General features: G+C 66.6%; 49 protein-coding genes (2 of these 49 running past the window's edge). 23 read left to right on the top strand and 26 right to left on the bottom strand.

Annotation, left to right across the window (positions count from 1 at the left end):
• Positions 1-70: the 5' portion of a GntR family transcriptional regulator gene (locus Q4543_RS04420; protein ID WP_303436556.1), read on the bottom strand. Its footprint begins 608 nt before the window's first position; the window shows 70 of its 678 coding nt (coding positions 1-70); its start codon is at positions 68-70; the stop codon falls past the left edge of the window.
• 116 nt (positions 71-186) lie between these two features.
• On the opposite strand from Q4543_RS04420, the gene Q4543_RS04415 reads away from it, so the two are divergent.
• The 12 genes from Q4543_RS04415 (at position 187) to Q4543_RS04360 (ending at position 14,497) form a co-directional block, all read left to right on the top strand.
• Positions 187-2,286, top strand: a complete 2,100-nt coding sequence (locus tag Q4543_RS04415) for a hydantoinase/oxoprolinase family protein (RefSeq protein WP_303436555.1) — start codon at positions 187-189, stop codon at positions 2,284-2,286.
• The gene (locus Q4543_RS04410; protein WP_303436554.1) at positions 2,283-3,872 is read left to right on the top strand and encodes a hydantoinase B/oxoprolinase family protein; all 1,590 of its coding nucleotides are present in this window, start codon (positions 2,283-2,285) and stop codon (positions 3,870-3,872) included. Before Q4543_RS04415 ends, Q4543_RS04410 begins: the two co-directional genes overlap by 4 nt.
• 60 nt (positions 3,873-3,932) lie before the next feature.
• Positions 3,933-5,465, top strand: coding sequence for an ABC transporter substrate-binding protein (locus Q4543_RS04405; protein ID WP_303436552.1), 1,533 nt, complete (start codon positions 3,933-3,935; stop codon positions 5,463-5,465).
• Between the two features lie 9 nt (positions 5,466-5,474).
• A complete protein-coding gene (locus Q4543_RS04400) occupies positions 5,475-6,431 on the top strand; it encodes an ABC transporter permease (protein ID WP_303436551.1) in 957 nt (318 codons plus the stop codon).
• Between the two features lies 1 nt (position 6,432).
• A complete protein-coding gene (locus tag Q4543_RS04395) occupies positions 6,433-8,283 on the top strand; it encodes a dipeptide/oligopeptide/nickel ABC transporter permease/ATP-binding protein (RefSeq protein WP_303436550.1) in 1,851 nt (616 codons plus the stop codon).
• Positions 8,280-9,275, top strand: coding sequence for an ABC transporter ATP-binding protein (locus tag Q4543_RS04390; RefSeq protein WP_303436549.1), 996 nt, complete (start codon positions 8,280-8,282; stop codon positions 9,273-9,275). Before Q4543_RS04395 ends, Q4543_RS04390 begins: the two co-directional genes overlap by 4 nt.
• Positions 9,272-9,985 (top strand): SDR family NAD(P)-dependent oxidoreductase, encoded by a 714-nt coding sequence (locus tag Q4543_RS04385; protein WP_303436548.1) that lies wholly within the window; start codon positions 9,272-9,274, stop codon positions 9,983-9,985. The genes Q4543_RS04390 and Q4543_RS04385 overlap by 4 nt, the downstream gene beginning before the upstream one ends.
• Positions 9,986-10,102: 117 nt before the next feature.
• On the top strand, positions 10,103-10,912 hold the full coding sequence (locus tag Q4543_RS04380) for a creatininase family protein (protein ID WP_303436546.1): 810 nt from the start codon (positions 10,103-10,105) through the stop codon (positions 10,910-10,912).
• Positions 10,913-10,965: 53 nt separating this feature from the next.
• On the top strand, positions 10,966-11,958 hold the full coding sequence (locus Q4543_RS04375; protein WP_303436544.1) for a TRAP transporter substrate-binding protein: 993 nt from the start codon (positions 10,966-10,968) through the stop codon (positions 11,956-11,958).
• Positions 11,955-12,518: a TRAP transporter small permease gene (locus Q4543_RS04370; protein ID WP_303436543.1), complete on the top strand. Its 564-nt coding sequence runs from the start codon at positions 11,955-11,957 to the stop codon at positions 12,516-12,518. Before Q4543_RS04375 ends, Q4543_RS04370 begins: the two co-directional genes overlap by 4 nt.
• A 3-nt stretch (positions 12,519-12,521) precedes the next feature.
• The gene (locus Q4543_RS04365) at positions 12,522-13,808 is read left to right on the top strand and encodes a TRAP transporter large permease (protein ID WP_216003848.1); all 1,287 of its coding nucleotides are present in this window, start codon (positions 12,522-12,524) and stop codon (positions 13,806-13,808) included.
• Positions 13,809-13,819: 11 nt separating this feature from the next.
• Positions 13,820-14,497 carry an RraA family protein gene (locus Q4543_RS04360; protein ID WP_303436542.1) on the top strand — a complete coding sequence of 226 codons (678 nt, stop codon included), beginning with the start codon at positions 13,820-13,822 and terminating at the stop codon, positions 14,495-14,497.
• Between the two features lie 3 nt (positions 14,498-14,500).
• Here Q4543_RS04360 and Q4543_RS04355 read toward each other — a convergent pair whose 3' ends face one another.
• Entirely contained in the window at positions 14,501-15,406 is a 906-nt protein-coding gene (locus Q4543_RS04355; protein WP_303436540.1) for a LysR family transcriptional regulator, read from the bottom strand.
• A 50-nt stretch (positions 15,407-15,456) separates the two neighbouring features.
• Here Q4543_RS04355 and Q4543_RS04350 point away from each other — a divergent pair, with 50 nt between their 5' ends.
• A complete protein-coding gene (locus tag Q4543_RS04350; protein WP_303436539.1) occupies positions 15,457-16,389 on the top strand; it encodes a glyoxylate/hydroxypyruvate reductase A in 933 nt (310 codons plus the stop codon).
• Positions 16,390-16,426: 37 nt separating this feature from the next.
• Here Q4543_RS04350 and ggt read toward each other — a convergent pair whose 3' ends face one another.
• The 4 genes from ggt to Q4543_RS04330 form a co-directional block, all read right to left on the bottom strand.
• Positions 16,427-18,082: a gamma-glutamyltransferase gene (gene ggt, locus Q4543_RS04345; protein WP_303436537.1), complete on the bottom strand. Its 1,656-nt coding sequence runs from the start codon at positions 18,080-18,082 to the stop codon at positions 16,427-16,429.
• 356 nt (positions 18,083-18,438) lie between these two features.
• On the bottom strand, positions 18,439-19,836 hold the full coding sequence (locus tag Q4543_RS04340) for an FGGY family carbohydrate kinase (RefSeq protein WP_303436536.1): 1,398 nt from the start codon (positions 19,834-19,836) through the stop codon (positions 18,439-18,441).
• 3 nt (positions 19,837-19,839) lie between these two features.
• Complete coding sequence (locus Q4543_RS04335; RefSeq protein WP_303436534.1) at positions 19,840-21,063, bottom strand: NAD(P)/FAD-dependent oxidoreductase; 1,224 nt, start codon at positions 21,061-21,063, stop codon at positions 19,840-19,842.
• Positions 21,060-22,448, bottom strand: a complete 1,389-nt coding sequence (locus Q4543_RS04330; RefSeq protein WP_303436533.1) for an NAD(P)/FAD-dependent oxidoreductase — start codon at positions 22,446-22,448, stop codon at positions 21,060-21,062. Before Q4543_RS04330 ends, Q4543_RS04335 begins: the two co-directional genes overlap by 4 nt.
• Positions 22,449-22,629: 181 nt before the next feature.
• Between Q4543_RS04330 and Q4543_RS04325 the strand changes: the two genes are divergently transcribed.
• On the top strand, positions 22,630-25,464 hold the full coding sequence (locus tag Q4543_RS04325) for an FAD-binding and (Fe-S)-binding domain-containing protein (RefSeq protein ID WP_303436531.1): 2,835 nt from the start codon (positions 22,630-22,632) through the stop codon (positions 25,462-25,464).
• Here Q4543_RS04325 and Q4543_RS04320 read toward each other — a convergent pair.
• The 7 genes from Q4543_RS04320 to Q4543_RS04290 form a co-directional block, all read right to left on the bottom strand.
• Positions 25,461-26,246 (bottom strand): DeoR/GlpR family DNA-binding transcription regulator, encoded by a 786-nt coding sequence (locus Q4543_RS04320; protein ID WP_303436529.1) that lies wholly within the window; start codon positions 26,244-26,246, stop codon positions 25,461-25,463. The genes Q4543_RS04325 and Q4543_RS04320 overlap by 4 nt on opposite strands.
• Before the next feature lie 220 nt (positions 26,247-26,466).
• Complete coding sequence (locus tag Q4543_RS04315; protein WP_303436527.1) at positions 26,467-28,296, bottom strand: heavy metal translocating P-type ATPase; 1,830 nt, start codon at positions 28,294-28,296, stop codon at positions 26,467-26,469.
• A 66-nt stretch (positions 28,297-28,362) separates the two neighbouring features.
• Positions 28,363-29,322, bottom strand: coding sequence for an N-carbamoyl-D-amino-acid hydrolase (locus Q4543_RS04310; protein WP_303436525.1), 960 nt, complete (start codon positions 29,320-29,322; stop codon positions 28,363-28,365).
• Between the two features lie 149 nt (positions 29,323-29,471).
• Positions 29,472-31,262: an IlvD/Edd family dehydratase gene (locus Q4543_RS04305; protein ID WP_303436523.1), complete on the bottom strand. Its 1,791-nt coding sequence runs from the start codon at positions 31,260-31,262 to the stop codon at positions 29,472-29,474.
• A 10-nt stretch (positions 31,263-31,272) separates the two neighbouring features.
• Positions 31,273-32,586: a TRAP transporter large permease subunit gene (locus Q4543_RS04300; RefSeq protein WP_303436521.1), complete on the bottom strand. Its 1,314-nt coding sequence runs from the start codon at positions 32,584-32,586 to the stop codon at positions 31,273-31,275.
• Positions 32,586-33,146 carry a TRAP transporter small permease subunit gene (locus Q4543_RS04295; RefSeq protein ID WP_303436520.1) on the bottom strand — a complete coding sequence of 187 codons (561 nt, stop codon included), beginning with the start codon at positions 33,144-33,146 and terminating at the stop codon, positions 32,586-32,588. The genes Q4543_RS04300 and Q4543_RS04295 overlap by 1 nt, the downstream gene beginning before the upstream one ends.
• A gap of 69 nt (positions 33,147-33,215) precedes the next feature.
• Positions 33,216-34,244 carry a TRAP transporter substrate-binding protein gene (locus Q4543_RS04290; protein ID WP_216003861.1) on the bottom strand — a complete coding sequence of 343 codons (1,029 nt, stop codon included), beginning with the start codon at positions 34,242-34,244 and terminating at the stop codon, positions 33,216-33,218.
• Between the two features lie 204 nt (positions 34,245-34,448).
• Between Q4543_RS04290 and Q4543_RS04285 the strand changes: the two genes are divergently transcribed.
• The 3 genes from Q4543_RS04285 to Q4543_RS04275 are packed head-to-tail and all read left to right on the top strand — an operon-like array spanning position 34,449 to position 37,104.
• Positions 34,449-35,480 (top strand): LacI family DNA-binding transcriptional regulator, encoded by a 1,032-nt coding sequence (locus tag Q4543_RS04285; protein WP_216003862.1) that lies wholly within the window; start codon positions 34,449-34,451, stop codon positions 35,478-35,480.
• 56 nt (positions 35,481-35,536) lie between these two features.
• A complete protein-coding gene (locus Q4543_RS04280) occupies positions 35,537-36,466 on the top strand; it encodes a 2-dehydro-3-deoxygalactonokinase (RefSeq protein ID WP_303436519.1) in 930 nt (309 codons plus the stop codon).
• Complete coding sequence (locus Q4543_RS04275; protein WP_303436518.1) at positions 36,463-37,104, top strand: 2-dehydro-3-deoxy-6-phosphogalactonate aldolase; 642 nt, start codon at positions 36,463-36,465, stop codon at positions 37,102-37,104. The genes Q4543_RS04280 and Q4543_RS04275 overlap by 4 nt, the downstream gene beginning before the upstream one ends.
• On the opposite strand, the gene Q4543_RS04270 is transcribed toward Q4543_RS04275, so the two are convergent.
• A complete protein-coding gene (locus tag Q4543_RS04270; RefSeq protein WP_303436517.1) occupies positions 37,095-38,867 on the bottom strand; it encodes an SLC13 family permease in 1,773 nt (590 codons plus the stop codon). The genes Q4543_RS04275 and Q4543_RS04270 overlap by 10 nt on opposite strands.
• Positions 38,868-39,128: 261 nt before the next feature.
• On the opposite strand from Q4543_RS04270, the gene sbmA reads away from it, so the two are divergent.
• Positions 39,129-40,454, top strand: a complete 1,326-nt coding sequence (sbmA, locus tag Q4543_RS04265) for a peptide antibiotic transporter SbmA (RefSeq protein ID WP_303436516.1) — start codon at positions 39,129-39,131, stop codon at positions 40,452-40,454.
• A gap of 12 nt (positions 40,455-40,466) precedes the next feature.
• On the opposite strand, the gene Q4543_RS04260 is transcribed toward sbmA, so the two are convergent.
• Together Q4543_RS04260 and Q4543_RS04255 are read right to left on the bottom strand one after the other, a co-directional pair.
• Positions 40,467-41,633: an iron-containing alcohol dehydrogenase gene (locus tag Q4543_RS04260; protein ID WP_303436515.1), complete on the bottom strand. Its 1,167-nt coding sequence runs from the start codon at positions 41,631-41,633 to the stop codon at positions 40,467-40,469.
• 11 nt (positions 41,634-41,644) lie between these two features.
• Entirely contained in the window at positions 41,645-42,958 is a 1,314-nt protein-coding gene (locus tag Q4543_RS04255; RefSeq protein ID WP_303436514.1) for a glutamine synthetase family protein, read from the bottom strand.
• Between the two features lie 169 nt (positions 42,959-43,127).
• Here Q4543_RS04255 and Q4543_RS04250 point away from each other — a divergent pair, with 169 nt between their 5' ends.
• Entirely contained in the window at positions 43,128-43,787 is a 660-nt protein-coding gene (locus Q4543_RS04250) for a helix-turn-helix domain-containing protein (RefSeq protein WP_303436513.1), read from the top strand.
• On the opposite strand, the gene Q4543_RS04245 is transcribed toward Q4543_RS04250, so the two are convergent.
• Genes Q4543_RS04245 through Q4543_RS04230 form a run of 4 tightly spaced genes read right to left on the bottom strand, consistent with a single transcriptional unit; the run spans position 43,756 to position 47,457 of the window.
• Positions 43,756-45,363: a hypothetical protein gene (locus Q4543_RS04245; protein WP_303436512.1), complete on the bottom strand. Its 1,608-nt coding sequence runs from the start codon at positions 45,361-45,363 to the stop codon at positions 43,756-43,758. The genes Q4543_RS04250 and Q4543_RS04245 overlap by 32 nt on opposite strands.
• Positions 45,360-46,388, bottom strand: a complete 1,029-nt coding sequence (locus Q4543_RS04240) for a glycosyltransferase family 2 protein (RefSeq protein WP_303436511.1) — start codon at positions 46,386-46,388, stop codon at positions 45,360-45,362. The genes Q4543_RS04245 and Q4543_RS04240 overlap by 4 nt, the downstream gene beginning before the upstream one ends.
• Entirely contained in the window at positions 46,366-46,758 is a 393-nt protein-coding gene (locus Q4543_RS04235; protein ID WP_216003872.1) for a GtrA family protein, read from the bottom strand. The genes Q4543_RS04240 and Q4543_RS04235 overlap by 23 nt, the downstream gene beginning before the upstream one ends.
• Positions 46,759-46,761: 3 nt before the next feature.
• A complete protein-coding gene (locus tag Q4543_RS04230; protein WP_303436509.1) occupies positions 46,762-47,457 on the bottom strand; it encodes a class I SAM-dependent methyltransferase in 696 nt (231 codons plus the stop codon).
• A gap of 250 nt (positions 47,458-47,707) precedes the next feature.
• Between Q4543_RS04230 and Q4543_RS04225 the strand changes: the two genes are divergently transcribed.
• The 4 genes from Q4543_RS04225 (at position 47,708) to Q4543_RS04210 (ending at position 50,180) form a co-directional block, all read left to right on the top strand.
• The gene (locus Q4543_RS04225; protein WP_216003874.1) at positions 47,708-47,896 is read left to right on the top strand and encodes a hypothetical protein; all 189 of its coding nucleotides are present in this window, start codon (positions 47,708-47,710) and stop codon (positions 47,894-47,896) included.
• Between the two features lie 327 nt (positions 47,897-48,223).
• Positions 48,224-48,493 carry a type II toxin-antitoxin system ParD family antitoxin gene (locus tag Q4543_RS04220; RefSeq protein WP_303436508.1) on the top strand — a complete coding sequence of 90 codons (270 nt, stop codon included), beginning with the start codon at positions 48,224-48,226 and terminating at the stop codon, positions 48,491-48,493.
• Entirely contained in the window at positions 48,483-48,830 is a 348-nt protein-coding gene (locus tag Q4543_RS04215) for a type II toxin-antitoxin system RelE/ParE family toxin (RefSeq protein ID WP_216003876.1), read from the top strand. Before Q4543_RS04220 ends, Q4543_RS04215 begins: the two co-directional genes overlap by 11 nt.
• 138 nt (positions 48,831-48,968) lie before the next feature.
• A complete protein-coding gene (locus tag Q4543_RS04210) occupies positions 48,969-50,180 on the top strand; it encodes an MFS transporter (protein WP_303436507.1) in 1,212 nt (403 codons plus the stop codon).
• 701 nt (positions 50,181-50,881) lie between these two features.
• Here the strand turns inward: Q4543_RS04210 and Q4543_RS04205 are convergent.
• The 6 genes from Q4543_RS04205 to mdeB form a co-directional block, all read right to left on the bottom strand.
• Entirely contained in the window at positions 50,882-51,229 is a 348-nt protein-coding gene (locus Q4543_RS04205; protein ID WP_303436506.1) for a 2Fe-2S iron-sulfur cluster binding domain-containing protein, read from the bottom strand.
• A 127-nt stretch (positions 51,230-51,356) separates the two neighbouring features.
• Positions 51,357-52,277 carry a hypothetical protein gene (locus Q4543_RS04200; RefSeq protein ID WP_303436505.1) on the bottom strand — a complete coding sequence of 307 codons (921 nt, stop codon included), beginning with the start codon at positions 52,275-52,277 and terminating at the stop codon, positions 51,357-51,359.
• Positions 52,232-52,468 carry a helix-turn-helix domain-containing protein gene (locus Q4543_RS24600; protein WP_368502148.1) on the bottom strand — a complete coding sequence of 79 codons (237 nt, stop codon included), beginning with the start codon at positions 52,466-52,468 and terminating at the stop codon, positions 52,232-52,234. The genes Q4543_RS04200 and Q4543_RS24600 overlap by 46 nt, the downstream gene beginning before the upstream one ends.
• 154 nt (positions 52,469-52,622) lie before the next feature.
• Entirely contained in the window at positions 52,623-54,269 is a 1,647-nt protein-coding gene (gene lpdA, locus Q4543_RS04195) for a dihydrolipoyl dehydrogenase (RefSeq protein WP_303436504.1), read from the bottom strand.
• 8 nt (positions 54,270-54,277) lie between these two features.
• Positions 54,278-55,516, bottom strand: a complete 1,239-nt coding sequence (locus Q4543_RS04190) for a 2-oxo acid dehydrogenase subunit E2 (protein WP_303436503.1) — start codon at positions 55,514-55,516, stop codon at positions 54,278-54,280.
• Positions 55,517-55,527: 11 nt separating this feature from the next.
• A protein-coding gene (gene mdeB / locus Q4543_RS04185) for an alpha-ketoglutarate dehydrogenase (RefSeq protein WP_303436501.1) crosses the window boundary here: on the bottom strand, positions 55,528-57,671 show its 3' portion. It continues 517 nt past the right edge of the window; the window shows 2,144 of its 2,661 coding nt (coding positions 518-2,661); its start codon lies off the right edge, out of view; it ends in the stop codon at positions 55,528-55,530.

Raw genomic sequence — 57,671 nt, 5'->3', positions numbered from 1 at the left:
CCCGTTCGCGGGCCGAAATCCCTTTGGCCGCGTCCGTCTCTGCGCCGCCGCTGCCCTGCTGCCCATTCATTCGTCACCTCACTGCCAAACTCGCCCAGTCCTCGCGGGAAAATAAAACGAGGGCTGGACAGAATCGAATCCCTCTTCTTGTATACACGAAGAAGACACAATGAGGACACACAAGAAATGATGGACGGATCGCAGGATATCGCCCGCAACGGCACCTGGCGCGTCGGCGTCGATTCGGGCGGCACCTTCACCGATGTGTGCATGTTCGACGAAGCCAGCGGGCAGATCGCCATCTGGAAAGTGTCCTCGACCCCCGATGACCCCTCGCGCGGCATTGCGCAGGGCGTGCAGGAAGGCATGAGCGAATGCGCCGGCGGCGGGGCGTCGCCCGCGGCGGCGGTGTCCTATCTGGGCCATGGCACCACGGTCGCCACCAACGCGCTGATCACCCATCGCGGCGCCAAGGTCGGCCTGCTGACCACCGGCGGCTTTCGCGACCTGCTGGAAATCGGCCGCCAGAAACGCCCCGACCTCTACGATCTGTTCGCCGAAAAGCCGCAAACGCTGGTCCCGCGTGAGCTGCGGTTTGAATTGCCCGAGCGGATGCTGCGCAACGGCGATGTCGACGTGCCGCTGGACGAAGAGGCGGTGCGCGCCGCCGCCCGCGCCCTGAAGGAGGCCGGTGTCGAGGCGGTGGCGATCTGCTTTCTCTATGCCTTTGTGAACCCGGCGCATGAACAGGCCGCCCGCCGCATCGTCGAGGAGGAAATGCCCGGCGTGTTCATCTGCGCCAGCCATGAAATCGCGCCGGAATTCCGCGAATTCGAACGACTGTCCACCGCGACGGTCAACGCCTATCTCGGCCCGATCATGCACCGCTACATTCACCGGCTGACACCGCGCCTTGCGGATCTGGGCCTGCCGGTCGCACCGCATCTGACGCAATCCAACGGCGGCGTCGTGCGCTTCGAGGTCGCAGCGCAGACCCCGGTGCGCGCGGTGCTGTCCGGCCCCTCGACCGGCGTGGTGGCGGCGCAGGCCATTGCCAACGCATCCGGTCACGGCGACATCATCACCTTTGACATGGGCGGCACCTCTTCGGATGTGGCGCTGATGGCTGGGGGCGAGACCAGCCAGACCAATGAAGCCTCGGTCCACGGCTACCCGATCAAGGCGCCGATGCTCGACATTCACACCGTCGGCGCGGGCGGCGGATCGATCGCGCGCATCGACAGCGGCGGTTTGCTCAAGGTCGGGCCCGAAAGCGCTGGCGCCGATCCCGGCCCGGTCTGCTATGGGCGCGGCGCGACCGAGCCCACCGTGACCGACGCCAATATCGTGTTGCAGGTGCTAAACCCGGTAGAAATTCTTGATGGGCGCATGAAGGTGCATCGCGATATGGCCGTCGCTGCCATTGGCCAGATGGCCGACCAGCTTGGCATGGGCACGATGCAGGTGGCGCAGGGCATCATCTCGGTCGTCACCGCCAATATGGCCAAGGCGATCCGGGTGATTTCCGTGCAGCGTGGCCATGATCCGCGCAACTACGCGCTGATGGCGTTCGGCGGTGCGGGGCCGTTGCATGCGGTGCGGCTGGCGCAGGAATTGCGCATGTCCACGGTGATCATCCCGCGCAGCCCGGGCATTCTTTGCGCTATGGGCCTGCTGCTGACCGACCTGCGCGCCGATTTCTCGGCCACCCGCCTGACCCCGCTGGAAAGCGACAGCCGCGAGACCATCGCCGAGGCCATGGCCCGCGTCGATGCCGATGCCGCCGACTGGTTCACGCAGGAAGCCATTCCCGCAGATCGCCGCGTTCTGACCCGCCGCATCGACATGCGCTATGACGGGCAGAATTACGAGCTGTCGATCCCCCTGCCCGACGGCCCGGTCACCGACGCAACGCTGGACGCGCTGCGCAGCGGCTTCACGCAGGCGCATGAACGGATGTACGGCTTTGCGGTGCCGGAGGAACGCATCCTCTGCGTCACCTTCCGCGCCGAGGCCACCGGCCTTGTGCAAAAGGCCCGGCTGAGCGAGCGCCCCGAGGGCGACGCCGATGCCTCGCCCGCCGTGATCGGGGCGCGCGATGTCTGGTACCCCGAGACCGGCGAATTCACCGAAACGACGCTTTATGCGCGCGACCGTCTGGCGCCGGGCATGGTCTTTGCCGGGCCGGCCATTGTCGAGCAGATGGACACCACAACGCTGATCCCGCCCGGTGTCACCGCCCGCGTCGATGCCATCGACAATCTTATTCTGGAGCTGCCCCGATGAGTGCCACCCCGCTTGATCCGATCTCGGTCGAGGTGATCGGCGCCGCGCTTTCGTCCATCGTCGAGGAAACCGGCGAGGCGCTGGTGCGCGCGTCCTATTCCACCAACATCAAGGAACGGCGCGATTGTTCGACCGCACTGTTCGACCGGCAGGGCCGCACGCTGTGTCAGGCCGAACATATCCCGATCCACCTTGGCAGCTTCCTTGATTTCATCCCGATGCTGCTGGCCGATCATGACGAGGCAGACCTGCGCCCCGGTGACGTGTTTGTCGGCAATGACGCTTATCGCGGCGGTGGCACCCATCTGCCCGACATCGTTCTGGCCGAGCCGATCTTTGTCGATGGCGAACTGGTGGCCTGGACGGTGAACCTTGCCCACCATTCCGATTTCGTCGATCGCGCCCATGCCCATATCTATCAGGAAGGGCTGCGCATTCCGCCGATCCGTCTCTACCGCGCGGGCGAGCTGCAAAAGGATGTGCAGGAAATCATCCTGCTGAACTGTCAGGTGCCGCGCGAGCGGCTGTCGGACCTGCGCGCCCAGATGGCCGCCAACCGCGTCGGCGTGGCGCGGTTTCAGGAGCTTTGCGCCCGCTATGGCACCGACACGGTGCTGGCCTCGGGCGAGGCGCTGCTGGATTACGCCGAACGCAAGATGCGCGCCGGGATCGCGGCGCTGCCCGATGGCAGCTGGCGGTTCGAAGACGTGTTCGACAATCTCGATTTCGACGAGCCAATCCCCTTTGCCGTTACGGTGACGGTGGCGGGCGACGAGCTGAGCCTTGATTTCGAGGCCCCCGCCCAGATCCGCGCGCCGATCAACATGACCCGCACCGCGCTGCTGGCCACGGTCTATTACATCGTCAAATCGGTGATCGACCCCACGGTGCTGCCCAATGCGGGCCTTGCGCGCCCGCTGACGGTGCGCGCGCCGCACGGCTCGATCCTCAACTGTGCCCACCCCGCGGCGGTCAATGGCCGGGTGCAGACCTGCCAGCGGGTTGCGGACCTGATCCTTGGGGCGCTGGCGCAGGCGGTGCCAGAGCGCGTGTCGGCCTGCACCAATTCGACCTGCTCGGTCGCGGTGTTCTCGGGCACCCGCCAGTCGGGGCCGGATGCGGGCAGCTATTGGGTGTACCTTGAAACCATCGGCGGCGGCGGCGGCGCGCGTCCCACCGCCGACGGGCTGGACGGCATCCATGTGCACGCCACCAACACATCGAACCTGCCGGTCGAGGCGCTGGAAGGCGAATACCCCCTGATCCTTGAACGCTACGAGCTGGTCGACGGCTCGGGCGGTGCGGGCAAGCATCGCGGCGGCATGGGGCTGCGCCGGGTGTACCGCGCCACCGAAGACTGCATGGTGCACGTCGATGTGTCGCGCAACAAATCCCGGTCCTGGGGGCTGAAGGGCGGCGACGCGGGCGGTCACGGCAGCTATGTCACCAGCCCGGATTGCGATCCGTTCGAGCGCGGCTACGGCACGTTGCGCGCCGGCGAATGGCTGGAAATCATCACCCCCGGCGGGGGCGGCTATGGCGTGGCGGACCAAAAAGACAACGCAGCGCCGATCGCGGCAGAATAACCAATTAAAACCCTCGGGGCCGTCAAGAGCCTGCAACAAAACCGACAAGGAGACTGGACCATGACGACCAAGATGAACCGGCGCGGCTTTCTGGCGACCACTGGCGCGGCGGCTGGAACGCTGAGCTTTCTGGGCACCAAGGGCGCCTTTGCACAGGATGGCGGCACGCTGCGTTTCGGGCTGTCGGCCTATCCGCCCAGCTTTGACATCTGGACCTCTAGCGGCACGGCGGCGGGCACCATCAAGATGATGTGCCACCGCGGCCTCGTGGGCTATGACAAGGACGGCGTCATGCAGGGCGAACTGGCCGAAAGCTGGGAAGTGTCCGAGGCGGGCGACTGGACCTTCCACCTGCGCGACGCGCTGTGGCACGATGGCACCCCCGTCACCGCCGAAGACGTCGCCTGGACCGTGCTCGAGGCGCAAAAGCCGGATTCGGCCGCCTATCTTCAGGGCCAGCTTGCCAGCATCACCTCGGTGGAAACCCCCGACGCCAAGACCGTCATCATGAAGACCGCCGAACCGCAGGCGGTGCTGCCGGGCTGGTTTGCCAACTACAACATGTGCATCGCCAAGAAGGGCTCTGAACGCGACAGCCTGATGGGCGCGGGGCCGTTCAAGCTGGCCTCGGTGGATCGCGGCGTGTCGATCAGCGTCGTCGCCAACCCTGATTACTACAAGGAGGGCATGCCCAAGGTCGCGGGCATCGACGCCATCGTCTATGCCGATGAAAACCTGCGCGTCGCGGCGCTGGAAGCGGGCGATGTCGATGTGGTCGAATACGTGCCGTGGCAGGCCATGGCGCAAATTGGCGACAACGCCGAATTGCAGCTCGACACCACCTTCGGGCCGTTCATGTACCTGACCTTCAACGCCACCAAGGCGCCGTTCGACAACCCGCTGGTGCGCCGGGCCATCGGGCACGCCATCAAGCGCGAAGACATCGCCGCCGCCGCGTTTTACGAACGGGGCGCGCCGCTGGAACATCTGCCGATCGCCGATGCGTCGGAATTCTACAACGCCGATCTGGCCAACGAATGGTCCTATGATCCCGAAAAGGCCAAGGCGCTGCTGGCCGAGGCGGGCTATCCCGACGGCTTTGACTGCACCATGCTGTCGACCGCGCAATACGGCATGCACCAATCCACCGCCGAGGTCTGTCAGGCCTATCTGTCGATGATCGGCGTCAACGTCACGCTGGACCTGCCCGAATGGTCGACCCGGGTGAAAAAGGGCAACGAGGGCGCCTATGACATCGCCGTCATGGGCACGGCGGCCGACAACAACGACCCCGACGGGCTTGCCAATGTGGTCGATGGCGCGCTGCCGCTGAGCTATGTGCGCAGCTACGGGCTGGAAACCCCCGAGATCTCGGCGCTTTTCGCCAAGGGGCGCGCCAGTTTCGACACCGAAGAGCGCAAGGCGATCTACAAGGAACTGGAACAGATCGCCATCGACACCGCGCCGATCATGGGCCTGTGCTGGCGTGAACAGGGCTACGGCCTTGCCGGCAATGTCAGCGGGTTCTCCAACATGCCCGGCCAGCTGACCTTCTATTCCGGCTTCACGCTGGAAGCGGCGATGCTCGGGTAAGCGGAACCGATGCTCAGATACATTGCTTTCAGAAGCCTTGTCGCGCTGTTCCTTGTCTGGATCGTGGTGACAATCGTCTTTCTTCTTTTGCACCTGATCCCCGGCGATCCGGCGGAATTGCTGCTCAGTGGCGGCAACGTCGCCGCCGATCCGCAGGCGGTGGCGGCGATGAGGGAAAAGATGGGGCTGAACGCTCCGCTCTGGCAGCAGTATCTGGACCATATGGCCGGAGTGCTTTCCGGTGATCTCGGCGTGTCGTTTCGCGACGGCGCGCCGGTGATCGAACAGATCGCCCTGCGCCTGCCCCGCACGCTCGAGGTGATCATCGCCGCCGCGCTGATCGCCACCGGCATCGGCGTGCCGCTGGGCACCTACGCGGCGATCCGCGCCGATGGCAAGGCGGATGCGGTGATCTCGCTATTCGCATCGGCGGCGCTGTCGACGCCGGTGTTTGTGGTCGGTTCGGTGGTGATCCTGATCTTTGCGCAGCAATTGCGCTGGTTGCCCGCCGGGGGGTTCGTGGCCTTTACCGAAGACCCTGCCGAACATCTCAAACTACTGCTCTTGCCCGCCGGTACCGTCGCGCTGAGCCTGCTGGCGGTGATCACGAGGATGAGCCGCGCCTCGGTGCTCGAGGTGCTGCAACGCGACTATGTGCGCACCGCCCGCGCCAAGGGCCTGCCGGTGCGCGCCGTGCTGCGCCGCCACGTGGTGCGCAATGCGCTGATCCCGGTGCTGACGGTGCTGGGGCTGGAAATGGGCACCCTGATCGGAGGCACCGTTCTGGTGGAATTCGTCTTCAACTGGCCGGGTCTGTCCGGCTACCTCGTCTCGGCCGTCGATGCGCGCGATTACCCCGAGGTGGTGGGGATCGTGATGACCATCTCGGTGCTGTTCGTCTTGCTCAACCTCGTGGTCGATGTGGTGAATGCCGCGCTTGATCCGCGCATTTCGCTGGGGCGCTAAGATGAAAAGATCGACACGCAAACTGATCGTTCCGGGCGCAATCGTTGCGCTGGTTTTCGCGCTGGTGGTGCTGGCCCCGGTGTTGCCGCTGCAAGACGTACGCGGCATGGATATTCCGAACCGCTTCTCGGGGCCATCCGCCGCCCACTGGCTGGGCCAGGACGGGTTTGGCCGCGATGTGATGTCCCGGCTGATCTGGGGCGGGCGGGCCTCGTTGTTCATCGCTGTGGGCTCGGCCTTGCTGGCCGCCATCGCGGGGACGATGCTGGGCCTGCTGGGGGGGTATTTTCGCGGCGTGGTGGAATTGTTCACCGTGCGCGCGGTGGAAATCATCCTGTGCCTGCCGCCGCTGTTGCTGGCGCTGCTGGTGGTGGCGATCCTTGGGGCGGGGACATGGCCGCTGATCCTCGCGCTGACCATTCTCTATACGCCCAATTACACCCGCGTGGTCTATGCGGCGACGCAGCAGGTGCGCAGCCTTGATTTCGTCACCGCGCAGCAGGCGATGGGCACGCATCCGCTGAAGATCCTGCTGCGCACCATCCTGCCCAACGTGCTGCCGCCGCTGCTGGTGCAGATGTCGCTGGTGGTGGCCTCGGCCATGGTGATCGAAAGCGGGCTGTCGTTTCTGGGCCTTGGCGTGGTGCCGCCGACCCCGTCCTGGGGCCTGATGATCCGCGAGGCGCGCGGCGCGATGGAACTGGCCCCCCTGCTGCTGGTCTGGCCGTCGCTGGCGCTGGCGGGCACCATCCTGACCTTCAACCTTTTGTGCGACCGGCTGCAATCGGCGCTGGACCCGCGCGCCATCACTGCGGGCGGCGCGCTGTGGCTGCGCCCGCGCGGCCCGAAGAAACCGCTGACGCCGCTTCCTGCGCCGCAGGATGCCCCGCTGCTGGAGATCACCGATCTGTCGATCGCCGCCCGTGACCTTGAACTGGTGCGCCGCGTCACGCTCAGCGTGCGTCCCGGCGAGACCATGGCGCTGGTCGGTGAAAGCGGTTCTGGCAAGACGCTGACCGGGCTAGCGATGACCGGCCTGCTGCCCGACACGCTGCGGCTGACCGGCGGATCGGCGCTCTATACCCGCCGCGACGGGACGCGCATCGACCTTGCCACGCTTGACGAAGAGGCGATGCGCCAGTTGCGCGGCGATGAAATCTCGATGGTGTTTCAGGATGCGGCGGCCTCGCTCAACCCGGTGCTGCGCATCGGCGATCAGGTGGCCGAGGCGATCACCGCGCATGCGAACCTGTCGGGCGAGGCGCTGAGCGCGCGCGTCGTGGCGCTGTTGCGACAGGTCGGCATTCCCGATCCCGAACGCCGCCTGCGCGCCTACCCGCATGAGCTGTCGGGCGGGCAACGGCAGCGCGCAATGATCGCGGTGGCGATTGCTAGCAACCCCCGCCTGTTGATCGCGGATGAGCCGACCACCGCGCTCGACCCGACCATTCAGGCACAGATCCTTGCGCTGTTCGCGCAGTTGCGCCGCGATACGCCGGGGATGGGGATGATCTTTGTCACCCATGACCTTGCCGTGGTGGCCGAAATCGCCGACCGCGTGACGGTGATGTACGCCGGCGAAATCGTCGAAGAAGGCCCGGTGGCCGAGGTCTTTGCCCGGCCTCGCCACCCCTACACCGCCGCGCTGATCGCTTCCGTTCCCGAAAGCGGCGCCACAAGGCTGACCGCCATCCCCGGCGCGGTGCCCTTGCCCCATGCCATGCCGACGGGGTGCCGGTTTGCCCCGCGCTGCGCCCATGCCACGGAGCGCTGCCGCGAGCGCCCCCCCCAAGCCGCATCACCCGCCCCAAACCGCATCACCCGCTGCTTGCGCTGGGAGGAGGTCACATGACCCAAGACACCCCGAACGCCCCCCTGATCGAAGCCAGCCACCTTGGCCGCAACTTCCCGCAGCGCCAAGGGCTGCTGGGCCGGGCCCGCGATGTCTGGGCGGTGAATGACGTAAGCCTCAGCGTGGCCAAGGGGGAAACCGTTGGTGTCGTTGGCGAATCCGGCTGCGGCAAGTCTACGCTCGGGCGCATCCTGATGGGGCTCGACGCGCCGTCTCGCGGTGGCGTGCGCTTTGACGGGCGCGACCTTGCCAGCCTGTCCGGGGCGGAACGGCGCAAGCTGTCGCGCCGCATGCAGATGGTGTTTCAGGACCCGTTCGGCTCGCTCGATCCGCGCCGCACCATCGGCGCGCAGATCGCCGACGGGCTGATCACCCACGCCATCGTGCCCCGCGCCGAGGTCAACGCCGAGGTTGCCCGCCTGCTCGAACAGGTCGGCCTGCCCGCGGGGGCCGCCGCCCGCCGCCCGCATGAGTTTTCCGGCGGTCAGCGCCAGCGCATCGCCGTGGCCCGCGCCCTGTCGACCCGCCCCGATTTCATCGTCGCAGACGAGCCGGTCTCGGCGCTCGATGTGTCGATTCAGGCGCAGGTGGTGAACCTACTGATGGATCTGCGCCGCGATCTGGATCTGGCGATGCTGTTCATCAGCCACGATCTGCACGTGGTGCGCCATCTGTGCACGCGGATCGTGGTGATCTATCTGGGACGTATCGTCGAAGAAGGCCCCGCCGAACAGGTGTTCGGCAGCCCCGCGCATCCCTATACCCGGGCGCTGCTGGCGGCGACGCCCTCGTTGCATCCGCGCGCCGACAGCGCCGATGGCGTATTGCCCGGAGACCTGCCCAGCCCCGCCAACCCGCCCTCGGGCTGTGCGTTTCGCACCCGCTGCCCGCTGGCCGAAGACGCCTGTGCGCAGGCCGTGCCGCCGCTGACGTCGGTCGGCACCGGCTGGAACGCCGCCTGTATCAAGGCCACACCCGGAGGAAAGCCATGACCCCTGTTGCGATGATCACCGGCGGCAGCCGCGGCATCGGGGCCGCCATCGCGCATGATCTGGCGGGGCGCGGCTATCGCTTGGCGCTGGGGCTGCGCGACACTGCTGCGCTGCCCGATGATCTGGCCGCACATGGCCCGCTGGTGGTGGAGTATGAGGCGAGCGACCCAAGCGCCGCCCGCCGCTTTACCGATGCAACCCTCGCGCGCTTTGGCCGCATCGACGCGCTGATCAACAGCGCCGGGATCAGCGGCCCGCTGGAGCTGATGCCCGACACGCCCCAGCCCGATGACGAGATGGAAGCCGCGCTCGAGGCGCTCTTGTCGGTCAATATCAAGGCGCCGTTCCGCCTCACCCGCGCCGCGCTGCCGGCGCTGTGCGCATCGGGACAGGGGCGGGTGATCGTACTGGCCTCGGCCTCGGGGAAACGCGTGCTGGGGCTCAACGCCGGGTACCAGATGACCAAGCACGCCGCCGTGGCGCTGTCTCATGCGGCGCGCCGGGCCGGGTGGGATCAGGGCGTGCGCGCCTGCGCCGTTTGCCCCAGTTTTGTCGCCACCGACATGACCCTGCGCCATGACGAATTGCCCCGCCACGAGATCACCCAGCCGCAGGATCTCGCCCGGCTGGTGGCCGAGGTCATCACCCTGCCCAACAGCGCCAGCGTGTCCGAACTGCTGGTCAACTGGCGCTATGAGCCGGGGCTGTAACCGGCCCCGCGCCCGGAAAATTTCTTCTATCGGGGGGCAACCCGTTTGAATTGGACGCCCCTCGCCATGACCGCTTCAGTGGCCGCAACGAGACATGACAGGCAAGGAACCAATCACATGATCGACAAGATCCGCATGGCAGAGCTGACCTCGCAAGAGGCCCGCGAGGAGCTGAACTCACAGGCCGTGGTGCTGCTGCCCATGGGCTCGCTCGAAGATCAGGGCATCCATGCGCCGATGGGCGATTACATGGCCGCCGACCTGATGGCGATGGAAATCGCCAAGACCGCCCGCGCCGATGGCGTTCCGACCTTTGTCGCGCCGGTTATCCCCTTCGGGGGAAAGGATTATTTCGAATCGAGCCATGGCGGAATCTCGATCAGCCACGCCACGCTTTGCGGCATTCTGGATGATATGTTCGGGTGCCTCGACCGCCACGGCATCCGCAAGCTGATGATCGTCAACGGCCATGGCGGCAATGTTCCGGCCATCACCGAGGTGGCGCTGCGCTGGCGGCAGAAGGCCGGGCTGTTCGTGCCCTCGATGTACCTGTGGCAGGTGGCGTACGGCGAGCTGCCCGGACTGATCGGCGCCGACAAGGCCAAGGCCAGCTCGGGGCATGGCGGCGATCCGCTGACCTCGGTCGGCCTGCATTTCTACCCCGACCTGATCCGCAAGGATCTGGTGCGCGAGGCGCCCACCGGCAGCACCATCAAGGGGCTGGATATCGGCGGCTTTTCGTCCATCGTCTATGACGGCGCCAAGATTCAGGCCCCGATCGAGGCGCTGGAAGCGACCGAAACCGGCGCTTACGGCTGCAACCCCACGCTGTGCTCGGCTGAAACCGGCGATGTGCTGATCAAGCGCCTTGCGCAGATCGGCGCCGGGCTGGTGCGCGACCATGTCGCCAAGGGCCTGCACGATTGATCCCAACCAGACCGGCCAAAGCCGGCACCATCCCCCCAACACGGAGAAACCACATGACCCGCACCATCCTTGGACTTGCCACCATGGCCACGCTGCTCGGCAGCGCCGCCTTTGCCGAGACCACCTGGAAGATGGCCACCAAGATGCCCGTCGACAGCCCCGAGGGGCAGGTGTTCGAGAAATTCGCCGAGCTGACCGAGGAATACACCGGCGGCGAGCTGAAGATCGCCGTCTATCCCAACGAACAGCTGGGCAAGGAAAACGCCGTTCTGGAACAGCTTCAGGCCAATATCGTGCAGGTCTACGCCGAAGGTTTTGGCTACATGAAGAAATGGGAGCCGGCGCTTGGCTGGCTTGCCGCGCCCTATGCGTTTGACGACTACGACCATTGGCGACGGTTCATGAACTCGGATCTTGTCGCAGGATGGTTCGACACCGCTGCCGCGGCCTCGGGCGTGCGCCCGCTGGGCGATCCGACGCTGGTGCTGCGCGGCCCCTACCGCGTGACCGTGTCCAACGTGCCGATCAATTCGGCGGCGGATTACGAAGGTCTCAAGATCCGTATGCACGAAAACAAGATTGCCATCGACACCTGGGACACGCTGGGCACCGAGGTCATCACCCTGCCCTGGACCGAAGTCCACCAGTCGATTTCCAAGGGCATCGTGCAGGCGGTGAATTCGCCCATCGCGCTGGTGGAATCCATGCGCTTCAACGAGGTCGCCCCCTATATCACCCGCATGGATGAATACTGGCAGTCGATCGGTTTCATGGTCAATGACAGCGCGCTGGAGGCGCTGGACGATGAAACCCGCGCCGGGCTGATGCAGGCCTATGAAGAGGTCGGGGCGATGTCGCGCGAGTTGATGTTCTCGGTCGCGGATGAAAGCATCGAGCGCATGGTCGCTGATGGCGCCACCTTTACCGAAATCGACATCTCGCCGCTCGTTGACAAGATGACCGCCTATTACGAGCAGATGGCCGCTTCGGGAGAATTGCCCGAGGGCTTCCTTGAAGGCATCGACGCCACGCGGGTCGCGCAGTGATCCCCGCAGAATTCCAACCAGAGGGTCCGCTTCAGCGGGCCCTCAACCGGCTTGACCGGCTGAACTGGACGATGGGCGGCGCGTTTCTGTGGGTGTCCAACCTGTGCCTGCTGGCGATGCTCGGCCTGACGGCGGCGACCATCGCGCTGCGCCCGATGAGCCTTGCGCCCTACTGGATGTGGCCGTGGACCATGGTGTTCTTCATCTGGCTCAGCTTTTTCGGCTTCTTCGCGCTTTATGCCCGGCTGAAAGACGTGCGGGTAGATTTCGTGGCCGAACGGCTCGGCGCCGCTGGCATGGTGGCAACCCGCATCATCTCGGACGCGGCGACGCTGCTGGTTGCCGGGGTGTTGCTGCTGCAACTTCCCAAGGTGATCGCCACATCGAACGGCATCTATGACGGCGCGATCCTGCCTGCGGGCGGCGAACTGCCGCGGCTGGCGTTGTCGGTGCCGCTGTTCCTGTCGACCGTTCTGGTGGCTCTGACCGCCCTTCTCGACATCGCAAAGCTGGCGGCGGGCATGCCCGAAAACGTCACGGATCATCACCCGGAAGCATAACTCATGGCCTGGATTCTCTTCGGCACCTTCATCGCGCTGATTCTGGCGCGGGTGCCCATTTCCATCGCGATCGGCAGCGCCACGGTGCTGACCTTTCTGACCTCTGATTTCTCCAACGCGTTGCAGATCATCCCACAGCAGATGCTGGAGGGGGTGAACAAGGCCTCGCTCACCGCCGTGCCGTTCTTCATCATGGCCGGAAACCTGATGAACGCCACCGGCGTGACCGAACGCATCTTTGCCTTTGCCAATGCGCTTGTCGGGCATCTCAAGGCGGGTCTGGCGCAGGTCAACATCCTGTCGTCGATGATCTTTGCGGGGATTTCCGGCGCCGCCGTGGCCGATTGCGCCGGGCTTGGCGCGATCGAGATCAAGGCGATGCGCGAACGCGGCTACAAGCCCGATTTCGCCGCCGCCATCACCGTGGCGAGTTCGGTCATCGGCCCGCTGATCCCGCCCAGCATCGGGCTGGTGCTTTATGCCTTCCTTGCCCAGCAATCCATCGAACGGATGTTCCTTGCCGGTCTGGTGCCGGGCATTCTGGTGGGGCTGGCGCTGATGCTTTATGTGCGCATCCGCGCCCAGTTCGAAGACTTCCCCACCCAGCCGCGCGCCACCTCGCGCGAGGTCGTGGCAAGCGCACAGCACGGCTTTCTGGCGCTGGTCGCCCCGGCGATCATCCTTGGCAGCATCATGTTCGGCTTCGTCACCGCGACCGAGGCGGGCGTGCTCGCCTGTATCTACTGCATCGCCATCGGCCTGTGGTATCGCGAACTGAACTGGCGCTCGTTCTTCAACGCGCTGTCGGACACCGCCATGATGACCGCAGTCATCATGATCATCATCGCGTTTTCCATCGCCATGGGCTGGCTTCTGGCCATCGACCAGACGCCGCAGAAGCTGGCGGATTTCACCTTTGGCCTGACCGAAGACAAGAACGTGTTCCTCGCGCTGCTGCTGGTGTTCATCATCCTCGTCGGCTGTGTCGTCGAAGGCGTGCCCGCCAAGCTGATCCTTGTGCCGACGCTGCTGCCGCTGATCGACGCCTATGGCATCGACCGGGTGCATTTCGGCATCATCATCCAGCTTGGCCTGCTGCTGGGCATCGCGACGCCCCCCATGGGCATCGGCCTTTATATCGTCGCCGAGGTCGGCCGCGTGCGGTTCGAAAAGGTGACGATGGCCGTGCTGCCCATGCTTATCCCGCTGATCGGCGTGCTGATCCTGCTGACCTATGTGCCGCAGACCGTGACCTTCCTGCCCGATCTTATTCTTGGCCCTCAAAACTGAAAGCCTGATCCATGACCAACCTGACCTACAAACTCAATCCGATGCCGACGAAGATCCCGCAGGAGAAACTCGACCGGCTGGCCAAGCTGGAAACCGCGACCATCGGCCATTTCTACCACTTCGGCTTTGCCGCCCCGGCGATCCAGCCGGTGCTGCCGGGCAAGGTGATCGCCGCCACCGTCGCCACCCTTGCCATTCCGGGGCTGGACAGCACGCTGCTGCACCATTGCCTGAGCGAATGCGGGCCGGGCTATTTCCTCGCGGTCGACCGGCTGGGCGATACCAAATACGCCTGCTGGGGCGGCGGCGTCACCCGCATGGCCGCGATGATCGGGCTTGAAGGCGGCTGCGTCGATGGCCCCCACACTGATACGGCCGAGATCAAGGAACAGGATTTCGCCATGTGGTCGCGCGGGCCGTCCCCTGTCACCACGCGGCTTTACAACACCGGCGGCGGCTTCAACGTGCCGGTGTCCATCGGTGGCGCGGCGGTGCTGCCGGGCTATGCGGTGCTGGCCGATGAATCCGGCGTGCTGTTCATCGCCCCCGAAGACCTTGACGCGGTGCTGGCCGAGGGCGAGCTGAAGACCGAGCGCGGCCTGATCAACGAGGCCAAGATCACCGACGGGCTGCATCTGGGCAAGATGTCGGGTGCCTCGACCATGGTCGCCGACAAGCTCAAGGGCTAAGCCCTACAACTCGATGAAAGAGGCAAACCGCCCATGCCCTGCACTCCACTCGAACGCCGCATCCCGCGCCAGGCTCAGCACCTTGCCGACCTGTTTGCGCCGGGCGCGGTTGACGTGGGTGCAGGCCACATGCAGCGGCGGCAAGGTCTCGGTGGCCGGGATCTGCACGACCCGGCCCGCATCGATGTCGCGCTCCATCGCCGTCAGCGCCAGCGCCGAGGCCCCGTAGCCAAGGCGCACCATTTCCGCGATGGTCGACAGAGAATTGCCGAAATGGCGCGGCGCAGGGCGGTCGCGCATATCCTCGACATATTCCGCCACCGGCATGAACAAGGGCGAGGTTTTCGGATACAGCACCAGCGGCAGCAACCGCAGCTGGTCTGGCGACATCGGCAGGGGCAACCCGTCGATTACGTCGGGTCGCGCCACCCAGCCCACATCATAGCACACCGCGAAATCCGCGCTGACCCGGTCGCCGGTGGCGGTAAAGGCGGCATCCAGCGTGCCCGAATCCACAAAGCGCCGCAGTTGCAGGTCGGACCCGGCGTAGATATCCAGCTCCAGATCCGGGTCGGCCTCGGCGGCGCAACGCAACAGCGGCCCCCAAGTCAGCGCCGCCATGCCCGCGAGCCCGACGCTCAGCGTGGTTTTGCGATTGTCGCGCAACCGCCCCATCATCGCCTCGCGCAGGTTGAGGAATTGCAGCGCGAATTCCGCCACCTCGATGCCCTGATCGGTCAGCGCAAACCCCGGCGCAGCGCGGTCGATCAGCCCCTTGCCCAGATCCTTTTCCAGCGACTGAATGCGCGCCGAAACCGCTGGCTGCGTCAGCCCCAGAAATTCCGCGGTCTGGCGGTGATTGCCGAACTGGCTGAGCCAGTAGAAGGCTTCAAGCTGCTTGAGATTCACCCGACATCCCCCATGAACGAAACAGTTTCAGACAAGATCAAGGAAACAACATGACCGTTGCCGTTTACCTTCCCGCCGAAGACAAGACCCAGTGGTGGGTGGATATGCTGGCCGGCCTGCTGCCCGGCTGGACCGTCAAGGCGCTGGACGCCGTGAGCGACCCGGCCGAGGTGCAATATGCCGTCGTCTGGCGCCCGCGCAGCGGCGATATCGCCAAATTCCCCAACCTGCGCGCCGTGGTCTCCATCGGCGCGGGCATCGACCATGTGCTGGCCGATGAACAACTGCCCAGCGGCATTCCGATCATCCGCACCGTGGGCGACGATCTGACCCAGCGGATGCGCGAATACGTGGCGCTGCACGTGCTGCGCCATCACCGCGACATGCCCCGCCAGTTGCAGGCGCAGGCCGAGAAGGACTGGCACGCCATCGTGGTGCCCGTTGCGCCCAACCGGGTGGTGGGCGTGATGGGGCTTGGCAATCTGGGCGCGGCGGCGGCGCAGACCCTGTCGGCGCTTGGCTTCACCACGCGCGGCTGGTCGAAATCGCCCAAGGACATCGCCGGCGTCGACACCTTTGCCGGTCCCGAGACGATGGATGCGTTTCTGGACGGGTGCGAGATTCTGGTGAACCTGCTGCCGCTGACCGCGCAGACCACCGGCATCCTGAACGCCGATCTGTTTGGCAAGCTCGCGCCGGGCGCCTGTGTCATCAACTGCGCGCGCGGTGGGCATCTGGTGGATGGCGATCTGATCGCCGCGCTCGACAGTGGGCAGATCAAACAGGCGACGCTGGATGTGTTCCATGTCGAACCGCTGCCCACGGACAATGCGTTCTGGGATCATCCGGGCATCACCGTAACCCCGCATGTGGCCTCGCAGATCGATGCGGGCACCGGAGGGCGGATCATCGCCGCCAACCTGAAGACCTTTGCCGACACCGGAACCTGCGCCGATGTCGCCGACGCCGCGCGGGGCTACTGACCCCGCACGCAATGGGTTCGCTTCGGCCCCCATCGTGTCAGATGTGAAATGAAATACCGGCGGCGGCCAGACCGCCGCCCATCGCCGCCACCGTGCCATCGGCGCGCCAGCAGGCCGCGCCGATCATCTCGCCCTCGGGCGCGAAGGCGATCATGTTCATGCCACCGCCGATATGGGGCACGAGGGTGACGGTATGACCCATCGCCTCCAGTGCCGGTTTGTGGTGGGCGTAATCCGGTTCCAGTTCCACATGCGCGCCCTCGGTCCAGATGCGCGGCGCCTCCACCGCCTGTTGCGGCGTCATGTTGAAATCGATCATGTTGACGATGGCCTGCATGGCGGATGGGAAAATCCGCACCGCGCCGGGCAGCCCCAGCGCGAAACTGGGCGCGCCGTCCTTGAGCACGATCATCGGCGCCATCGAGGTCGGCACCCGCTTGCCCGGCGCAATCGACAGCGCCTTTCCGGGGTGCGGGTCGAAATTATACATGTAGTTGTTGGGGATGATCCCCGTGCCCGGCACCACGAAGCGCGCCCCGAACAGCCCGTTGATGGTGTGGGTGGCCGACACGATCCGCCCGTCGCGGTCGGCAACGGTGATATGGGTGGTGTTTTGGCTTTCATAGCCCGGCGGCACCGCGCTCTCTCCCCCAAGACCACGCATCCGCGACTGACTCGCCGCCGCGTACTCCTTGGAAATCAACTTTTCGACCGGGATATCGACGAAATCCGGGTCGCCCGAGGCGGCGCGCCGATCCTCAAAGGCGATGCGGATGACCTCGGCCAGCAGGTGCAGCCGTTCGGCGGAGTCAAACCCCATCCCCGCCATGTCATGGCTTTCCAGCATGTTGAGCATCTGCGCCACATGCACCCCCGAAGAGGCGGGCGGCGGCGGGCCGACGATCTGGTGCCCCCGGTAGCTTGCAAAGATCGCCTCGCGTTCGCGCGCCACATAATTGGTCAGATCGTCCATCGACACCGACCCGGCCTCGCCCAGCCGATCCACCAAGGCGCGCCCCAAGGCACCGCCATGCAGCGCCTCGGCGCCCTCGGTGGCGATCAGCCGAAGGCTTGTCGCGTAATCCCCCTGAACCAAGCGGTACCCAACGGGTGCAGGCGTGCCGCCGGGCAGGAAGATCCCAGCGATTTCAGCGTCCTGCGACAGGTCTTCGGCGTGGCGGGTGATGTTGGACGACAGGTAAGGCGTCACCGCAAAGCCCCGCTCTGCCAGACGGATCGCCGGAGCGATCACATCGGCAAAGGGCAGCGCGCCATGGGCAGCGTGCATCGCGCACCAGCCGCGCAGGTTGCCCGGCACCGCCACGGCCCCCGCCCCGACAAGGTTGGCCCGACCGGCGGTTTCCATGTAACCGGGCAGCGCGTCCGACACCGGCGTGTACATGTCGTCCCGCGCCGAGGCCCCCGCCTGCGACAGGCAATCATAGACCGTATGCGTCCCATCCGGCAGGCGCAGATGCGACACGCCGCCGCCCGCGATGCCCACCATCATCGGCTCGACCACGGTCAGCGCCAGCAAGGCCGCAACGGCGGCATCGACCGCATTGCCGCCATAGGCCAGCATCTCCTGCCCTGCCGCCGTGCCCAGCGGATGGTTGGTTACCACAACGCCTTGCGAGCCCCGCGCGGGGGATTTGCGGCAGGTGAAGGGCAAGGGCTGGGCTGCACTGGGCATGAGGGGTCTTCCTTTTTCGCTATCACCACTCTGGCAAAGCGGCCCAACGGTGGGCGGCCAGATCTGCGCCAATTGTGGTTTCGGGCAAGCTATCTGCATGATTTGCGAAGGTCATCAAGAAAGATGGGCTTGAGCCAACATCTGCGCGGATTCGACGGTTTCGGTGCAAAAACGCTGCCCGTCAGCGGATTTTGGTGTGTCATCCCTGCCCGGTTAGGGGTGTCAGGTGCCTCCAAGCCGCCAGAGCAACCGGAAATATTGGCTTGTCCGCCGGTGAATACGCGCGAACGGTCAGTTCTTCAGCCTGAATGCTGACCGTTCGTGCGCCTCGCTCACTCACCCTACCAGAACTTGCGCTAAAGCGCCGCGCGCCAGCCTCGGGCATGATCCACCGCCTGCGCGAACCGCGCCATGCGGGCAGACCGGTCACAGGTGCGGGGGACAACCTCGCCCCGCACCGGCGGCCCCGGCAGCGCACCGCCCCGCCCGAGCGCCGCCAGCTGCGCGCCCCCCAGCGCTGTCAGCTCATCCGTGCCCGGAAGGATCAGGCGCAGCCCCGTCACATCCGCCAGAAACTGGCACAGATACGGCGAACGCGACAGGCCTCCGTCGACCGACATCCGCGTCAGCGGCCCCAGCCGGGCGATCACCTCGGCGGCGCGCAGGGCGATGCCTTCGATGAGCGCCTGCGCCATGTCCGCGCGCGTGGTGGCCCCGGTCATGCCGATGAACAGCCCCGCCGCCGAGCCATCCCAATGCGGCGCGCCAAGCCCCGACAAGGCGGGCACGAACACCAGCCCCCGGTCGATCGCGGGGGGCGCGGAGAACCCGGCAAGCGCCTCGGTCGTGTCGAGCAGGCCGATCCGCATGGCCCATTCCACCGCCGATCCCGCCGCCTGCACCCCGCCTTCCAGCGCATAGGCGGTGCGCCCACCGATCTGCCAGGCCACCGTGGGCAACAAACCGCTGTCTGCAGTTTCGGGCCGCGCGCCAGCGCTCAGGGCCAGCGCAAAGGCTCCGGAGCCAAAGGTGATCTTGGCGTCTCCGGGCGCGCGGCAGCCATGCCCGTAAAGCGCGGCCTGCTGGTCGACCACTGCCGCGGTGACGGGGGTGTCATCGATGCTGCCGAAATCACCAACCGTCGGGCGGATCTCGGGCAGGCAGTCCATCGGCACCCCGAACAGATCGCATAGCGTTGGATCCCACGCGCCGCTGTCCAGCCCCATCAACGAGCTGCGCGATGCGGTGCTGATATCGGTCTGCGCCCGCCCTGTCAGGTTCTGCAAAAAGAACCCATCCGTGGTGCCCAGCCGCAGCCGCCCGGCGCGATGCGCCGCCTGCACCTCGGGCACGTTGTCCAGCAGCCAGCCCAGCTTGGCGGCGGAAAAATACGGATCAAGCGGCAGCCCGGCACGCTCGTGCACCAGCGCCGCGTGTCGGGACATGGCCGAGAGACGGGCCTGCGTGCGCCGGTCCTGCCAGACGATGATCGGCGAGAGCGGCGCGCCGCTCAGCGCATCCCAAGCCAGACAGCTTTCGCCCTGATTGCTCAGCGCGATGGCGTCCACCGGCCCGGCGGCCGCAATCACCGCGCGCAGGTTGGCCAGCAGTTCCGCCGGGTCGTGTTCGACCCGGTCCGACTGCGGAAAATGCTGGGCATGGCGCAGCGCCAGCACGATCCGGCTGTGTCCCGCGTCATCGGCGACGATCCCGCGTGTCGAGGTTGTGCCCTGATCCAGCGCCAGCACCCGCATCGCTTAGCCCTCTCCCTCCAGCCTCAGGTAGAGATCGCCCGACAGCGCCGCCCTGTCCAGTGCGGGCACCTGCAGCCGCAGCGATTGTTCGGGGTGGCTGCGCAGGCTGGCCACGGCCAGTTCACGCCCCGCGCCATCGCTGAGAACCAGCCGCCCCCGCAGGGCGCCATTTGCGCGCAGAACCAGCGTGCAGGGGGTTTGCCCCGCCGCAATCCGCTGCGGCACGACATAGCGCAGCCCGTCGCCAAGGAGGATATCGACCGCCTCGCGCTGGCGCGAGCCCTGCGATAGATCCTGCGCGACACGCCGCGCGACATGGCGTCCTTCGGCCCAGCAGCGCCCGCCGGTTTCGACCGGGTGCAACAGGTTGCCCGCCGCGAACACATGCCGGTCCGAACTGCGCCAGCCCGCATCGATCAACGGCCCTTGCGTGCCGGGATCAAGCGTTAGGCCGCTGTCGCGCGCCAATGCGGCCTCGGGGGTGAAACGCCCGGAAAACACCACGCCGTCACAGGCCAGCGCCCGCTCGCTGCCATCGCGCAGGAGCAGGCGCAGCCCTGAAACCCGCGCCGCGCCGTCGATCGACAGCAGCGTCGCCCCCATCAGCACCGGCACCCCGAGCAGCCTGCACAGCGCCATAAAGATGCCCCGGCTGCGCGGTCTGTCGTCGGTCTCGACAAGCGCCGCAGGGCGTATGCCGTGGCGCGTGCAGCTCAGCAGTGCCGACAATGCCACCAATTCGCTGCCGATGATCACCGGGCGGCGAAACGGGCGGCGCTGTTCCAAGGTGAGGAACGCTTGCAGCGCCGCGGTGTTCATCACCCCGAGGGGTCGCATCCCCGGCGCCAGCCGCTGCGCGCGGGTCTGTTCACGGGCCCCGGTGGCAAGCACGACGCGCGCGGCGTCGAGGATCATCGCCCCGTCGCGCGTTGCGAGTTCAAGCCGCCCGTGCGGGCGGATGCGCGTGACGGTGGTGCCGGTTCTGATCTCGACCCCGGCGGCCAAGGCGCGGGCAACAAGGCGGCGGGCATAGGCCGGGCCGCCAAGAAAGCGGCGAAATTCCCGCATCCCCCACAGCGGATGGGCACAGTGGCGCGCCATACCCCCCGCCTCGTCAAAGCGTTCCAGCACCACGATACGGCCCACCCCGAGCCGTCGCAGTTCGGTGGCGCAGGCCAGCCCGGCCGGGCCGGCTCCGACGATGGCGACATCGCAAGCCTCGCTCATCTGCGATCCTCCGGCAGGATCGGATCGCGCAGGCGCCCTTCGGACAACGTGGCGATGCGGGCAAGGCAGTTGAAGCCCTGACAGCGGCCCATGGCGCAGCGTGTGCGCCGCCGCAGCCCGCCGAAATCGCCCGGCGGCACAGGGCTGTCTAGCGCGGCGCGCAGCTCGCGCAGGGTGACCATCTCGCAGTGGCAAACGATGCCATCGTGGCCGGGGCGCTGCCAGTCGCGGGTCAGACCTTCGGCAAGGTTGGGCATGACCGGCACAGGCGGATCAGGGGGCGCGACGGGCCGCGCTGCCCGCGCCCAGAGCGCGAACACATGGCGCGCGATCCCCAGCGCGGCGGTCAGCCCGGTCGACCGGATGCCCCCGGCGCAGAAATAGCCCAGTTCGTGATCGGCGTGGATGCGGTATTCCTTGCGCTCGCTCGCGGGGCGCAGCCCGGCGTAGACCGCCGTCATCGGCATGTCGCGCAGGCCGGGTACCAGCCGCGTTGCGGTGTCGATCAGCGCGCTCAGTTCCGGGGTGGTGACATCGGGGCGCTCGCGCGCCTGCTGTTCCTCGGCGGTGGGGCCGACCAGAAGGTTGCCAAAGACGGTGCGGGTCAGCACCACGCCCTTGGTCCGCTCGTTGGGCACCGGCAGCAGGATACTGTTCAGGCAGCGGGCGGCGGCCTTGTCGAACACCACGAACTGCCCCTTGCGGGGGCGAATGTCGAAGCGGGCGGCGCCGGTCAGCAGGGTTTCGATTCGATCCCCATACAGCCCGGCGCAGTTGATGACGCTGCGGGCGCGGATCTCTCCGGCGGCGGTTGTCAGGTGCCACAGATCGCCGCTGCGCCGCGCACCTGTCAGGGCGGCGTTGAACAGAAGGCGCGCGCCGAGCATCTGTGCCTGCGTGGCATAGGCCAGCGGCGCGGACCATGGATCAATCACATGTTCGCGCGGGACCAGAAGCGCGCCGCGCAGCCGTGAGGACAGGTGCGGCTCGCGCGCGCGCGCCTCGTCGCGGCTCAGCAGGCGCGCGTCGGGCACGCCATTGGCATGGGCCTGCGCCAGCAGATCCGGCAGGCGCGACTCTTCGTCTTCGTTCCAGGCGGCGACCATCGCGCCGCATTCCAGCAGCGGCAGGTTCATCGCGCCCCGGATCTGCAGGTATTCGTCATAGCCCGCCTGCATGCAGGTCTGTTCGAGCGATCCGACCGGCGCATCGAACCCGGTGTGCAGGATGGCGCTGTTCGCCTTGGACGCCCCGGCCAGAATGTCCGGGGCCGCTTCGATCAGCACGCAGCTTGCGCCTTCCAGCGCAAAGCGACGCGCCATGGCGCAGCCGACGACACCGGCCCCGATGATCGCGACATCCGCTTCCGCTGTCTCAAGGGCCAAGCGCCACCTCCATCGTCAGCCCCAAGGAGCATATTGACTGAACGTGCATTTTGCTAACCGAATGCACAATATCGGCCCCATTTAATTTGCCGCGATTGTTGCACTCGGTCACGCTCTGCGTCAAAATTCCGCGCACCGCGGCGCTGCCGCCCCAGCCGAAAGCTCTGCGATGACGCGCCACATGCCCCCGCCCACAAAGGCCGAGCGACACTTTGCCCAAGCCCTGACGGCTCAGGGGTTTGCAGGCACCGTCTCCATAGCCCCCGGCGACCGGGTGGTGATGGCGACGGACAATTCGATCTATCAACTGCTGCCCGGCGCCGTGGTCTATCCGCGCGATGAAGCCGACCTTGCGCTGATCGCCCGCCTGCTCGACCAGCCCGAGTTTCACGGCGTTACCGTGCGCCCGCGCGGTGGCGGCACCGGCACCAACGGGCAATCGCTGGGCGGCGGCATCACCGTGGATTGTTCGCGCCACATGACCCGGATCCTTGACATCGACGTTGCGGCGCGCCGGGTGCGGGTGCAGCCCGGCGTCATCAAGGACCAGCTGAATGCGGCGCTGCGCCCGCATGGGCTGTTCTTTGCGCCCGAACTGTCAACATCGTCGCGTGCCACGATCGGGGGCATGATCTCGACCGATGCCTGCGGGCAAGGGTCCTGCGCCTATGGCAAGACCTCGACCCATGTGCTGTCGCTGCGCGCCGCGCTGATCGGGGGCGAGGTGATCCAGACGCAGCGCGCGCCCTTTGTCCCCGGAACCGGGCGCAGCGGCGCGGTGCTGGAAACGCTCGATACCCTCAGCCGCGATCAGGCAGAGCTGATCGCGCAGCGCTTTCCCAAGCTCAACCGCACGCTGACCGGCTATGATCTGGCCCATATCCGGCAGGGTGACCGCATCGACCCGGCGGCGGTGATCTGCGGGTCAGAGGGCACGCTGGCCCTGATCAGCGAGGCCACGCTGAACCTGTTGCCGATCCCCGCCGCCACCGCGCTGCTGCTGGTGTTCTACCCCGATTTTCAGGCCGCGCTGCGCGATGCGCGCGAGATGGCGAGCCTTGGCGCGACCTCGGTCGAAACCATCGACAGCCGGGTGCTGGGGCTGGCGCGCGAAGAACCCGGCTTTGCCGCCGTGGCGCATCTGTTTCCGGTGGCGGATGCGGCGGGGGTGAATATCGTCGAATTCACCGGCGAGGATGCGGGCGCGTTGACGGACCACGTGACAACCCTGCGCGACAGGCTTGCCGCCGGACCGGGGCGGCTTGCGGTGACGCAGACCCAAGGCGCGGATGTGGCGCGGGTCTGGGGGCTGCGCAAGGCGTCGGTCGGCCTGCTGGGGCGGGCGCGGGGCAGCAAACGCCCGCTGCCCTTTGTCGAAGATTGCGCCGTGCCGCCCGAACGGCTGGAACCGTTCATCGCCGGTTTCAGGGCCATATTGGACCGCGAAGGGCTGGATTACGGCATGTTCGGCCATGTGGATGCGGGCGTGCTGCACGTGCGCCCGGCGCTGGATCTGACCGACCCGGCGCAGGAGGTCCTGATCCGCCGCATCACCGACGAGGTGGTGGCGCTGGTTCATCAGCACGGCGGCTTGCTGTGGGGCGAACATGGCAAGGGGGTGCGTTCGGAATATGTGCCCGAGGTGTTCGGCCCGCTGTATCCCGCATTGCAACAGATCAAGGCGGCGTTCGATCCGCGCAACCAGCTCAATCCGGGCAAGATCGCCACCCCGGATGACAGCGCCCTGTGGCAGATCGACGGCGTGCCGACGCGGGGGCAGATGGACCGGCAGGTGCCCGAGGGGCTGCGCGCGGATCATGCCTCGGCCTTTGCCTGCAACGGCAATGGCGCCTGTTTCAACCGCGATGCGGGCGATGTGATGTGCCCGTCCTACAAGGCCACCGGCGATCGGCGCCATTCCCCCAAGGGCCGCGCCTCGCTGATGCGCGAATGGTTGCGGCAGGGCGGGCCTGATGGTGCCGCCGATCCCGATTTCGAGGCGGATGTGAAACAGGCGATGGACGGCTGTCTGTCCTGCGCCGCCTGCACCACCCAATGCCCGATCCGGGTCGATGTGCCCAAGCTGCGCGCGGGGTTTCTGCAAAGCTATCACGCCCGGCATCGCCGCCCGCTGCGCCACTACGCGCTCGACCAGCTTGAGGCGCTGTTGCCCTATGCCGCCCGCCTGCCCCGGCTGGCCAACCTGATGACCCAAGGGCCGGGGGCGGCGCTGATGCATCGCATCGGCCTGACTGCCCTGCCGGCGCTGCCGCTGCATACGCCGCCGCTGGACCAGTTGCGAGACCTTGAAACGCTGGACCCGGCGCGCGACGTGGTGCTGGTGCCCGACACCTTTACCCGGTTCTTTGAACCGCAGCTGGTGGCCGATCTGGCCGAGGTTCTGGACAGGCTGGGCCACCGCCTGCGCGTTGCGCCCTACCGCCCCTCGGGCAAGGCCCGCCAAGTGCTCGGGCGTGTGCGCGGGGCCGCCGCGCAGGCCCGGGCGCAGGCCGATCTGCTGCGCCGCATCGACGCCACCGGCACCCGCATGGTACAGATCGAACCCGCGATAACCGCCTGTTACAAAACAGATTACCCCGAGGGCACCCCCCGCCCCCTCAGCCCGCAAGAGCTGCTGGCCGCGCTGGTGAACGACACGGTGCAAGCGCCGCCGATGCGGGTGCGGCTGCTGCCCCATTGCTCGGAGCGGGTGCAAGGCGCGGCAGGACATGCGGGCTGGCGGGAGGTCTTTGCCCGCTTCGGCATCACGTTGCACATCCCCGCAACAGGCTGTTGCGGCATGGCCGGCATGTGGGGGCATGAGACCGTGAACCGGGCCACATCCGAGGCGATCTTTGCCCAGTCGTGGCAGGATGCCACCGCAGCAGCAACCGGGGCGGAGCCGGATATCATCCTTGCAACGGGCTATTCCTGCCGCTGTCAAAGCGCCAAGGTTGCGAACCGCGCGTTGCAGCATCCGATCAGCCTGCTGCGCCAGCTCATGGCCGCGGGCTAGCGGCCCACCGGGGCGACGATGACCTCGACCCCGGCGCTGCGCAGCGCGGCGCCCATCTCGGGCGACGGGGCGCGATCGGTCACCAACCGGTCGATGCTGCCAAGCGAGGCCACTTCGAAGACGGCGGCGCGGTCCAGCTTGCTGTGATCGGCCAGCACCGTGACACTGGCGGCGCGGGCGATCATGGCGCGGGCCAGTTCGGTTTCGCGCAGGTCGTAATCCATGATCCCGTCCGGCGTCATGGCGCCGATGGTCAGCACCGCATGTTCGGCTGTGAATTGCTGAAGCTGCTGGATGGCCAGCGCGCCCAGCGTCTCGCGCCCCTCGGCGGCGATCTCTCCGCCCAGCAGATACAGGCGGTGACGGCCGTCGGATTGCGCCAGCGCGGCCGCGATCTGCGAAGAATTGCTGATCACCGTCAGGCCCCGGCGGCGGGCCAGCGCGCGCGCAAAGGCGATGGTGGTCGATCCGGTGTCGACAAACAGCGTGGCGCCTTCGCCGAACAGCGTGGCGGCGCGTTGGCCGATGGCGTCTTTTTCGACCCTCAGCGTGGCAAGCCGGGCATCCAGCGGGCCTTCGGTCAGGCCCGGTTCGCCCGGCGCGGCGATGCCGCGCGCCCCGCCGTGAAACTTGCGCAGCCGCCCTCTGGCATCCAGCGCGCTCAGGTCGCGGCGGATGGTCTCCCGCGAGCTGCCATATCGCTCCGCAAGCGCATCCACATGCACCTCACCCAGCGTTTCGACAAGCTGCACGATCAGTTCCCGCCGTTGCTCCGGCTTCATGCCGCGTCCTTTCGAAAGGGTCATACTGGGCCCTGCGCAATGCCCGAACGGTCACCCCATGCGCCCGCTCGTCTATTGTGTCGCAAGCGCCGCACAGACGCAATTGCAGACAGGGTTTGCGGGGCGATGGCGCCGTTTGGGCCGCGCCCTGATACCGCCGTCTTCCCTGTGGACCCGCGGCGCATTGTCTCTGCTGTCTGCCCGAAGATGCCGGTTGCGGTCAGACCCGTGGCACGATCCGCAGCGCCCGCAGCGCGTTGAGGATCACCGCAACGTCGATCACCTCTTGCAGCAATGCCCCCTGCACCGGGCTGAGCGCGCCAAAGGCGGCGGCGATCATTCCCAGCACCGACAGGCCGATGCCCACCACCACGCTTTGCAATGCGATGTGGCGCGCGCCCCGCGCGATGGCAAGCCCCGCGCCAAGCCGGTCGATCCGGTCCACCAGCAGCACCACATCCGCCGCCTCGGCCGAGGCCGCCGCGCCGCGCGCCCCCATCGCCACGCCGACATCCGCCGCCGCCAGCGCCGGTGCGTCATTGACCCCGTCGCCAACCATCATCACCGGGCCCTGCGCGCGCTCGGCCTGCACCAGCGCCACCTTGCCGCCCGGGGTCATCCCGGCGCTCAGCCCGTCAAGCCCAAGCCCCTGCGTCACCCTCTCGGCCACCTCGCGCCGATCGCCGGTGGCCAGCACGATGCGGGCGATGCCTTCGCGGCGCAGCCCGGTCAGGATCTGCGCCATGCCCGCGCGCAGCGGATCGGCCATCACCAGATGCCCCGCCATGCGCCCGTCAACCGCCACCGCCACCAGCACCGCGCCTGCATCCAGCGCCGTGCCGCCGGGGTTCGCCCCGATCTGCGCCGCGACAAAGCCTTCGCCGCCCACGATCACCCGCTGCGCCTCGATCTGCCCGACAAGCCCCTCGCCGGGATGTTCCGTCACGCCCGATGGCACCGGCAGCGCCAGCCCGCGCGCCTGCGCCGCAGCGACGATGGCCTGCGCCACCGGATGTTGCGAGGCCTGATCCAGCGCGGCGGCAAGGCGCAGGATCTCGGTCTCGGTCTGCCCGCCAAGACAGGTGATCGACACGATCTGCGGCCGCCCGTCGGTCAGCGTGCCGGTCTTGTCGAGGATCAGCACCCGCATCCGCGCCAGCGCCTCAAGCGCCGGGGCGCCCTTGATCAGCACGCCGTAATGGGCCGCCCGCGACAGCCCCGCCACCAGCGCCACCGGCACCGCAAGGATCAACGGGCAGGGCGTCGCCACCACCAGCACCGCCACAGCGCGGATCGGATCGCCGCTCAGCGCCCAGGCCGCGCTGGCGATCAGCAGCGTCACCGCGAGAAACCCCAGCGCCCAGCGATCCGCCAGCCGCGCCATCGGCGCGCGCGCCCGCTGCGCTGCCTCGACAAGGCGCACGATGCCGGCATAGGTACTGTCGCGGGCCGGGCGGGTGGCGATCATGTCGAACGCCTCGCCGACGTTGGTGGCGCCGCTCATCGCCTCACCGCCGCGTTCCAGCCGAAGGGGCAGCGATTCCCCGGTCAGCGCCGAGGCATCGACAAAGCCAGTGGCCGAGGCCAGCGTGCCATCCACTGGCACCACATCGCCCTGCCGGATCAGCAGCCGGTCGCCGGGGGCAACCTCGTCAAGCGGGATCTCTTGCAGCGCACCATTGCGGTGCCGCGTGGCGCTGCGCGGCACCCGCGACAGCAGCCCCTGCATCTCGCGCCGCACGCGGCCCTCGGCAAAGCCTTCGAGGAAGGTGCCCCCCGAATACATCACCGCCACCACCGCTGCGGCGAGGGTTTCACCAAAGCCAAGCGCCGCGCTCATCGACAGCGCGGCGACGATATCAAGCCCGGTTTCCCCGCGCCCGAGGCTGCGCGCTATCTCGATCACCAGCGCGGTCAGCGCCGGCAGCACCCCGGCCCACCACGCCAGCGTCGCCAGCCCTGCCTGCCCCGACAGGTGCAGCGCCAGCCCTGCGGTCAACCCGGCGAGGGCCAGCAGCAAGATGGCGGTCTTCACGCGGGTCGCGCCCATATCTGCCCCCCTGTTGCCCACGGGGCCGATCATCCCCCGGAGGGCGCGCCGCGTCGAGGTGGCATTTCAGCGCGTAGTGCGATCAGCCATGGTATAGGCCTCGCGGGTGGCGGCGCGGGTCTCGGCGCCCTCGCAGATCGGGCCGTAATCGCCCGGCTCGCGGTGCAGCGCAAAGTTGAAGATGTTGCGGCGCAGCTCGGTGCAGCGATCAAGGTCGATCTCGGCCACCGCCACCTCGTCGCCGCGCCCCTGCGTGCGGGCGACGATCTCGCCCGTCGGGGCGATGATGCACGAGCCGCCGATCAGCTCGCAGCCTTCCTCGAGCCCCGCCTTGGCGGTGCCGATCACCCAAGCGCCATTGGCATAGGCCCCGGCCTGCATCGACAGGTGGTTGTGGAAATCCTGCAGATGGTCGTGTTCGGGGGCCTGCGGATAATGCTGCGGCGTGTTGTAGCCCAGCATCACCAGTTCGGCCCCGCGCAACCCCAGCACGCGGAAGGTCTCGGGCCAGCGCCGGTCATTACACAGGCACATGCCAAAGCGCCCGCCCATGGCGTCGAACACGCCAAAGCCCAGATCGCCATGTTCGAAATAGCGCTTTTCCAGATGCTGGAAGGCGCGCCAGTCTTCGAAATTGTAATGGCCGGGCAGGTGGATCTTGCGGTATTTCCCGGCGATTTCGCCGTCGGGCGTGACAAAGATCGAGGTGTTGAAGCGCTGCCCGCCCGGCGTCAGCTCGGCGTAGCCAAGGTAGAACCCCACCCCAAGCTCGCGGGCGCGGGTGAACAGCGGCTGGGTGTCTGGCCCCGGCATCTGCGTTTCGTAAAACGCATCCAGCGCCGCGCCCTCAAGCAGCCAGCGCGGAAAGAACGAGGTCAGCGCCAGTTCGGGAAACACCACCAGCCGGGCGCCACGGGCATGGGCGGTTTCCATCAGAGCGATCAGCCGGGCGACCACCTGTGCGCGCGGTTCGGAGCGTTGAATGGGGCCAAGCTGGGCGGTGGCGGCAAGGATGGAACGGGTCATGAGGTCTCTTTCAGGCTGCACGGGCGGCGGATCTGCTCCGCCCGTGCGATGTTGCCTGTCAGGGTCCGCGCCGCAAGCGGGTTCCGGCGCGGGCCGCGTCGAACCGCGCATGGGATGGGCGCGCTGCCGCGCGGCGCAGCAGTTGCGCCCTAGTGGCTGTGGCGCGGCATCGTGGCATTGCCGATGTCGCGGAATTCGTCCGCACCATCCAGCACCATGCCATCGGCGAACTGGCGCACCCGGTCGCGAAAGATCGCCTGCCACGGCGACTGGCTTTGCGGCACCTGATAGCCACCGGCGGCCTCCAGCGCGGCGCGGCGTTCGGCGATCTCGGCATCATCGACCATCAGCTGCACGGTGCGGGTGTTCAGATCGACGCGCAGCATGTCACCATCGCGCAGGATGGCAAGGTTGCCCCCCGCCGCCGCCTCGGGCGAGGCATTGAGGATCGAGGCCGACCCGGAGGTGCCCGATTGCCGCCCATCGCCAATGCAGGGCAGCCCGCGGATGCCCTGCTTGATCAGGTAGGAGGGCGGGCGCATGTTCACCACCTCGGCCCCGCCCGGATAGCCGCGCGGGCCTGCGCCGCGCATCACAAGGATGCTTTGCGCGGTGATGCCAAGCGCCGGATCGTCGATGCGCTTGTGGAAATCCTCGGGGCCGTCGAACACGAAAACCGGCCCTTCGAAGGCCATCGGATCGGCCTCGTCCGACAGGTAGCGGCCGCGGAATTCCGGGGTGATCACCGAGGTCTTCATGATCGCGGTGTCAAACAGGTTGCCGGTCATGTTGAGGAACCCGGCATGCGGCGTCAGCGCCTTGTCGAGCGGGCGGATCACATCGGCGTTCTCGCAAGGCGCATCGGCGTAAAGCCCGGCAAAGCTGTCGCCGGTGACGGTGCGCGCGTCGGGGTGCGGGATCAGCCCGCCCCGCAGCAGTTCGGCCACCACGGCGGGCAGGCCGCCCGCAAGGTGGAAATCCTCGGACAGGTAGGCGCCCGCAGGCTGCACATTGGCCAGCAGTGGCACGTCATAGCCGACGCTTTCCCAATCCTGATTGGTCAGCTCGATGCCCAGATGCCGGGCGACGGCCACAAGGTGGATCGGCGCGTTGGTCGACCCGCCAATGGCGGAATTGACCACGATGGCATTCTCGAACGCCTCGCGCGTCATCACCTGCGACGGGCGCAGATCCTCATGCACCATGTCGACGATGCGCTTGCCGGTGGCATAGGCCATCTGGCCGCGCTCGCGGTAGGGCGCCGGGATCGAGGCCGAGCCGGGCAGCTGCATCCCCAGCACCTCGGCCAGCGAATTGAGCGTGCTGGCGGTGCCCATGGTGTTGCAATAACCCACCGACGGCGCCGAGGCGGCGGCCATGTCGAGGAACTGGTTGCCGTCGATCTCGCCGGCAGCGTATTTCTCGCGCGCCTTCCAGATCACCGAGCCAGAGCCGGCGCGCTCGCCTTTGTGCCAGCCGTTCAGCATCGGCCCGACGCTGAAGGCAATGGCAGGGATGTTCACCGTGGCGGCGGCCATCAGCAGCGCGGGCGTGGTCTTGTCGCAGCCGATGGTCAGCACCACGCCGTCGATCGGATAGCCGAACAGGCTTTCGACAAGGCTCAGATAGGCAAGGTTGCGATCCAGCATCGCGGTGGGCCGCTTGCCGGTTTCCTGAATCGGGTGCACCGGGATTTCCAGCGGCACGCCGCCAGCGGCGATGATGCCGTCGCGGGTGCGCTTGGCCAGCTCGATGTGATGGCGGTTGCAGGGCGACAGGTCGCTGCCGGTCTGGGCGATGCCGATGATCGGCTTGCCCGAGCGCAGCTCGTCAAGGGTCAGCCCGTAGTTGAGATAGCGTTCCAGATACAGCGCCGTCATCTCGGGGTCGCCAAGATCGTTGAACCAGCTTGTCGAACGCAGCTTGCGGGGGTCGGTCATGACAAGGCTCCTAGTGTCCGGTGATGCCGGGGAAGATGATAAGCAGCGCGACGGCCAGAACCTGCATCGCGATGAACGGCAGCAGCGAGCGGAAGATGTCGCCGAGCGAGATATCCGGCGGCGCCACGGATTTGAGATAAAACGCCGCCGGGCCAAACGGCGGAGACAGGAAACTGACCTGCATGTTCATTGCGAACACCACGCCGAACCACACCGGGTCGTAGCCCATCTCGCGCACGATGGGAACGAAGATCGGCATACACAGCAGCGCGATCCCCACCCAGTCAAGGAACATGCCCAGCACGAAGAGGATCAGCATCATGAACAGGATGACCACGATCGGCTCGTCGGAAATGCCGGTGATCAGGCTGGAGACGAAGTTGATGCCGCCCATCAGGTTGAACACCCCCACCAGCGCCGAGGCGCCGATGCCGATCCACACGATCATGCCCACGGTGCGCAGCGTCTGCTTGGCGGCGCCGATCATCAGCTCGACGCTGAATTCGCCGCGGATGATGGTCGACAGCGTGACCCCGATGACCCCGATGGCCGAGGCCTCGGTCACCGATGCGATGCCGCCATAGATCGACCCCAGCACAAAGATCACCACGAGGATCGGCAGGAACAGCCCCTTGAGCAGGCGCAGCTTTTCGCGGCGGCTGATGTCTTCGGGTTCGGCGATGGGGGCCAGCGCCGGGTTCAGATAGGCGCGGATCAGGATATAGGCGGCGTAAAAGCTCGCCAGCATCAGCCCCGGAATGAAGGCGGCGCTGAACAGATCGCCCACCGACACGTTGGCGGTCAGCCCGTAGATGATCAGCACGATCGACGGCGGCACCATGGTGCCAAGCGCGCCGCCCGCACAACACACGCCAATGGCAAGGTTGCGATCATAACCCAGCCGCAGCATCTGCGGCAGCGCCAGCAGGCCCAGCAGGATGACCTCGCCGCCGATGATGCCCGACATAGCGGCCAGCACCACCGCCACCAGCAGCGTCTGGATGGCGACGCCGCCGCGGATGCGCCCGGCCAGCACCTTCATCGCATCGAACAGATCGCGCGCGATGCCGGATCGGTCGAGGATCGCCGCCATCAGCACGAACATCGGCACCGAGACGAAGACAAAGCTGTTCACAAAGCTGAAGATCCGCGAGGTGATCAGCGGCACCGCCATCGGCCCGAACCACCCCAGCGCGAAGATCAGCGCCACCAGCAGCGTCACGAAGGCCAGCGGCATCCCGGTCAGCAGCAGCACCAGCAGCATGATGAACATGGCCAGCGTCGCGCCGCCAATGCCCATCGCCTGAAAATCAAGGAATTCCATCAGTCGGCTTTCTTGCGCAGGTAATTGACCGTGAAGATCGCAAACTGGATCGCCAGCAGGATCAGGATCACGAGGAGAAAGATCTTGAGCAGCCCTGGATAGGCCGGGTTCCACGCAGAGCCCGAGGTTTCCAGCCGGAACTCGCCCTGCGGTGTCCATGCGGCGCGCTTCACGCTCAGCCACGCCGCCCAGGCGAAGAACACCGACGCCACGAGGCAGATCACCGAGATCCCCACATCGAACAGCCTGCGCAGCCCCTCGGACATGCGATCGTAGAAGATCACCACGCGGATGTGCTTGTCGATCGCGGCGGCGTAAAGCCCGCCGTAGACAAAGGCGATGGCGCTCAGGAACACCACGGTTTCATGCACCCATTTGGTCGGCGCGTTGAACGCGTAGCGCAGCACCACCTCGTACATCAGCAGCGCGGCGGAAGCGAGAATGCCGATGGCAAACAGCACCCCCACCGCGTTGACGGCCCGGCCAAACGCCCCGGCTTCGGGGGCGGCCTCGGGGGTCTTGTTGTGATTGGCGAGTGTCTCGTCGATGATGTCGGACATGGCGGCCTCGGGTGGGGAAACGGAAAACCCCCGGCCAGAGGGGGCCGGGGGCAACGGGCAGGATGGGGATTATTCCTCCATCAGCCCCTTTTCGATCAGATAGGCGGTCAGCAGGTCATAGACCTTCTGGCTGTTGGCCGAGGCCTTGGCGGCATCTTCCCACTGGCTGCGGGCGATGGCGCGGAACTTGGCGCGCTCTTCATCAGACCAGTCGTGAATGGTGATCTCACCGCTGGCTTCGGCTTCCTTGGCCGCTTCCATGTCGCGCTCATGCACGGTCTGCGACTGGTAGACGGCGAATTCCGCCACCGACTCTTCCATCGCGGTCTTCAGATCGTCGGGCAGCGAATTCCATTTCGACAGGTTCACCGACACTTCGATCAGCGGCATCGAATGGAAGCCGGGATAGACCGGGTGTTTGGCCACATCATGCAGGCCCTGCGCGGCGTTGGTCGAGAAGGTGTTGTAATCGGCGGCGTCGATCACCCCCTTGTCGAGCGAGGTGAACACCTCGGACCCCGGCAGGTTCACCGGCGCGGCGCCAGCGGCAGCAAACACGTTCTGCACCATGCCTTCGGGGGCGCGCAGCTTCAGACCCTGAAGATCGGCCACCCCGTCCAGCGGCACCTTGGCCACGAAGGCTTCAAGCCCCGGCGTGGTCGCGCCGATGAAATGCAAACCGTAAGGTTCGAGCATTTCGTTCATCAGCTCCTTGCCGCCGCCATTCGCCATGAAATCGAACATCTGCGACGGGTCCGACCATGCGCCGACCGGGTTGGCGATCAGCCCGAAGGCCGCGTCCTTGCCCGAGGCATAGGATGTGTCGGTGAAATGGCCATCAAGGATGCCCGCGGCGACCGCGTCCATGGTTTCGGAATGCGCCACGATGGTTTCCACCGGCATCATTTCGACGGCGATACGCCCGTCGGTCTTTTCCGACACCATCTGCGCCCACTCTTTTTGCAGCAGGAAGTTGGTGTTGCCCGCCGGGTCCGACGACTGGATGCGGAAGGTGTATTCCTGTGCCTGCGCTGTGCTGGCAAGGGCAAGGGTCATGGCAACGCCTGCGAACAGGCTGCGACGGGAAAGAATGGACATGCTGGGCTCCTCCAAGAATCCATGGCCCGGGCGCATGGCTCTGCGCGCCGGGTCTGGGCGGACCATAGGACAGCATAAATGACAGCGCAATCATTATCTGAGGCCGCAGTTTTCCGCCCGCCTGCGATCCACGGCGCAGGGCGGTTTCGCTTGAACCATCGCGATATTTCAGCAAGAAAGACAGCAACAAAAGGATCACGGCCCATGCCCAGAAAATCGCGCGCAGGATCAGACCGCCCCACCCTTGCCGATGTTGCGCGCGAGGCTGGTGTTAGCGCGATCACTGTTTCCCGCGCGATTCGCTCGCCCGGAATCGTGTCGCAAAAAGCCCGCGCCAAGGTCGAAGAAGCGGTGCGCAAGCTGGGCTATACCCCCGACCCGGCGGCCTCGGCGCTGGCCTCGCGCAGCACCTCGACCATCGGGTTGCTGGTGCCCTCACTGACCAACAACGTGTTCTCGGACGTGCTGCGCGGGGTCTATGACGGCGCGCAGGACACGCGCTTTTTCATCCAGATCGGCAATTACCGCTACAGCGCGCTGGAAGAAGAAGGCCTGATCCGCGCCTTTCTCAGCCAGCGCCCCGCCGGGATGATCGTCTCGTCGCGCGATCAGACCGATGCCGCGCGCGCCCTGCTTGAACAGGCGAGCTGCCCGATCGTGCAGATCATGGAAACCTCGGATGACGCGGTGGATATGTGCGTCGGGTTTGACCAGCTGGCCTCGGTGCGGGCCGGGGCAGAGCATCTGCGCGCCTGCGGCTACCGGCGGCTGGGCTTCCTGTCGGCGCGGATGGACCCGCGCGCGCGCCGCCGTCTCGAGGCGTTTCGCGACGCCGCCAGCGCCGCCGGGCTGCATGACGAGGCGCGCATCGTCACCACGCCGCTGCCCTCTTCGGTGGGGCTTGGGCGGCAGCTTCTCGAACAGCTTCTCGACCGCGCGCCCGACACCGACGCGGTGATGTGCAACAACGACGACCTTGCCGTCGGCGCCCTGATGGAGGCGCGCGCCCGCAACATCGACGTGCCGCGCGAGCTGGGCATTTGCAGCTACAATGACATCGAGATGGCGCGGCAGATGGTGCCCTCGCTGAGCGCCGTCGCCACGCCGCGCCGCGAGATCGGTTCCCGCGCCATCGCCATGCTGCTGGCCGAGATCGAAAGCCCCGGCTCGGTGAGCGAGCGGCGCGTCGATCTGGGCTTTGCGATGATGGCGCGCGGCTCGACCTCGCCGCGATGACGCCGCCCCCAACGGCCGCATGGCGCGGCCCGCACGACCCTTGGATGGAGAGACAGATGAGCGACACCGCGCTGATTGCGCTTGATTGGGGCACCTCGAGCCTGCGCGCCTTTCGCATCGCGCCGGGGGGCGGCGTGCTTGAAACCCGCGCCTCGGGGCATGGCATCCAGCATCTGCCGCAGCCCGGCGCCGATGGCTTCGCCGCTGCGCTGAGCGCGCTGACCGATGGCTGGCCCGACGCGCCGCTGGTCGCCTGCGGCATGGTCGGCAGCGCGCAGGGCTGGGCCGAGGTGCCCTACCTGCCCTGCCCCGCCGATGTCTCGCAGCTGAGCGGTGCCGCCGGGCGGGTGCAGACCCCGCGCGGCGAGATGCTGATCGCGCCGGGGCTGATCCATGCGCCGACGGGCGCGCCCCCGGATGTGATGCGCGGCGAGGAAATCCAGATCGCCGGGGCCATCGTGGGGCATCCGGACCGGCAGGCCAGCGCCACGCTGATCCTGCCCGGCACCCATTGCAAATGGGCGCAGGTGCAGGGCGGCGCTGTCACCGGCTTTGCCACCTACATGACCGGCGAGATCTTTGCCGTGCTGCGCGCCCATTCCATCCTTGGGCGGCTGATGCCCGACGAGAGCGCGCCAGACCCCGATGCCTTTGCCCGCGGTGTCGCCGAGGCCGCCAGCGGCGGCGCGCTGAGCCATCAGCTGTTCAGCGCCCGCACGCTGGGCCTGACCGGACAGCTGCCAAGCGCTTCGCTGGCCGAATATATGTCCGGCCTGCTGATCGGGCATGAGGTAGCCGCCGGGCTTGCGCAGCACGCGGGCGGTGCGCTGCTGCTGGTCGGTGGCGGCGCGCTTTGTGCGCGCTACGATGCGGCGCTGCGCCAGATCTGCGGCGCTGGCGCAGCGGCGCTGATCGAAAACCCCGCCCCGCTGGGGCTGTATCATTTCGCCCGCGCCGCCGGGCTTATCCCTGAAGGACAGTCATGACCGATCGTGCCCAACGCCTTGATGCGGCCTGCGCCGCCCTGCCCCTTGTCGCCATCCTGCGCGGGCTGACCCCGCCCGAAGCGGTGCCCGTCGCGCAGGTGCTTTTCGACGCCGGATTCCGGCTGATCGAGATTCCGCTCAACTCGCCCGAGCCCTTCGACAGCATCAAGGCGGTGCGCGACGCCCTGCCCCCCGAGGCGCTGGTCGGGGCAGGCACCGTCACCACGCTGGCCGATGTCGACAGGCTGGATGCCATCGGCGCCGATCTGGTGGTGATGCCCCATGCCGATACCGCGGTGATCGGCGCCGCCGCCACCAAGGGCATGATCTGCATTCCCGGCATCGCCACGCCAACCGAAGCCTATGCCGCGCTGCATGCCGGGGCGCGCGGGCTCAAGGTGTTTCCCGCCGAGCTGGTCGGCCCCGCCGCGATCAAGGCGATCCGCACCATCCTGCCCGCGGGCACGCGGCTGTTTCCGGTGGGCGGCATCACGCCGGGCACCATGGCCGATTTCCTGCCCGCTGGGGTGGCCGGGTTTGGCCTTGGCTCGGCGCTGTACAAGCCGGGCGATGACGTGGCGACGGTGCGCTCCAAGGCCGAGGGGTTTGTCACCGCCTGGGCTACGCTTCAGGGCTGAAGCGGCCAGATCAGCGGCGCGACCAGCACCGTGACCGCCCCGGCGATCAGGTTCATCGGCAATCCCAGCCGCAGGAAATCGGTGAACCTGTAACCACCGGCGTTATAAACCATGGTGTTGGTCTGATAGCCGATCGGCGTGGCAAAACTGGCGCTGGCCCCGAACATCACCACCACCACAAAGGCGCGCGGGTCCAGCCCGAGCGTCTGGGCCACGCCCACCGCCACCGGCGTCATCAGCACCGCCACCGCGTTGTTGGTGACGATCTCGGTCAGCACCGAGGTCACCGCATAGATCAGCGCCAACGCCAGCAGCGGGCTGAGATGGCGCAGCGGCCCCGAGATCGCCTCGACGATCAACGCCATCGCGCCGCTGCGCTCCATCGCGGTGCCCAGCACCAGCATCCCCACGATCAGCAGGAGCAACCGCCCGTCGATGCTGCCCAGCCCCTCGTCGGCCTCGACGCAGCCGGTCAGCAGCACAATGGCCGCGCCGATGATCGCCAGCGGCAGGATCGGCGCCAGCTCTAGCGCTGCGCCGACCACCACCAGCGCCAGCACCGCCAGCGCAATCGGCGCGCGGCCACGGCGAAACGCCCGCGCCTGCATCGGTGCCAACAAGACCAGATCTTCGTCGCGGGCAAGCCGGGCGATGTCTTCGCCCGCGCCATCCAGCAGCACCGTATCGCCGGGACGCAGATGCAGCGCCTCATCCGCCAGATCGACCGAGCTGCCATGCCGGTGCACCGCAATCGGATAGACCCCGTGGCTGCGCCGCCAGCCAAGGCTGGCAAAGCGCCGCGTGCGGGTCTTGATCAGCGCCTCGACGATCTGATGGCGCCGCGCCGTGGCGGCCTGCGTGCCGGAAATGGCAAGGCTCTTCGAGCCGTCGCGAAAGCCTGCGATTTCGGTATCCGGGGCGTGCAGAACGATGCGATCCCCCGCCGCAAGCCGCGCCTCGCCGATCTCGCGGCGCAGCGAGACATCGGCGCGGATCAGGTCGACCAGCCGGGTGCCGGGGCGGCGGAATTCCGACACATCGGCGGGGCTGCGCCCGATCAGGGGCGAGCCCACCGGCACGAACAGCTCGACCTGCCAAGAGCGCGCCGCGCCGCCGCGCATCTGCGCCAGCGGCGTGCGCTCGGGCAAGAAGCGCGGCGCGGCCAGCGCCAGAAAGCCGCCGCCGACCAGCGCCAGCACCAGCCCGAGCGGCGCGATTTCCAACAGCGCAAACGGCGCCAGCCCCTGCTGGCGCGCCACCCCGTCGACCAGCAGGTTGGTCGAGGTGCCGATCATCGTACAGGTGCCCCCCATGATCACCACGTAGCTGAGCGGCATCAACAGCCGCGAGGCGCTGGTGCCCAGCTGGCGCGACAGCGCGAACACCACCGGGATCAGGATCATCACCACCGGCGTGTTGTTCATGAAGGCCGAAGCAACTGCGGCCAGCACGAAAAACGCCAGCACCGTGCGGCGCGGGCGGCGCTCCATGCCACGGCCAAGGGCCCCTGCCATGGCTTCGAGCACGCCGGTGCGCACCAGCGCGGCGCTAAGCACGAACATCGCGCCAATGGTGGCGGGCGCCGGGTTGGACAGGGCATTCAGCACGTCCTCAACCTGAACGAGGCCAAGGACCAGCGCCACCGCGACCCCGGCAAGGGCCACCACCTCGGCGGGAAAGCGTTCCACCGTGAACAGCGCAAACACGCCGCCCACCAGAAGCATCGCCCCAAGGGGCGCATAGGAACCGGGATCAAAAAACATGGAAGCACCCGCTGCATCGCCGCGCTGGAACGCGCCACCGGCAAGGCGCAGATCCGCGCCCCCGAGGGCGGCGCGAAGTCCAGCTCGCAGTATGCCACGGCCCGCGCGCGCCGCCTATTGCCTCACGATAATTTTTTCAACGCCCTGCCACGCGCCGAAACGTGAACATCGGGCGATTTGACTTTACCGGCGCTGGCGTGACAGTCACGCTCATCGACAACATGCGCCCTGGCTGCGCCTTCTCCCCCGAGGTTCTTTCGCGTGTTCGAATCGTTCTTCCCCAAGCCGAAACTGTTCTTTGTCTCTGCGCTGATCTGGACGGCGCTCGGAATGCTGCTGTGGTACGGCCCCGGAGACAGCATCGGCGCGGCGCTGGGGTTCGATCTGCCCGAAACCGGCGATCCGGTGGTCGGGATCTCGTATTTCTACACCCCGTCCTTCCTGTGGTTTTACGTGGTTTATATCGTCTGGGTGGCGCTGTTCGCGGCAGCGTGGTTCATCCTGAGCCCGCACCCGTGGCAACGCTGGTCTATCCTTGGCTCGGCCTTCATCCTGCTGACCACCTATCTGGGCGTGCAGGTCAGCGTGGCCATCAACAACTGGCGACGGCCGTTCTTTGACCAGTTCCAGACGGCGCTGTCGGGCGATGGCACGGTGAGCGCCGCCGATCTGTACGGGCTGTTGGTGATCTTTGCCGAGATCGCCATGATCGCCACGCTTGTCTTTGTGATCACGCGGTTTTTCGTCAGCCATTACGTGTTCCGCTGGCGCACCGCGATGAATGATTTCTACATGTCGCGCTGGCCGCGCATCCGCAAGATCGAGGGCGCCTCGCAGCGGGTTCAGGAAGACACCATGCGCTTTGCCACCATCATGGAGGGGCTCGGCGTGTCGGTGGTGGATGCGGTGATGACGCTGATCGCGTTTTTGCCGGTGCTCTGGAGCCTGTCGCAATATGTCACCGAATTGCCGCTGGTCGGGGTGATCCCGCATCCGCTGTTCATCGCACTGGTGTTCTGGGCGGCGTTTGGCACCGGGCTGCTGGCGCTGGTGGGCATCCGGCTGCCGGGGCTGGAATTCCTCAACCAGCGGGTCGAGGCGGCCTATCGCAAGGAACTGGTCTACGGCGAAGACGACGCCAGCCGCGCCAGCCCGCCCACCGTCACCGAGCTGTTCGGCAATGTGCGGCGCAACTATTTCCGGCTGTATTTCCACTACATGTATTTCAACGTGGCGCGCGGGCTGTATCTTCAGGCCGACAATATCTACGTCAATATCATCCTCGTGCCGACCATCGTGGCGGGGCAGATCACGCTGGGGCTGTGGCAGCAGATCCTGACCGCCTTCGGACAGGTCAGCAACGCCTTTCAGTTTCTCGTCAATTCATGGACCACGATTGTCGAGCTGCTGTCGATCTACAAGCGCCTGCGCGCCTTTGAGGCCGCCTTTCGCGGCGAGGAACTTTCGGGCATTGAACAGACCCCCGAAGCCGGCGGCATCGTGCCCCCGCCCGCCGATCCAGAACCGGGCGCGGGCGGGCATCAGCGCACCCATGGCGTCAGCACATCAGGCCCGCGCCGCGGCTAGCCGGGCGGGCGCTTACCCCAGTGCCCGCCGCAGCATGGCCTCCGCCAGTTCGGCATCAAACGGCGCCGGGTTGGCGGCGGCGCATGGGTCGCGCAGCGCCAGCGCGACGACCTCGTCCAGCCGCGTCTCGTCTACCCCCAGCGGGCGCAGCGAGGCCGGGATGTCCAGCGTATCGCGCAGCGTTTCAAGCCAGTCGATGACCGCCTGCGCCCCCTGCCCCGGCAGATCCAGCAGCCGCGCCAGTTCGGCCAGCCGGGCCTCGGCGGCGGGCATATTAAGCGCGGTGACATGCGGCATCAGGATCGCGTTCAGCAACCCGTGCGGCAGATCATACACCGCCCCCAGCGAATGGCTGAGCGCATGTACGCCGCCCAGCCCCTTTTGCAGCGCCACGCAGGCCATGCCCGAGGCGATCAGCATGTCGGCCCGCGCCGCCAGATCGGTGCCATCGGCAAAGGCGCGCGGCAGAGCATCCTTGATCATCCGCAGCGCCTGAAGCGCCAGCCCGTCGGCCATCGGGTGAAAATTCGGGGTGATCCATGTTTCGAGCGCGTGGCACAGCGCATCCATCCCGGTGGAGGCGGTCAGCGCCGGGGGCAGGCCTACGGTCAGCTCGGGGTCAAGAATGGCGATCTGCGGCATCATGATCGGGTGAAAGATGATCAGCTTGCGATGCGCCGCGCTGTCGGTGATGATAGACGAGCGGCCCAGCTCGGACCCGGTTCCGGCGGTGGTCGGGATCGCGATGACCGGCACGGTGCGGCTGGTATCGACCCGCGTCCAGTTGTCGCCGATGTCTTCGAAATCCCAGATCGGGCGGCTTTGGTGCACCATCAGCGCCACCGCCTTGGCCGCATCCAGCGCCGAGCCGCCGCCAAAGGCGATCACCGCGTCATGGCCCCCGGCACGAAACGCCGCGACGCCCTGTTCCACCGAAACGCCGGTGGGGTTGGGCTGCACCTCGGCAAACACGCCATGCGCCATGGCGGCATCCTTGAGCACCGCCAGCGCGGCCTGCGCCGGGGGCAGCGGCAGCAACCCTTCGTCGGTGACAAACAGCGGGTTGCTTGCGCCCATCTCGCGCAGCGCGGCGGGCAGATCGCTCAGGCGCCCGGCGCCAAAGCGGATGGCGGTCGGCCAGGACCAGCTACGATCGGGGGGGCAGGATGTGTCCAGCATGGGGTCTTCCGTCAGAAAAGCTCGATATAGCGTTTGATTTCCCAGTCCGAGACGTGGCGCAGGTAATCCTGCACCTCGAAGCGGCGCGAGCGCACCCAGTGATCGACGAAGGTATCGCCCAGCAGCTGCCGCGCGGTGGTCGAGGCCTCCAGCCGGTCCGCCGCCTCGATCAGATCGCGTGGAAAGCGCTGCGCCGGCTCTGGCGTCACGTCATAAGCGCTGCCGGTGGTGGGCGGCGGCGGGGTCAGCCCTTGTTCGATGCCGTGCAGCCCGGCGGCAAGGCACAGCGCCATCACCGCATGGGGGTTGCTGTCGGCGGCGGGCACGCGGAATTCGATGCGCGTCGCCTCGGGGGTGTCGTTGACGATGCGCACGGCGCAGGTGCGGTTCTGCACCCCCCAGCTGGCCCATGTCGGGGCCCATGCGCCGGGCACGAGGCGCTTGTAGGCGTTGACGGTCTGCGCGGTGAGCACCAGCATTTCGGGCATCAGCTGCAACAGCCCGGCCAGAAAGGCATGGGCGGTCTGGCTCAGCCCGTCGGGCGCGGCAGGGTCGCTGAACGCCGGGCCGTCCTTTTGCAGCGAAATATGGAAATGCCCCGATTGCCCCGACAGGCCGGGATCGAGCTTTGACATGAACACGCTGGTCAGCCCCTGGCGCGCAAAATACGCCCGCGCGAAATTGCGGAACAGCGCCGCGTCATCGGCGGCCTTGAGCCCCTTTGCCACCGCCAGCGGCGCTTCGAAACAGCCCGGCCCCAGTTCGGTGTGCAGGCTGTCGAGCCCGATATCGAGCGTCTCCATCACCGCGCGCAGCCCGTCGAACAAATCGCCATGGGCAGCGGCGGATTGCAGCGAATAGGTGCGGTTGTTCTTGGCGAAATGGTCCAGATCGCGGTAGTTCTTCGCGCGCAGGCTGTCCGGGGTCTCGGCCAGCAGGAAGAATTCATATTCAAACGCGGCGGTGACCTCGAAGCCCATGGCGGCGGCTTTGTCCAGCTGCCGCGCGGCCTGATTGCGCGGCGAGAGCACGCCGTAATCGCCGGTGAAATCGGCGATCATCAGCCCGGCATCGGGGCCAAAAGGCCAGCGGCGCAGCGTGCCGGTATGGATCTTTGCCGGGCGGTCGATATAGGTGCGATGATCGTCCCATTGCACTTCGGCGCTGTCCCATGCGTGGATCACATCGCAGAAACTATAGCCCTTTTCGGCCAGTTTCGCGGCTTTGCGCCCCTGCATCAACTTGTGGCAGAACAGCCCGTCAAGGTCGAACAGCCCGACATGCATATCCTTGAAGGCGCTCATTTCTGGCAGGTCTGCTGTCATGCTGTGGCTCGGTCCTTGTTGCGAAATCTGCCCCGACGCTAGGCGCGGGATGCGCAAAACGTCAACACCTGTGCAATAGATTTGCATGTGACGCAAATTTCCTGCCGCTTTTCTTTGCATTACACCGCTCGCACCGTAGCCTTTCCCGGCGCAGACAAAGGATTCCGGCTTGAGCAAGACAGACCCCCCAGACGTCGACCGGCTGCGGCGCGACCACGCCGAGGCCTTTGAACGGCGCAGCGTCGCGGTCAGCCCGATGCCGATGGAGCAGCGCCTTGGCCGGGTGATCCGCCACACCCGCCAGCAGCTGAAGCTGACGCTGGCGGATCTGGCATCGGTGGCGCAGGTGTCGGTGGCGATGCTGTCGCGGCTGGAAACCGGGCAGACCTCGGCCTCGCTCGACGTTCTGATCCGCATTGGCGGCGCGCTGGGGATCGAGCTGTCAGAGCTGTTCCGCCTTGCCGAGACCCGCCCCGGCGCGGCGCAGCAGATGAAAGCCGCCGATCAGCCCGAGGTGGTGCGCACCGGCACCCGCCACGGCCATGCCTACCGGCTGCTCAGCGGGCAATTCGGCGGGCGGCGGCTGTTCGAAAGCTACCTGATCGACATGAAGGACGATGCCGCCCCCTATGCCCGCTTCCAGCATCCGGGGCAGGAGTTCCTGTATATGCTGACCGGGCGGATGCGCTACCGCTCGGGGGACGAGCTGTTCGTGATGGAGCCGGGGGATTCCCTGACCTTTCTGGCCGAGGTGGTGCACGGGGTCGAAGAGATGCTCGACCCGCATGTGCAGTTCATCAGCGTGCTGGTCGAGCCTGCGGCGTCATGACGGCGACACGATCACCGGGGCCGGGGTGCACCGCAAACAGCGTCATGCGGCCTTGCCGGGCGATGGGCCTCAGCCGCGGGTCGGCGGGATCATGGGCATCGAACAGCAGCGCATAGTGGTATTTGCGCTGCCAGTCGCGGGCGAATTCGGGCACAGCGCCGGTCAGGAAGATCGGCGGCAGATCCGGGTCGTCTGGCGACAACGCCCGGCGCAGATCGATGGAAAACAGCGCCGGGTGGGCGTGATCGGCCCATTGCGGTTTCAGGCTCAGCGCGTGAACGCCTTGAAACAGCGTCGGCACATAGACATCGCGCCGCGCCACCAGCAATGCCTGCGCGTGATGAAACAGCCGGTCGTTTTCCATGCCCGGCGCGCGCAGCGGCAGAACCCGCGCGCCCGCCGGCAAGGACTCGGCGACGCTGTACATGTCTTCGATATCGGCGGAATAGCGCGCCGCCATCCGGTCGAAATACAGCCCACGCCCGGCGATCAGCACCGCGAACACCGCCGCCAGCAGCCAGCCGCCGCGCGGCGAAAGCCCCTGCCATGTGGTTGCGGCAAAGATCGCCGCCAGCAGCAGCACCGGTGCCCGGATATCGACCAGCGCCACCCCGTTGAGCCATTGCGGTGCCAGCACCGACACCGCCGCCAGCGCAATCACCGCCCCGCGCATCCGCGCATCGAGCACAAGGCGCGGCCCGCTGCGGGCAAACAGGCGCAACGCCAGAAGCCCCAGCAGGCAGGTCGCCGCGAGGCCCAGCAGGTTGATCGGATCGGACGGCGCGGCATCGGGGCTCAGCAGCAGATGCCGCCAGCGCAGCAGCCAGCCCTTCAGCGTCAGCCAGCTGGTAAAGCTGCCGGATGCGGCGGGCGGCGCGCGCAGTGTCGAGACGATCAGCCAGCCCAGCGGCAGCAAGAACGGCAGCGCCAGCGCTAAGCGGCGCGCAAACCCGCGGCCGCGCGCCTCGATCAGGGTTTGCACCTCGCGGCCCAGCACCATGACGGCAAAGAAGGCGAAGGCAAAGAAATGCGCCAGATACAGCGCCAGCGCCACCGGCACGAACACCGCCACGCGCAGCCACGTGGCGCGCGGTTCCAGATGCAGCCACAGCATCAGCGCATACAGCCCGAACGGCAGCGACCAGACGAAATTCTGAAACCCGAACAGGAAGGCCATGTTGTAGACCACAAGGCCAACCCCGGCGGACCACAGCGTCCAGCGCCCGTGCAGGTAGCGCGCCAGCACCATGGTGCCCAGCACGAGGTTCAGCGCCGCGCTGGCCATCACCAGCCCGGCAAAGCGTTCGACGTCGGTTGGATGGCCCAGACCCTGCCAGAGCAGATCGGCGGCGGAATTGGGCACCAGCGCAAAGGCATAGCGGAAATACTGCGCCGTCGGGCCATCGCTGGCCGTGGCCGCCAGATGCAGCCGGGCGATATGGTTGGGCAGATCGACCAGCGGCAGATGCGCGTGGCGCAGCAAGGGCAGAACCGTGCAAAGCAGCACGAACCCCAGCGCCAGCGCCGCCGGGTTAAGCGCGATGCGCCCCCGCAGCATTGTGGCGGCGGCGATCATCGCGCCATGCTTTTCAGGGTCGGCGCGGCGCGGGTGGCGCCGTCATGGCTGGCGATTTCGTCGATGATGTAGCGCGGGCGGCGCTTGGTCTCGTGGTAGATCTTGCCGACATATTCGCCGATCACCCCCAGCGCGATCAGATGCATCCCGCCCAGCAGGCTTAGCGGCAGCACAATCGACGCCCAGCCCGGCGTGGTGCGCCCCATGGTCCATTCGACAAAGCTCCACAGGCCAAAGCCAAAGGCCAGCCCCGCCACCAGCATCCCGGCCAGCACGATCATCCGCAGCGGCTTGACCGAGAACGAGGTCAGCCCCTCGATGCCAAGCGAGAGCATCTTGCCAAGGCTGTACTTGCTTTCGCCCTCGGAGCGGGCGGCGCGGTCATAAAGCACGATCTCGGTTTGAAAGCCCAGATCGCGCACGAGGCCGCGCAGGAACAGGTTGCCCTCGCCGTAAGCGGCCAGCGCGCTCAGCGCCTTGCGGCTCATCAGGCGGAAATCGGCGTGATCCTGCAGCAGATCAACGCCAAGCCGGTCCAGCAGCGCGTAATAGGCGCGGGCCGAGCGGCGCTTGAACCATGTGTCGCTGTCGCGCCGGTCGCGCACCCCGAACACGATCTCGGCGCCGCGCCGGTAGGCGCCCAGCATCTCGGCAATCGCCGCCGGGTCGTCCTGAAGATCGGCGTCCATGCTGACGACCACCTCGGTCTGCGCCTGCATCAACCCGGCAAGCAGCGCGGTCTGGTGGCCCCGGTTGCGGGCAAGGCGCAGGCCCTGCACCGGCAGCGTGGTGCGGGCGCGCTCGATCAGCTCCCATGTGCGGTCGCTCGAGCCGTCATCGACCAGCAGCAGCCGCAGCGGGCGGGTCAGCCGCCCCTGCCCGAGCAGATCGTCATTAAGCGCCTCAAGCCGGCGGAACAGAGGTGGCAGCGCGGCTTCCTCGTTGTGGCAGGGCACGACAATCGTCAGCTCGGGCACCGCGCGCAAAGCGGCGGGCGCGGGGTCAATGGCTTGCAAATACGACATGACGGGCTCCGAAAAAGACAATGGCACTGTAAAGGCACACGCCCGCCGCCTGCGCGGGCAGATAGGGCAAGCCCTGCGCAAGCGCCCCGGCCACCAGAGACAGGCTGATGCCAAAGGCAACCAGCACAAGCGCGCCGTAGGCGACAAGGCTGCGCCGCACGGCGCCGCGATGACGGAAGGTCCAGCGCCGGTTGAGCTGGTACGAGATCAGCCAGCCGCACAGGTACCCGGCCGCGTTGCTCGCCGTCAGGCCAAGGCCAAGCCCCAGATGCAGCGCGGCAATCAGCGCCAGTCCGAATCCGGTGTTGACCAGCCCGACAGCGCCATAGCGCCAGATCTGGCCGGTCAGAGGCGTGGCGGCGGCGCTCATCGGTCAGCCCCTTTGCGCATAGGCGGCGTATTGCCCGCCAAGCGGGCACCAGCGCAGGGCGTTTTCCAGCCCCCGCAGCCGCGACAGCGCGCGGGGAAAGAACACATGGTGATCGACCTTCGGCGCGTCCCAGCCCGCCGCGATCATGCGCGCGCGCATCTCGCCCGATCCGATCAGCACGGCATTGACATCGAACGGGCAGATCCGCACCGCGTGGCGGGTCAGCGGGTTCAGCGGGTTGTGTTCAAAGATCACCAGCCGCCCGCCGGGGCGCGTCACCCGGCGCAGTTCGCTCAGCCAGCGCAGATGTTCGGCCTCGGGGATGTGGTGGAACACGCAGGCGGTAAAGCTGATGTCAAAGCTGGCATCGGGGGCGGGAATGCCGCCCGCACCGATCAACAGCTGCGCCTCGCGCGCGCCGTGCAGGCGCTGCGCGGCGGCAAGGCTGCCCGCCGACACATCCGCCGCGCTGATCTTCGAGCCGGGGAAATATTTGCGCAGGCCGGGCAACGAGTTGCCCATGCCGCTGCCGAAATCAAGGATCTGCGGGTCGCTATAGCCCCAGCCCCGCGCCATGCGGGCCAGTTCGCGGATCTTGTACTCGGCGAAATAACCCGGCGTTTCCCCCGACAGGCGAATGCTCTGAGCGTGCTGCGCGGCGTACTCGCCGACATAGCTGTCGAATTCTGCGTCAAGCATGCCGTGTCCTTCGGAAATTGGCGGGCGAGTATGGGTATCGCCCCGAACTTGGGCGAGAATTTGTCGCATCGCGGGTGAATTCATGCGCCCGCCGCCGCTGCCTTTGCGGGGTCTTGTCGGTTGCCCGGCGGTGGCGGGGCCGCGTCTGGCCATGCACTGAGCGCATGGCGGCAAGACCCAGCGTTCGGTGGTGCTGCGACGCAGCATGCCCTAGATTCGAGGCAACAAAGATTCTGCACGGAGCTCCGAAATGGCCCATCTCGACCTGACCCACTTCCCCCGCGTCCACTTCAACCCGTTTGGCTTTTTTGCCCGGTTTGGCAAAGCCTTCAGCGAAGCGCTGCACATGAGCCGCGTCGCGGAAGATGCCATGGCACGCGGCGAAACCGGTGAAGCACTGCACAAGACCCTGCAGCGCGAGTGGAACGCTCTCAACTGATCGGCTTGCCACTCAGCGGGGCCGCTATTCTGTCAGGCCCCGCCTGTGCCGTCTTGTCGCGTAGGCGCTGATTGCGCCGCCGTCGCGTCGCGTAAGACCGGATCAACGCAAGCGACCACGATCAGCCCGCCCCGGCGCCAAAGCGCTACGGGCCAAGGCGCTGATCAAAGACATGACCCCCCGCCCTATTCCCCCGGTTGTTACCGGCGCTGATCCGTCCTCGGTCGCGCCGTTGCAGCGTGGCGCGGCCTCTGGCGGCGTGTGCAAGGCTTGTCAGCGCCAGGGCGCGCGCCTATACTACTCAGTAGCACCAACGGGAGGCGCACCATGTCCGTCAAGGCTTCGGTTTCCATGTCCGACCAGCAAGATGCCTTTGTCCGGGCGCTTGTGCAGCAAGGTCGTTTTGCCAGCGCCAGCGCGGTGGTGCAGCGCGGGCTGGATCTGCTGCAACAGGAGACCGAACGCGAGGCGGCAGAACTGGCCGCGCTGCGCGCCTTTTTCGCCGAGCGCGCCAATGGCCCGTTCGATGACACCGACCCCGCCCGCAGCGCCGCGCAAGACATGATCGCCCGCAAACGCGCCGCGCATGGTCTATGAGATCCGGCGCGCGGTTGCCTGCCGCCGGGATCTCGAGTCGATCTTCGACCATCTGCTGAACGCTTACGGCGATCTGGGCGCATCGCCGCAGGAGGCCTTTGATCAGGCGGTGAACCGTCTGCACGGCATCGAAGAGGACATCGACGCGCTGGCCCGCCAGCCGCATCAGGGCACGCTGTGGCCCGAGGTGATGGACGGGCTGCGCTGGGTCACCCGGCGCCGCGCGATCTTTTACTTTCGCATCGACGAGACCGCCCGGCGCATCGACCTTTTGGCGGTGTTCTTTGGCGGGCAGGATCACAAAGTGCAGATCCTCGCGCGGATCCGGCAGGGCTGACCCCGATTCCGCCCCGCGCGGCTGCATCAGCCCTTGCGCCATGATCGGCGCGATTTTCCGATGACACGCAGAGATTTGAGGGATTGGCCCCGCCCCCGGCGCGGCGTTACATCGGCGCAGTTTTGCGAAAGGATCGACATGAACCGCTGGGCCGTCCTAAGCAATCGCGGCTACCCGAGTTTTCTGGCGGCGCTGTTTTTCAACGGGCTGTCGGTGCAGGTGCAGACCGTCGCCGTGGGCTGGCAGCTTTACGAACTGACCGGCGATCCGATGGATCTGGCATGGGTCGGGCTGTCGCAATTCCTGCCGGCGCTGGCGCTGGTGCTGATCACCGGGGCCGCCGCCGACCGCTTTCCCCGGCGCAGGCTGATGGGGATCTGCCTTGTGGTGATGGCCGTGATTTCGATGGGCTTCCTGTGGCTGACGCAGGCGGGGCAGCTGTCTGCGGGGCATGTGTTTGCGCTGATGGCGCTGTTTGGCGCCGCGCGGGCGTTCTACAACCCGGTGCGCCAGTCGCTGGCCCCCAACCTGGTGATCGCCCGGCATCTGCCCGCCGCGCTGGCGCTGAACAGCTCGGCCTTCAAGATTTCGATGATCGTGGGGCCGGTGCTGGGGGGCATCCTGTATGGCCTCGCGCCGGGGCTGGCCTATGCGGTGGCGGGGGCGGCATCGCTGGTGTCGGTGGGGCTGGTGTTGCTGGTGTCAAAGCCAAAGCACAGCGGCGCCCCGCGCAAGCAGGGCCGGGACGAGCTGACCGCTGGCATTCGGTTCATTCTGGCGCAGCCGATCCTGCTGGGGGCGATCTCGCTCGATCTGTTCGTGGGGCTGGTGGGAGGCGCGATTGCGCTGTTGCCGGTCTATGCCAGCGATATCCTTGGAACCGATGCCACCGGGCTTGGCATCCTGCGCGCCGCCCCGGCGGTGGGGGCGATCATGGTTGGCGGCTGGCTGGCATCAAAGCCCATCACCGGCGGCGCGGGGGCCAAGCTGTTCTGGTCGATCGCCGTGTTCGGCATCGCCACGGTGGTGTTCGCGCTGTCGGCCAATCTGTGGCTGTCGGTGCTGGCGCTGGCGGTGCTGGGCGGGGCCGACATGATCAGCGTGGTGATCCGCGCCTCGCTGGTGCAGCTAAACACGCCCGACGCGCTGCGCGGGCGGGTCAACGCGGTGAACGTGCTGTTCATCGGCGCCTCCAACGAGCTGGGCGCGTTCCGGGCGGGCAGCATGGCGGCGTTCCTTGGTCCGGTGGTGGCGGTGGCAGCAGGCGGCGTTGCCGCGCTGGCGGTCTGCGCCGTGTATCTGCGGCTGTTCCCTAGCCTGCGCCACGCCGACCGGCTGGGGCCCGATTGAGTTGTTCGCCCATGCGCCCCGCACCATGCCTGACAGCCGTGCCGTCACATCACATACGCTGGCGCGGGGCGGCGGGGCCGAGGGGGCGCTGCCCCCGCCCTGCGGGCCCCCCGGAGTTTATCTGGCAAGATGAAGGGCGCGGCGCAGCTCTGCAACAAGTCCAACGCGCGGCCAGATCGTTCCACCGGCCTCAGTTCCCCGCCGCTGTGCTAGATCACCTTCAATGCCTCGCCAGGCCTGTTGGCGACTTTGCCCCCCCATCGTTGGAGCGCCACGACCACATCAGGATGGGGGGCGTGAAGCTGGCGGAAGTCTTGTGTTTGGCGGTGCCACTCGGCGCAGGTATCGGGGTGGTGCCATCGCGCAACAGGGCGTCGAGGTCACCGTGACCTGCCGCTCCCTTGGGCTCGCCGCTTGAAGAGGGGGAGTCATGTTTGACCACGGCGCGTTTAGGGCGCGCCAGCCAGAGCATGCGGCGCAACTGGGCATTGCCATACTTCGAAACGTGGCCTCGGCCAGGGCTTTTGCCGGGCTGCATCCTGTCAGGACCCGTCGGTGATGGCGGACATGGGCAGCTTATTGGTCTCGGTCGGGATGGTCGGGGCGGTGAAGCTGGCATGATCGGCCCATGCGCTCCGCGCGCCGCAATCGGCAAGCCATTGCGGTGAGTTCGAAAATTACGACCGCCGGTGTGCGATCCATCAGATATCCAGAACGAGTCGCTGGGTCTTGCTGCGCGAACCACGGACCGCGATGGACGTATTCGCCGCCTTCTTCGCGTCGGTTTGCACCGGGTCGCGATGATCGGGCTTTCCCTCCAGAGCCCGGATCAGGCAACTGCTGCACACGCCGTTCTGACAGGAGGTCCGAACGGTGATCCCCACGCGCCTGAGCGCCGAGAGGATCGTTTCATCCGGCGCGACCTGCAGCGTCTTTCCCGAATTTTGCGCAATTAATTCAAACGACTCGTCCTTAATGTCGATCTCTGCGCCGAAATGTTCAACGTGGATGGTTTCAGGCGCGCAGCCAGCGGCCTCCGCGCGTGCCATCAGGTGATACGTATAGCCGCGCGGGCTGCATATTTAGGCGTGGGTGCCGGGCCCCGCCGTTCTCAGCAACGCGGGTACATCAAGGCGTGGCGCGGCTTGATCGTCGAGATAGATGCCGATCCGATCGTCAAAGGGCAAGCTGTTCGGGCTGCCCCAAAGGGCGCCAGGTCGCGCGAGCGGGCCGAGAAATGGCATTCAAACGGCTTGCCCATGCCATTGCCAGCACCGGCGTCATGCCGATTCCGACGTCAAACAGGATGCATTGCGCGGCGGCCTCCTCCTGCGGGAAATTGTTGCGCGGCGGGCTGATCGTCATCGCGCTACCGGGCGCAAAACGCACGTGCATGGCGATGGAGCCGCCGCGCGATTTCGGCTCTTTGTGCACAGCGATCCGGTAGGCCGGCGCGGTGTCATTGATCAGCGAATACTGCCGCACCAGCCCGTCGCGGATATGCACATCGATGTGGGCGCCGGGGCTAGCCTTGGGCAGCGGGCGCCTTGCGGCGAGGTCAGCATCAGCGCCAAGATACCTGCCGCGACCTGCTCGCGCGCCGCAGCCCTGACGCAGTGCCTCGTGCACCGCAGAACAGCAAAGATCGGGGTTGTCGCGCAGCCTGTCCCATTCCGCAGGGTTTTGCGACAATTGAGAGATCGGCTGGCCGGTGAGCGAAATCGTCGGATCGAGGCTGGGGTTGATGTAATCGCGGAGCGCAAAAGGCGCGAGATCGACATCCAGCCTGCCCTGATCGAGCAGATCAAGGATGCGGGACGTCCAGCTGCCCGGCTTCAGCGTATCAGGGTTTCCCTGTCCGCTAATGAAGGCGCGCATTTTCTTGATGGCCGCGACCGGCTGCGGCCCACGCTCGTTCTGAACGCCCGGAACGTCACATGCCGCCGAGGCCCATTTCAGCGTGCTTTCCTTGCCGAAATCCGGCAGCCCGACCAAGTGCGACACGATCATGGGCGGCAGATGCTGCGTTAGGTCCGAGACCGCGATAGAGGTCACCTGACCGGTGGCGACGCGAAACCGCGCGTTCCACCGGTACAAGCCGGCGCAGCGCCGCAAGGCCCAGCTGAAACGTCAGGAACCCAGTTCGTATTGGCCATCGCTGCGCTGCGCGATGGCGCTGCTGCTAGGGACATGAGGGAAGGATACGCCTGCGACGCCGTCATCCCGGCCAGCGCGGCGATTTCCTTGACGCCAAGCGGTCTTTCAGAGCGTTCAAAGGCGCGCAGCACGTCAAAGGCACGATTCCCCTTTGCGGGTGTCCTGTTCGGTCAGCTGTTTTGGACCTGCCCCAGATGTATGTGGGATGACGCGCCCGATCCCGTGCTGTTTCCCGGCGCCAGCCCGGCCCCCGGAATGTGCAACACTTGGGGGCCGTGCGCGCGACTAAAGGTCGGTCAATGTGCCAAGATAGGCTTCGGCGGCGAATCCGATGGTTTCCGACAAGGTTGGATGGGGGTGAATGGTCAGGCCGATGTCTTCGGCATCCGCGCCCATCTCGATCGCGAGGGCGACTTCGGCGATCAGATCGCCCGCATGTGGCCCGACGATCCCGGCGCCAAGCACCCTGCCGGTGTCGGGATCAAAGATCAGCTTGGTCACCCCGTCATCGCGGCCCAACGACAGCGCACGCCCGGATGCCATCCATGGGAACTTGCCGGTTTTCACCTTTATCCCCTTTGATTTCGCGTCATTTTCCGTCAATCCGATCCAGGCAACCTCGGGGTCGGTATAGGCCACGGAGGGAATGCAGGTCGCGTCGAACGCCGCCTTTTCGCCGCAGGCCACCTCGGCGGCGACCTTCGCCTGATGCACCGCCTTATGCGCCAGCATCGGTTGCCCGACCACATCCCCGACGGCAAAGATATGCGGCTGGCCGGTCTGCATCCGCGCGTTCACCGGCAGGAACCCGCCCGCATCCATCGCGACGCCCGCCGCTTCGGGGGCAAGTGTCGCGCCACTGGGCCGCCGCCCCACCGCGACCAGAATCCGGTCATAGGCGAGGGTTTGCACGCCCTCTGGCCCCTCCAGCGTCGCGGTCAGGCTTTCGGCCGCCTCGACGTGCGTGACCTTGGTGCGGGTGCGCAGCCGGTAGGCTGCCTCGAGCCGCTTGGCCAAGGGTCGGACGATATCGGCATCAGCGCCCGGTATGATCTGATCCGCCAGTTCCACGATGTCGATGTCACTGCCAAGTGCAGCATAGACCTGCGCCATTTCCAGCCCGATGATGCCGCCGCCGATCACCAGCATGCGCTTGGGGATCTCGGCAAGGTCCAGCGCGCCGGTGCTGTCGATGATGCGGGGATCCTCGGGCAGGAACGGCAGGCGCACGGGCTCGGAGCCGACCGAGATGATCGCCTGATCGAACCCCAGATCCAGCCCGCCGTCGGCGGTATCGACACGCAGTTGATGCGGGCCGGTGAACTGCGCGGTGCCGCGAATGAGCCGCACCCTGCGGCGCTTGGCCAGCCCCGCAAGCCCGCCCGTCAGGCGCCCGACGACGCCATCCTTGAAGGCGCGCAGCTTGTCCAGATCGATCTCGGGGGGCGCAAACCCCATGCCATGTTCGGCCGCCGCCATCGCATCGCTGCGCAGTTTTGCCATATGCAGCAGGGCCTTGGACGGGATGCACCCGACGTTGAGGCAGACCCCGCCAAGACTGGCGCGCGGATCGATCAGCACCACGTCGCGCCCCAGATCCGCCGCGCGAAACGCCGCCGTATAGCCTCCCGGCCCGGCCCCGATCACCACCAGCGAGGCGTGATCGGCTGCCGCCGCTGCCGCGTGCGCGATCGCCCCTGTCGCCTCGATCCGCATGATCAGGCTGCCTTCGCTGACGCGCTCGCCCTCGGTGACGAGGATCTCGGTGATCATGCCGGCAACCGGGCTGGGAATATCCAGCGTCGCCTTGTCGGATTCCAGCATCAGGATCAGATCATCCGCCGCAACCACATCGCCCACGGCGACCGCGATTTCGATGATCGGCACCTCGTTGAAATCGCCGATTGCCGGGATCAGAATATCTGTTGTCATCACCGCCCTCACACCGACAACCGGCGGAAATCGCCAAGGATCGTTGACACATGCGCTAGGAAGCGCGCCGCAAGAACCCCGTCCACGACGCGGTGATCCCAGCTCAGGCTGAGCGGCTGGATCAGGCGCGGCAGGAATTGCGCGCCGTCCCAGACCGGCTGGATCGCCGCCCGCGTCATCCCCAGAATCGCAACCTCGGGCGCGTTGATGATCGGGGTAAAGCCCGTGCCGCCTATGCCGCCCAGCGAGGAAATCGTGAAGGTCGCGCCCTGCATGTCGGTGGGTTTGATCTTGCCCGCCCGCGCGGCGCCGGCAAGATCAGCCATCTCGGTCGCGATCTCGCGCAGGCCCTTTTGATCGGCCTGCCTGATCACCGGCACCACCAGACCATCGGGCGTATCGGCGGCAACGCCGATGTTCCAATAGCGCTTCACCACCAAGCTGTCGCCATCGAGCGAGGCGTTGAATTTCGGGAAGGCCTGCAAGGCCGAGACCACCGCCTTGACGGTAAAGGCCAGCATGGTGAGCTTGGCCGCGTCGCTCGCCTCGGCGTTCAGCGTCTTGCGGAAGGTCTCCAGATCAGTGACATCGGCGGTGTCGAAATTGCAGACATGCGGGATGATCAGCGCATTGCGCGCCAGAGCCGGGCCGGAGATTTTGGCGATCCGCGACAGGGGCTGGCGATCAACCGGGCCGAATTTAGCATAATCGACCTGCGGCCAGCCGGGCAGACCCGCCGTGGCAGAGGGCGCGCCCGGGGTTTCCGCCCCTTGTGTCAGTTCGGCTTTCACGAAGGCTTCGACATCTTCGCGCAGGATCCGGCCTTTTGGCCCGGTTCCCGCAATCCCTGCAATCGCCACGCCAAGGCTGCGCGCGAATTTGCGCACCGAGGGCGAGGCGTGGGCGGGCGCGCCCGTTTCGTGCATCTGCGGTGGCAATGGCGCCTTGGTCTCTGGCGCGAGCGGCGCCGGGGCGGGCTTTGACGGCGCAGGCGTCGTCATGCTGCCCTCGCTTTCCAGTCGCAAGATCAGCGTGCCCTGGCTCACCTTGGTGCCTTCGGCCAGTTCGATTGCCGCGATGCGCCCTGCCTGCGGGCTGGGGATGTCCAGCGTCGCCTTGTCGGATTCCACGATCAGGATGATGTCTTCCGCCGCGATCACATCGCCCACCGACACCGGAATTTCGACCACGGGAACGTCGGAGAAATCGCCGATATCGGGGACGTGAATGTCGATCGTTTGTGTCATGCTCATCCCCCTCAGACCAGCCACGGCGCATTCGGCGCGGGCTCGATCCCCATTTCGCCCATGGCGCGCGACAGGATCGAAGCGTCGATGTCACCGCTGCGCAGCAAGGCCTCGATTGCACCAAGGGCGATATGCTGGCGATCCACCTCGAAGAAGCGGCGCAGCGCCTTGCGACTGGCAGAGCGGCCAAAGCCGTCGGTGCCAAGGATCGTCATCCGCGTGTCGAGATAGGGCGCGATCTGCGCGGGAACGGCGCGAACGTAATCGCTGGCGGCGATGATGGGCGCGCGACCGGGCAGCAGGGTTTCCACATGCGAAACGGTTGGCGTGCCAAGCCGCGCGCGGCGCTCGGCCTCGGCGGCGTCGCGGGCCAGTTCGCTGAAGGATGTGACCGAATAGATGTCGGATGCGATGCCGTAACCCGCCAGAAGATCTGCCGCCGCGATCACCTCGCGCAGGATCGTGCCAGAGCCAAGCAGCCGCACCCGCGGCCCCGTGTCGCCGCGGCTGTCGAAGAGATACATGCCCTTGATGATATCCGCCTGCGTGCCGTCTTTCAGGCTGGGCTGGGCGTAATTCTCGTTCATCACGGTGATGTAGTAGAACTCGTCGCGCTTCTCATCCATCATCCGGGTCATGCCGTGATCCATGATCACCGCCAGTTCACTGGCGAAACACGGATCATAGGCCCGGCAATTGGGCACGGTTGCCGCCATAAGATGGCTGGAGCCGTCCTGATGCTGCAAGCCTTCGCCCGACAGGGTGGTGCGCCCCGCCGTCGCCCCGAACAGGAACCCGCGGGCGCGTTGATCGGCGGCGGCCCAGATCAGATCGCCAACCCGCTGGAAGCCGAACATCGAATAGTAGATGTAGATCGGCAGCATCTCGGTGCCATGCGTCGAATAGGCCGTCGCCGCCGCTGTCCACGAGCTGAGCGCGCCAGCTTCGGTGATGCCTTCCTCGAGCAGCTGCCCGTCGGTGGATTCCTTGTAATACATCATCGACCCGGCATCTTCGGGCTCGTAGGTCTGGCCTTTTGGCGCGTAGATCCCGACCTGTCGGAACAGGTTTTCCATGCCGAAGGTGCGCGCCTCATCCGCGACGATGGGCACGATGCGCGGGCCAAAGGCCTTGTCGCGCAGCAGCCCGCCCATCATTCGCACCGCCGCCATGGTGGTGGACATCTCCTTGCCCTCGGCCATGATCGCGAACTTTGCGTAGGCGTCCAGCGCCGGGCGCTGCGGCGCGGGCGCATCGGCGACAAGCGGACGGCTTGGCAGATAGCCGCCAAGGCTGGCGCGCCGCTGCTGAAGGTATCTGATCTCGGCGCTGTCCTCGCCGGGATGAAGGAATTCAAGCGCTTCGACCGCCTGATCCGACAGCGGCAGCTTGAACCGGTCGCGGAAGTTCTTCAGCGCTTCGATATCGAGCTTCTTGGCCTGATGGGCGATCATCCGGGATTCCCCCGCCCCGCCCATGCCATAGCCTTTTTTCGTCTTGGTCAGGATCACCGTCGGGCGGCCCTGATGCGCCTTGGCGGCGGCAAAGGCGGCGTAGAGCTTTTTCAGATCATGGCCGCCACGCTTCAACTGGTGGATTTCCTCATCCGACATATGCGCGACCAGCGCCGCCGTCGCCGGATCGGCGTCAAAGAACTTGGCGCGGTTGTAATCGCCGGCCTTGGACCCAAGGTTCTGGTATTCGCCATCCACCGTTTCGGCAAAGCGGCGCAGCAAGACGTTGTCGGTGTCGCTGGCGAACAGGGTATCCCATTGCGACCCCCACAGCACCTTGATCACATTCCAGCCAGCGCCGATGAACAGGGATTCCAGTTCCTGAATGATCTGCCCATTGCCGCGCACCGGCCCATCGAGGCGCTGCAAGTTGCAATTCACGATGAAGGTCAGGTTATCCAGCCCCTCGCGCGCGGCGAGGGTCAGCCCGGCGATGGATTCCGGCTCGTCCATTTCGCCATCGCCGAACACCCCCCAGACATGGCGCTCTTGGGTGTCGGCCAGCCCGCGCGCTTGCAGATAGCGCATGAAACGGGCCTGATAGACCGCAGACAGCGGCCCGATCCCCATGGAGCCGGTGGGCAATTGCCAGAATTCATTCATCAACCACGGATGCGGATAGGAGCACAGTCCATTGCCCG

Origin of the sequence: Salipiger sp. 1_MG-2023 (assembly GCF_030547555.1) — a bacterium.
GTDB lineage: Bacteria > Pseudomonadota > Alphaproteobacteria > Rhodobacterales > Rhodobacteraceae > Salipiger.
This window is presented reverse-complemented; position numbering and strand designations above follow the sequence as displayed.

Excerpts from the sequence above, each read along its gene's own strand:
- Q4543_RS04255 (WP_303436514.1), bottom strand. The coding sequence starts at position 42,958 with ATGACAGCAGACCTGCCAGAAATGAGCGCCTTCAAGGATATGCATGTC.
- Q4543_RS04210 (WP_303436507.1), top strand. The coding sequence starts at position 48,969 with ATGAACCGCTGGGCCGTCCTAAGCAATCGCGGCTACCCGAGTTTTCTG.
- Q4543_RS04270 (WP_303436517.1), bottom strand. The coding sequence starts at position 38,867 with ATGTTTTTTGATCCCGGTTCCTATGCGCCCCTTGGGGCGATGCTTCTG.
- Q4543_RS04220 (WP_303436508.1), top strand. The coding sequence starts at position 48,224 with ATGTCCGTCAAGGCTTCGGTTTCCATGTCCGACCAGCAAGATGCCTTT.
- Q4543_RS04260 (WP_303436515.1), bottom strand. The coding sequence starts at position 41,633 with ATGCTGGACACATCCTGCCCCCCCGATCGTAGCTGGTCCTGGCCGACC.
- Q4543_RS04285 (WP_216003862.1), top strand. The coding sequence starts at position 34,449 with ATGCCCAGAAAATCGCGCGCAGGATCAGACCGCCCCACCCTTGCCGAT.
- Q4543_RS04325 (WP_303436531.1), top strand. The coding sequence starts at position 22,630 with ATGCCCCCGCCCACAAAGGCCGAGCGACACTTTGCCCAAGCCCTGACG.
- Q4543_RS04405 (WP_303436552.1), top strand. The coding sequence starts at position 3,933 with ATGACGACCAAGATGAACCGGCGCGGCTTTCTGGCGACCACTGGCGCG.
- Q4543_RS04320 (WP_303436529.1), bottom strand. The coding sequence starts at position 26,246 with ATGAAGCCGGAGCAACGGCGGGAACTGATCGTGCAGCTTGTCGAAACG.
- Q4543_RS04230 (WP_303436509.1), bottom strand. The coding sequence starts at position 47,457 with ATGCTTGACGCAGAATTCGACAGCTATGTCGGCGAGTACGCCGCGCAG.
- Q4543_RS04190 (WP_303436503.1), bottom strand. The coding sequence starts at position 55,516 with ATGACACAAACGATCGACATTCACGTCCCCGATATCGGCGATTTCTCC.
- Q4543_RS04375 (WP_303436544.1), top strand. The coding sequence starts at position 10,966 with ATGACCCGCACCATCCTTGGACTTGCCACCATGGCCACGCTGCTCGGC.
- Q4543_RS04205 (WP_303436506.1), bottom strand. The coding sequence starts at position 51,229 with ATGGCACGCGCGGAGGCCGCTGGCTGCGCGCCTGAAACCATCCACGTT.
- Q4543_RS04400 (WP_303436551.1), top strand. The coding sequence starts at position 5,475 with ATGCTCAGATACATTGCTTTCAGAAGCCTTGTCGCGCTGTTCCTTGTC.
- Q4543_RS04365 (WP_216003848.1), top strand. The coding sequence starts at position 12,522 with ATGGCCTGGATTCTCTTCGGCACCTTCATCGCGCTGATTCTGGCGCGG.
- Q4543_RS04395 (WP_303436550.1), top strand. The coding sequence starts at position 6,433 with ATGAAAAGATCGACACGCAAACTGATCGTTCCGGGCGCAATCGTTGCG.
- Q4543_RS04385 (WP_303436548.1), top strand. The coding sequence starts at position 9,272 with ATGACCCCTGTTGCGATGATCACCGGCGGCAGCCGCGGCATCGGGGCC.
- Q4543_RS04315 (WP_303436527.1), bottom strand. The coding sequence starts at position 28,296 with ATGGGCGCGACCCGCGTGAAGACCGCCATCTTGCTGCTGGCCCTCGCC.
- Q4543_RS04245 (WP_303436512.1), bottom strand. The coding sequence starts at position 45,363 with ATGATCGCCGCCGCCACAATGCTGCGGGGGCGCATCGCGCTTAACCCG.
- Q4543_RS04380 (WP_303436546.1), top strand. The coding sequence starts at position 10,103 with ATGATCGACAAGATCCGCATGGCAGAGCTGACCTCGCAAGAGGCCCGC.
- Q4543_RS04415 (WP_303436555.1), top strand. The coding sequence starts at position 187 with ATGATGGACGGATCGCAGGATATCGCCCGCAACGGCACCTGGCGCGTC.
- Q4543_RS04335 (WP_303436534.1), bottom strand. The coding sequence starts at position 21,063 with ATGAGCGAGGCTTGCGATGTCGCCATCGTCGGAGCCGGCCCGGCCGGG.
- Q4543_RS04410 (WP_303436554.1), top strand. The coding sequence starts at position 2,283 with ATGAGTGCCACCCCGCTTGATCCGATCTCGGTCGAGGTGATCGGCGCC.
- ggt (WP_303436537.1), bottom strand. The coding sequence starts at position 18,082 with ATGCCCAGTGCAGCCCAGCCCTTGCCCTTCACCTGCCGCAAATCCCCC.
- Q4543_RS04360 (WP_303436542.1), top strand. The coding sequence starts at position 13,820 with ATGACCAACCTGACCTACAAACTCAATCCGATGCCGACGAAGATCCCG.
- Q4543_RS04215 (WP_216003876.1), top strand. The coding sequence starts at position 48,483 with ATGGTCTATGAGATCCGGCGCGCGGTTGCCTGCCGCCGGGATCTCGAG.
- Q4543_RS04305 (WP_303436523.1), bottom strand. The coding sequence starts at position 31,262 with ATGACCGACCCCCGCAAGCTGCGTTCGACAAGCTGGTTCAACGATCTT.
- Q4543_RS04240 (WP_303436511.1), bottom strand. The coding sequence starts at position 46,388 with ATGTCGTATTTGCAAGCCATTGACCCCGCGCCCGCCGCTTTGCGCGCG.
- Q4543_RS04235 (WP_216003872.1), bottom strand. The coding sequence starts at position 46,758 with ATGAGCGCCGCCGCCACGCCTCTGACCGGCCAGATCTGGCGCTATGGC.
- Q4543_RS04280 (WP_303436519.1), top strand. The coding sequence starts at position 35,537 with ATGAGCGACACCGCGCTGATTGCGCTTGATTGGGGCACCTCGAGCCTG.
- Q4543_RS04275 (WP_303436518.1), top strand. The coding sequence starts at position 36,463 with ATGACCGATCGTGCCCAACGCCTTGATGCGGCCTGCGCCGCCCTGCCC.
- Q4543_RS04225 (WP_216003874.1), top strand. The coding sequence starts at position 47,708 with ATGGCCCATCTCGACCTGACCCACTTCCCCCGCGTCCACTTCAACCCG.
- Q4543_RS04310 (WP_303436525.1), bottom strand. The coding sequence starts at position 29,322 with ATGACCCGTTCCATCCTTGCCGCCACCGCCCAGCTTGGCCCCATTCAA.
- Q4543_RS04290 (WP_216003861.1), bottom strand. The coding sequence starts at position 34,244 with ATGTCCATTCTTTCCCGTCGCAGCCTGTTCGCAGGCGTTGCCATGACC.
- lpdA (WP_303436504.1), bottom strand. The coding sequence starts at position 54,269 with ATGACAACAGATATTCTGATCCCGGCAATCGGCGATTTCAACGAGGTG.
- Q4543_RS04390 (WP_303436549.1), top strand. The coding sequence starts at position 8,280 with ATGACCCAAGACACCCCGAACGCCCCCCTGATCGAAGCCAGCCACCTT.
- Q4543_RS04300 (WP_303436521.1), bottom strand. The coding sequence starts at position 32,586 with ATGGAATTCCTTGATTTTCAGGCGATGGGCATTGGCGGCGCGACGCTG.
- Q4543_RS04350 (WP_303436539.1), top strand. The coding sequence starts at position 15,457 with ATGACCGTTGCCGTTTACCTTCCCGCCGAAGACAAGACCCAGTGGTGG.
- Q4543_RS04295 (WP_303436520.1), bottom strand. The coding sequence starts at position 33,146 with ATGTCCGACATCATCGACGAGACACTCGCCAATCACAACAAGACCCCC.
- Q4543_RS04340 (WP_303436536.1), bottom strand. The coding sequence starts at position 19,836 with ATGCGGGTGCTGGCGCTGGATCAGGGCACAACCTCGACACGCGGGATC.